Raw genomic sequence first — 57,671 nt, 5'->3', positions numbered from 1 at the left:
GGTTTCCCGTCAGGGTCGAGTCCATTCCCGGCGACGGCAAGAGGCTTCAGGCACATCTGACGTTATCCGACGGTTCGCCCCTGACGATCGACGTGACACCGCGCGGCGTGATGCCCCTGGCGGAATGGCTGCCTTATGTCTTCGCTGCGCAAATGGTGGTTCTCCTGCTGTTGACCTGGCTTGCGGTGCGGCAAACGACCCGGCCCCTCAGCGCGCTTGCTGCGGCAGCGGAAGCGCTCGACCCGGGCGAGAAGGGTTTGCCGATGAGCGAGAACGGCCCAAGCGAAGTTGCCCATGCCGCCCGCGCCTTCAACGCCATGCGTGATCGCGTCGCGCAATATCTCGAAGAACGCGTCCAGATTCTGGCGGCGATCTCGCACGACCTGCAGACGCCCATCACCCGGATGCGGTTGCGGGCCGATATGGCAGACGATACGCCGGAAAAGGAAAAACTGGTCAGTGACCTGCGTGAAATCGAACGTCTGGTGCAGGACGGGATCGCTTATGCGCGCAGCGCTCACGGCAACGGCGAGAAAACATCGCGTATCGACCTGGCTTCCTTCATCGACAGCATCGCCTACGACTATCAGGATACCGGAAAGGCCGTCACGGTCTCCGGCATTGTCCGCGGCACGGCGTCGACCAAACCGCATGCATTGCGCAGAATATTGACGAACTTCATAGATAACGCCCTCAAATTTGCCGGTGGCGCCGAAATCACGGTGGACCGACGCGCCGAAGGCGCCGTGGTCATAACCGTGCTGGATCGCGGACCGGGTATCCCTGACCAGATGCTGCAAAATGCCATGCAGCCCTTCTTCCGAATTGAAACGTCGAGGAACCGCGACACAGGCGGAACAGGTCTCGGACTTGCAATCGCGCAGCAGCTCGCCGGAACGATCGGTGGCTCGGTTCGCCTCTATAACAGGCAGGGCGGAGGGCTCGCGGCCGAGGTGGCTTTTCCCTGAAGAAAGGTCGGCCGATGATATTGTCGGCCGCTACGTTTCGATACAGTTTCGCATTTTCCGGAAACATGCCGGATACGCTGATCCATCACAAAGCTCCTATCACGAAACGCCGCAGCAGCGGCAAATGAAAGGAGCCTCCCATGACCAAGATCGAGACTGTTCTTTATACCGGCAAGACCCACACGAGGGGCGGCCGTGACGGATCGGCGCAAAGCGACGACGGTGCGCTCGGCATCAAGCTCTCCCCTCCGGGCAGCGGCAAGCCGGGCACGAATCCCGAACAGCTTTTTGCGGCAGGCTGGTCGGCGTGTTTTATCGGCGCCATGACAAAGGCGGCGGCGAAACGCCAGCTCCGGCTTCCCGCCGACACCGCCGTCGATGCGGAAGTCGACCTCGGCACGACGGGCGGCGAGTTCTTCCTGCAGGCTCGCCTGTCGGTAAGCCTGCCCGGGATCGATCGTCCCGTAGCACAGGCCATCATCGAGGATGCCCATCAGATATGCCCCTATTCGAAGGCAACCAGGGGGAACATCGATGTTACGCTCAAGCTCGCTTAAGCCTGTTGTTTCCGCCCGTGCGCTTGTCATCGCCATCGTGTTTGCGGCGATATTTGCAGCACCGTGCGTATATGATGCAACAGCCGACGAGCCCTCGCAGCTCGCGGGACTTCTGGGCGCGGTCTCATCGATGTGACCCCAAGGGAACGGCTCGGCGCCCGCCGCAGCCGTTTTCGCTTTTCCACTTCTTCCTGCCATCCCTCTGATCAACTCGGTGAAGTCTTCTTGGACCCATCCGGCGCGCCTCCAGCGCGTTCCGCGGCGTCCAGACGAGCCGGATTTCCAACCATCTTAAACGAGGCGAGATCAATGCGATCAATTGAACACATCTATATCGACGGTAAATTTGTGGTGCCAGACGGCAATGAACGGATGGACCTTTTCAATCCGGCAACGGAAGAAAAAATCGGCGATGTCCGGCTTGGCAATGCTGATGATGCAAGGGCCGCAGTGGCAGCCGCGAAACGGGCTTTTCCCGCCATGGCAATATCCACCAAGGCGCAGCGTATCGATATGCTGCGCAGCCTGCGCGACACGATCGAAGAGCAACCGGATGAGCTCACGCAGGTCATGACCGAAGAATACGGCGCGCCCGCTTATTTCACGGCTTTCTCCGTTCAAAATGCAGCTTCGACTTTTGATGTTATGGCTGAGACCGTCGCGAACTACGACTTTGACCGGGTCGTGGGCAAAAGCACGGTCAGGATGCTGCCGCGCGGCGTTCTCGCCGCCATCACGCCCTGGAACAGCAATTTCGGCTTTATCGCCACCAAGCTTGCGCATGCAATCGGTTCAGGCTCGTCCCTCGTCATCAAACCGGCCGAACAGAGTGCATTTCAGACGGATATTCTGGTGAGAAGGCTGCATCGGGCCGGCCTGCCTGCAGGGGTTTTCAACATTGTCAACGGCACGGGTCCGGTGGTCGGTGCGGCGCTGACGCAGGATCCCGACGTGGCGACCGTCAGTTTCACCGGTTCCACCCAGGCTGCAAAGATCATTCAGCGCGCGGCGATCGACGGCATGAAAAGGGTGGTTCTGGAGCTGGGAGGCAAAGCACCCACCATCATCCTGCCGGATGCCGACCTCGACAAGGCTATACCTGTCGCCCTGATGTCGGGCTTTGCAAACAGCGGCCAGGCCTGCGTCGCGGGTACCCGTATCCTTGCTCCAAGGTCCCGTCTCCCCGAGATTGCCGAGCGGTTGAGGATGGCGGCTGAAAAATTCAAAGTCGGCGATCCCCGTGATCCGGAGGTTCGGGTAGGCCCTCTCGCCAGCCTTGCCCAATGGGAGAGGATCCAGACTTACATCCGGCTTGGTGTCGAAGAAGGAGCAACCCTGCTGACAGGCGGAACCGGACGACCAGCCGGGATTGAAAAAGGATGGTTCGCCCGCCCGACAATTTTTGCAGATGTCACGAACGAAATGCGCATCGCCCGCGAAGAAATCTTTGGTCCCGTCCTGTGTCTTCTCGCCTATGAGGACGAAGATGAGGCCGTCAAAATCGCCAATGATAGCGACTACGGATTGCAAGCCTATGTGCTTGGATCCGACCTCAGACGTGCCGAACGCATCGCCGAGAGGCTGATGGCCGGCCGCGTCGTCATCAACGGCGCACCGCATGATCCCCGCGCGCCCTTCGGCGGTTTCAAGCAGTCCGGTATCGGCAGGGAGATCGGTGCCTTCGGTCTCGACGGCATGCTCGAACCGCGAGCCGTTCTCACCCCGTAACGCGAGAAATCTGCAGCGCCGGTCCCGGCGCACTCTCCGTTCTGCTTCAGGCCGACTTTGTATCCAGAAGTGTCAGCCGTGCGAAAACCGACGTTTCGTGACGCAACAGCAGGTCGAAAGAAACAGCCGGGATACAGTCAACATCCACCTGTTTCGGACGCGAAATGGTCGCGGAACACATCGATATGGAGAGAAACATGACCGACGTTCTTCACCCTGCAAAAGGCGGGCACGGCACCGCGATTGTCCTTGGGTCTGCAATGGCGGTGTTGATGGCCTTCACCCCTGCCTTGGCGGTTGAGACTGTCAAACCACCCCAATCCGAAACCGCCTTTGCCGACGACAGCATCCGGCCGTTCGAGGTTCATGTCGATCAGGCACAGATTGACGACCTCAAGGCAAGGATCAGGAATGCGCGCTGGCCGGATAAGGAAACCGTTGGTGATATTTCCCAGGGCATCCAGCTGGCGCGGGTTCAGGATCTCGTCCGATACTGGGGCAGCGACTATGACTGGCGGAATGCCGAGAAGGAACTCAACGCCTTGCCGCAGTTCATCACCAGGATCGACGGCGTCGACATCCACTTCATTCATGTCCGCTCACGCCATCCCAACGCCTTGCCTGTCATCCTCACCCACGGCTGGCCGGGTTCAGTCTTCGAGTTCACAAAAGTCATCGGCCCGTTGACGGACCCGACCGCTTATGGCGGCAAAGCCGAAGACGCGTTCGACGTGATCATCCCCTCCATCCCCGGCTATGGTTTTTCAGGCCATCCGACCGATCTGGGCTGGGGACCGGACCGTGTTGCGCGGGCCTGGGACGCCCTTGTGAAGCGCCTCGGCTACACACGATACGTTTCCCAGGGCGGCGATCATGGTTCGGTCATTTCCGATGCGCTTGCCCGGCAGGCGCCAAAGGGTCTGCTCGGCATCCATCTCAATATGCCGGCCACCGTTCCCGGCGCGCTCATGAAAGGCATCAACAGCGGTGATCCGGCCCCTGCGGACCTGTCTGCGCCGGAACGAAATGCCTATGACTCGCTCAAAGAGTTTTTCGGCAGGAACGCTGCCTATGGCGCAATGATGGTGACAAGACCGCAGACGATCGGCTATTCCTTGTCGGATTCCCCTGTCGGTCTTGCATCTTTCATCTACGAGAAATTCGCGCAATGGAGCGACAGCAATGGCGAGCCCGAAAGCGTGCTTTCCAGGGATGAAATGCTCAACGACATCACTCTCTACTGGTTTACCAACAGCGGCGCGTCCGGCGCGCGCTTCTATTGGGAAAACAACAACAACAACTTCAGCGCGGACGCACAGAAGACGAAGGACATCAAGATCCCAGTCGGCATCACCGTCTTCCCGAAGGAAATCTACCAAGCGCCGGAGAGCTGGAGCAGGCAGGCCTATCCATCGCTGACCTATTATCATCAGGTCGATCATGGCGGACATTTCGCCGCCTGGGAGCAGCCCGGGATTTTCTCGAGCGAGCTTCGTGACGCCTTCAGAAAACTGCGCTGAGAGACGTCAGTCTGGAAGCGCGGTTCCCGACCGCGCTTCCTCACATCCTCGTCTTGCTGTCCGATTTAACGCTTGGGCATTTCTGCACCAAAAAAGCCGTCGCTCGACACCAGTCGAGGAACGGCTTTTTCCATATCTGATGCCAGGAGATTTCAGGCCGCAACCGGGACGCGTTCCGCCATCCACTGATCCAGCGCAGATCGCAGCATTGATCCCGGCACAGCCTCCGAGGAGGCGATCCTCATCAGGTATTTTGCGGCGTCGACGGCTGTCGAGCAGCTGATCGGCAGGCGGTTCTCTTCGCAGAACTCATTCAAAACCCTGCGGATCGACAGAAGCGACACTGCGTTGGTCATCTCGGATCTCCATCATGCATACGATATTGCGCCACTTGATGGAGAAGCGTTGTGTCGAGAGTTTTCCACCGAAACCGAAAACGGTACCTCGATGTAGCCTCTCTAATTGCTACAATAAGCTACGGTCGAGGACGGCAATCGCATCGATCAATCCTGAAATTCGTTTCGTTATTCGAAGGATCCGGCTTCGCATCGACGCGATTTTCCGCCTCGGCCTGCTGCGACAGAGGAAGCTCAAGCTGAATATTCTCCATCTCGGGCAGGCTTGCGATGCCGTCGCGAAGGGCAGCGTTTTCATAAGATGGCTTGAAAGGCATCGAAATCTCCTGCTTGCAAGATAGTGGCCGCCAACCTCTTCTCCAGCTAGCGGCCGCTTAGTCGATCAGCCCTTCACGAAGGCCAGCAGATCGGGATTGATGATGTCGGCATGGGTTGTCAGCATGCCATGCGGATAACCCTTGTAAACCTTCAGCGTGCCGTTTTTCAGAAGCTTGACTGACAATTCGGCCGAATCTGCGATCGGCACGACCTGGTCGTCATCGCCGTGGAGAACGAGCGTCGGCACCGTGATCGCCTTCAGGTCTTCGGTCTGATCGGTTTCGGAAAAAGCCTTCACGCCGTCATAATGGGCCTTGGCGCTGCCCATCATGCCCTGACGCCACCAGTTCTGGATAACACCGGGATAGATTTTGGCGTTAGGACGGTTGAAACCGTAGAACGGCCCGGTCGGCACGTCGAGGAAGAACTGGGCGCGGTTTTCGGCCACACCCTTGCGGAAGCTGTCGAAAACTTCGATTGGCAGGCCACCGGGGTTGGAGGGCGTCTTCAGCATCAGCGGCGGAACCGCGGAGACGAGGACGGCCTTGGCGACACGGCCCTGCGGTTCGCCAAATTTTGCGACGTAACGCGCGACCTCACCACCGCCAGTCGAGTGTCCGATATGAACAGCGTTCCTGAGATCAAGATGTTCGGCAACAGCGGATGCATCGGCGGCATAATGATCCATGTCGTGGCCGTCGCTCACCTGCTGAGAACGTCCGTGACCGCGACGATCATGCGCCACGACGCGGTAGCCGTTCTGAACGAAGAACAGCATCTGCGCATCCCAGTCGTCGGAGGATAGCGGCCAGCCGTGATGGAAGACGATCGGCTGGGCATCCTTCGAACCCCAGTCCTTGAAATAGATATCGACGCCGTCCTTGGTCTTTACGAATGATTCGGTCATTGGAAATGCTCCTTCATTGCGGGTTGGGATGGATTTTGAAAATGCGAGCGTCGGCATGGCCATTGCAGTGGAAAACGCGGCGCCGGCCAGCAGGACATGCCGTCTGGAAATTGCGAGCTCGATGGGATTGTCGGTCATTTCGTTTTCCTGCCGGATTCAGCGCGCGCGTCGGGTGGTTTCGAATAGGAACCAGGTGCGGCGCTCCGTCTCGTCGATCCAGTTTTCAATCAGGCTGGTCGTGGCGTGGTCATTGAGATCGGAGGTCAGGCTGTGCGTTTGCCGCAGGATGGCGGTCAGTTGCTTGTTGTCCTCGCGCAGTTCGGCCAGCATATCCTCCGGCGTGACGAAGTCGGCGTCATTATCAAGAAGGCGCTGGAGGCGGCCGATCTGACCGATTGAGCGGATGGTTGTACCGCCGATCTTGCGCGCCCTTTCGGCAATGTCGTCAGTCATCGCAAAGATTTGAGCACCCTGCTCGTCCAATAGCGTGTGATAGTCCCGGAAATGCGGGCCGGAAACATGCCAGTGGAAGTTCTTGGTCTTGATGTAGAGCGTGAAGACATCCGCTAGAAGCGCGGCCAGCGCAGCGGCGATGTCGCGGCTCGCTTCGGCTCCGAGATCGGTCGGGGTTGCGAGTGGAAGCTTGCGGTTTTTGGTAGCTGTGGTCGTGTCCATCATCGGTCTCCTTTTGCAATCGACCGCCCGTTGTTGAGCGCCCCTGTTGCGGCTGTATGATCGACACGGAGAATAGGGAGAAGAATGGGTCCGGAGAAATCGGCTGCTGGTACAGTCCACCCGATACCTAAGTGTAGTTTCGGCCAGGTGGTCCCCGAGATAGGGTTTGCCAATCGCCCCGCCCCAAGGCGATTGGCTCGCAGAAGCCAGAAGCCTCCGGTGTCCCCTCCCCGGAGGCGCGGATCTCCCCTCCCGATCCGCCAAGGCCGCCCCTGTCACAGGAGGCGGCCTTTTTCATTTTGCCCTCGGCTGTTGAGGCAACCTATGCCTGAGTATGATGTTTACGCTTGCGCAGGTGCGTTAGCGTCATCGGGCACGGCAACAGTCAATCAGCGAAATCGAAGGAAATCTGACATGGCGGAAGAACGGCCTGAAGGTATTGAGAGATACGATCATCCTGCTGGCGGCTGGGATGCGTTAAAAGCGGTCGCGAAAACGCTCGCCCACCAGCAGATCATCGCGCAGGGCACCAAGACGCTGCTCAAGGCCAATCAGCCCGAGGGTTTTGACTGTCCCGGCTGCGCCTGGCCAGACCCCAAACACACCTCATCCTTCGAATTCTGTGAGAACGGCGCCAAGGCCATCACCTGGGAATCGACCGCAAAACGATCCGGCCCGGAGTTCTTCGCGCAACATACGGTTTCCGAACTGTGGCAATGGACGGATCACAAGCTTGAGGATGCCGGTCGACTGACCCTTCCCCTCTATTACAATGCCGCGAGCGATCGCTATGAGCCCATAGCCTGGGACGACGCCTTCCTTCTGATCGCGCAGGAACTTAACAGACTTGATGATCCCAACAAGGCGGAATTCTACACTTCCGGCCGGGCGTCCAACGAGGCGGCGTTTCTCTATCAGCTTTTCGTGCGTGCCTATGGGACAAATAATTTCCCTGACTGTTCCAACATGTGCCACGAGGCCACCAGCGTTGGCCTTCCGAAGTCCATCGGCGTTGGCAAAGGCACGGTGACGCTCGAGGATTTCGATCATGCCGATGCGATCTTCAGTTTTGGCCATAATCCGGGCACCAATCATCCACGCATGATGACGACGCTACATAATGCCGCAAAACGCGGCGTACCGATCGTCGTCTTTAACCCTTTGAAGGAACGGGCGCTGGAACGTTTCGCGGCGCCGCAGGACCCGATCGAAATGGCGACGCTTTCCTCAACGCCGATCGCCTCCGCCTATCACCAGCTGCGCACCGGCGGCGATCTTGCAGCCCTTAAGGGTATCATGAAGGCCGTGTTAGACCTCGATGCAGAGAGCCTTCAGGCCGGCCAGACTGGCGTACTGGACCGCGATTTCATTGAACAGCATACCACGGGCCTGGACGCACTGCGCGCCGACATTGACGCAACCTCATGGGATACGATCTGCTCCGTCAGCGGGCTGACGAAGGAGGCGATAGAGAGCGTCGCAAGGATTTATGTCAACGCCTCGAATGTCATCATCTGTTACGGCATGGGCATCACGCAGCATGCCAAGGGGACAAGCAATGTGCAGCAAATTGCCAATCTCCTGCTGCTGCGTGGCAATATGGGCCGCCCGGGCGCGGGGATAGCGCCCATTCGTGGCCACTCCAATGTCCAGGGAGATCGCACCGTCGGCATCACCGAAATCCCGAACAAGGCGCTGTTGGAAGGGATGGAACGCGCTTTCGGATTTCGGCCCCCTGAAGAAAAGGGTCACAATGCGATTGAGGCCGTGGAGGCAATCATCGCCGGAAAATCCCGGGCCCTCATCTGCCTTGGTGGAAACCTCGCTGTCGCCATGTCGGATACTGGCGCGACCTTCGAGGGCATGCGCAAACTCGATCTTGCTGTCCACATCGCGACAAAGCTGAACCGCTCCCACCTTTTGACCGCACGGACATCGTTGATCCTGCCCTGTTTTGGTCGCACCGATCTGGATACGCAGGCCTCTGGCCCGCAGGCGGTGACAGTGGAAGACTCCATGTCGATGGTGCATGCGTCGCGCGGTTTCCTTAAGCCCCCGAGCGAATTGGTGCGGTCTGAACCAGCCATCATCGCCGGTATCGCCAAGGCGACCCTCGGAAACCGCCATGGCATCGACTGGGACTGGCTGATTGCCGATTACGACCGCATCCGCGACAAGATTGAAGAGGTTTTTCCGGACTTCAGGGATTTCAACAGCCGTGTCCGCGTCAAAGGTGGCTTCCGCCTCGATGTCGCCGCCTCCTTCCGTCGATGGAATACGGAGAGCGGCAAGGCCAATTTCCTTGTGGCCACCGGGCTGGAAGAGGATCCACTCATCTCCAATCCGGAAGCCCTGGTTCTGACCACCATCCGCAGCCATGATCAGTACAATACGACGATCTATGGGATGGACGATCGTTACCGCGGCGTGTTTGGCCGAAGAGACATCATCTTCATGAACAGGCAAGACCTCGCCGCACGCGGCCTGAAAGATGGCGACCGCATCGATATCAGCGGCATCGGCAAAGAAAGTGAGGAACGCCACCTCGTGAAGGGTTTCACGGTTGTGGAATATAACATACCGAAGGGTTCCGCCGCTGGTTACTACCCCGAGATGAATGCGGTGGTAGCGCTCGGCCATTACGACCGCCTTTCGGGAACGCCCTCGTACAAGGGCGTGCCTATTACGGTAAGTGCAGCAGCAATCTGAGGCGCGAAACACCGGCGCGCAACGCAGCGGTCGTTGCGCGTTTTTGCTGTCGCCTGTATCAGATGTCTTATCGGGCCATAGTCATGGCCTGTGGACGAGGGTCCTACATGCTGATTTTTGCATATAGCGCCGCATCCATTTCCCGCTATCCTGATGTTTCGACGACGGTGGCAACCAAGACCTATGTATAGGTCAGGTTGTGCTGAAAAAACCGTATTGTCGGCAAAAATCGCATCGGGGGAACAATGTCGATTGCGTCAAGGATGTTTCGCGCGCGCGAACCTGAAGGTAGAGCGCACCATCTGGCTTTTGGCCTTGGGGCGCTGGCGCTGGCGGCCGCGGTATTTTACGTTGATACCTATACCGACATAGAAGGCGCGATCGCGGTGCTTTATGTCATCACGGTCCTTTTGGCCGCGCAGACTGTAAGCTGGTCGGGACTGATCGTGATTTCCTGCGCCTGCGCCATTCTTTCCCTCCTGTCCTATGCCGCGACACACGCAGATGACGCGGATTTTCAATCGGCGCTTCGGTTGGTCGTCGCCCTTGCAGCACTTGCCGTCACGACCGTGCTGCTTTTGAAAACCGAGACCGCCCGGCTGGCAATGTTGTCAGCCAATGCGGCGCTGAAGGAAAGCGAGGAGCGTTATCGCTCCATTTTCGACCGTACGCGCGTTGCACTTTGGGAACGCGACTATTCGAAGCTTCACGCCTTGCTGATGAGCCTCAAGCAGCGGGGCATCACCGACATGCGGGCCCATGCCCGCGCCAATTCGGGTTTTACGCAGCAATGCATCGATCTCATCACGGTCGTTGCATCGAATGAAGCCGGAAAGGAAATGCTGGGTTACGATTCCTCTATTCGCGGCACCCTTCAGCAATCGATCGTTTCATCCACCGGCAAGTTCGTTGATGTGTTGCAGGCGATTATCGACAACCGGCGTGTCTTTGAAGACAAGGTTATGGTGCGGACCGACAGCGGCGTAGATAAGCTGGTACTTCTTTCCATCAGTTTTCCTGCGGAAGCGGCGTCCTTCAACCGCGTGGTGGTCAGCATGGTGGATATCACCCAACGCGAAATGGAGCTGAAGGCGCTGGCAGAAGCACAGGCGGAACTGACAAAGGCGTCCAAGGCGGCGGCCGTCGGAGCCATGTCCGCATCGCTCTCCCACGAATTGAACCAGCCGCTCGGCGCCATCATCGTCAATGCGCAGACATTGCTGCGCTGGCTCGATCGCGATCCGCCCGATCTCGCGGCCGCCCGCCGCTCGGCCGAACGCATGATCCGCGACGGCCAGAGGGCGAGTGACATCATCCAGAACACGCGTAGCCTGCTCGCCCATACCAGCGGCAAAGTGGAAACCTTCGACCTCGATGAATTCATCGATGAAACACTCAGCCTTCTCGAACATGAGCTGGAACGCAGCGGGACCACGGTCCATATGGAAAAACAGGCCACACCGCCGATAACGGCCGTCAGGATCGAATTGCAGCAGGTTCTCATCAACCTATTCACCAATGCCATTCAGGCCATGGACGAGGCAGGCATCGGCAATCGCACCATCACGGTACGGAAGGAACGTGAAGACAGCGACAATATTCGGATTGCGGTTCGCGACAACGGGCCTGGTTTCCCCCTTCAGATGAAAGACAAGCTGTTTTCACCCTTTTTCACGACGAAGGAGACGGGAATGGGCATGGGGCTTTCCATCTGCCGCACGACACTGGAAGCACGGGGCGGCAGGCTTACCGGAGACAATCATCCTCTCGGAGGGGCGGTCTTTACCATTTCCATGCCGATCAGCCAGGAGATCGAACATGCCTGAGCCACGCAAGACAACGAAGGAGCCGCCCTCACCCGTCGTCTTCATCGTCGATGACGACGTGTCGATGCGGGAAGCCCTTACCGATCTTTTCCGCTCCATGAAATTCGACGTCGAAGCTTTCGACAGCGCCGCCGCTTTCCTGGAAAAAGCCAATCTGGACCGGCACGGCTGCCTGCTGCTGGACGTGCGGCTTCCGGGCACGAGCGGTCTTGATTTCCAGATGCAGCTGGAACGCGTGGGTAACAGGATGCCGATCATTTTCATGACCGGCTTCGGTGATATTCCGATGAGCGTGCGAGCAATGAAAGCGGGAGCGGTCGATTTTCTGACCAAGCCGTTCAAGGAACAGGACATTCTGGATGCCGTCGCGCAGGCGATGGAGCGGGACGCGTCGCGACGCCGCGAAAGCGCCCAGAACGAGGCCGTCAGCTCCCTTGCCGAGCAGCTGACGCCAAGGGAGCGCGAGGTCATGGGGGCCGTTGTCCGCGGCCTGATGAACAAACAGATCGCTTACGAACTCGGTATCAGCGAAGTCACCGTGAAATTGCACAGGGGCAATGTCATGCGCAAAATGGAGGCCAGATCGGTCGCCGACCTCGTTCGGAAAGCGGAACTGATCGGCGAGAAGTTCCGACCACCTGTATCTTAGTATGGTATCTTTCAAATGGGCCTGAGCGCATAGAGGAAGAAAGATAACAGAAAAGGTCGCTTTCATTGCCCCCCGTTCCCGTCATTGCCGTCGTCGACGACGATCCAGCCATCCGTGAAGCCATGGATGATCTCATCATGTCCTTCGGTTACGAATGCCGCCTGTTCGCATCCGCCGAGCATTTTCTGGAGTCGCAGCAGCAGGCGGGCATCGACTGCATCGTCGTAGATGTGAAAATGCCCGGTCTGTCCGGCATCGAGCTGCAGAGCGAGCTCAATCGGCGCGGCAGCCATCCGCCGATGATCTTCGTAACCTCCTACGAGGATGAACGCACCCGGAATGCTGCCCTGAGCGGCGGCGCTTTGGCCTTTCTTCGCAAGCCGGTCAATATCGGCAATCTGATCGGATGCCTGGAATCCGTTCTCGGCGAGCGGCCCTGACCGCAGCATGCCGCTCGGCCGCAATCGGCGACTGGACAACCTTCCATCGCGCTGACCGCTCCCATCCGATGAACATCCGTGACGACTTCATGCTCCGACGCGCTGCCGTCCGAGCATATTTTGCCGTTGAGCAAATGCCTTTCGGCATTTGTCCTGCCGCCAACACCTTCCGCTATACGAACTAGACCTCTGTATAGATGCCGGCGCATCCACTCCGCCGTAGCCTTTGTTCCAGTCAAGCGCCTCCCTTGTGGACGGTCCTTGCGACACCATCACCCTATTTGTGGAGCAGGGCATGACCTCCATCAGTCAGAATGCAGACGAGCGCAGACCTCGTCATCTCAAAGTCGCAACGGTGTTGGCATTGGGAGCGGGTGCGGTGCTCGGTGGCAATGCTCTCCTGATCAGGAATACCGAACCGGCGCTTGCGGCCTCCGAAGAGGTCGCATCGGCGAGCGGCTTCCGCATCGTCACGCCGCAGACGATTGACGGGCTCGCCGGACTTTCCGCGGCCGACAGCGATGCGCCCGAAGGCGTGGCTGTTCCGGTAATGGACAGGACGTCCTGCGTCGCCACTCGCGCCGCCCAGAAGACGGACCGGAACGACACGTTCGATCCCAGAGCCTTTTGTCAGTTGCAACACCGCCTCTTCAATGCCGAGCTGATCGACCGCATCGCGGTGCTCCAGCTCGCATCGCAACCCCACCCTATCGATACCTCCTCCCAATTCGCCATGAACAAGGAGTTCTGAAATGGAAACGTTGACCAGACGCGCAGTCCTCGCAATCGGCGCCGTCGGCGGCACCGCCCTTGCCGCCAGCACGGCCGGAGCAGCATCGTTCGGCAATCCCGATCTGCCTGCAGAGGGAGCAATCAATGCCAATGCCGCCAGCGTCAGCGATCCCGGCCCGAAGAACCCTGCGATGAACGACCAGTTTCCGTCTTTCCAGAGCCCACCGGCGACCGATGTCGGCGACATGCAGCTTTTCTGGGGCTCGTTCAACAACGCCGCCAAACGTATCCAGAACGGCGGCTGGGCCCGCCAGGTGACCAAGTCGGACTTCGCGATTTCGGATGCCGTCTCCGGCGTCAACATGCGGCTGGGACCAGGCGGCATTCGCGAGATGCACTGGCACCGCGCGGCAGAATGGGCGATCATGACCAACGGGCGTTGCCGCATCACCGTGCTCGATACGCAGGGTCGCGCTTATGTGCAGGACGTCGAGGCTGGTGATCTCTGGTATTTTCCGGCCGGCTATCCCCATTCGCTGCAAGGGATCGGTCCTGACGGATGCGAGTTCGTCATCGTGTTCGATGAAGGCGACCAGTCCGAATACGGCACCTTGCTGCTGACCGACTGGCTGGCGCATACCTCACCCGAACTGCTGGCCAAGAATTTCGGGGTCGCGCCGGACGTCTTCCGCAACATTCCGCTGCAGAACCTCTGGATTTTTCAGGGGAAGGAGCCGGGACCGCTCTCCAGGGATCAGGAAGCCGTTGCCGGAGCTGGTCTCCCTCCTTTCCCTTTCACCTACAAACTCGGGACATCAAAACCACTGAAGGAAAACGCAGCCGGCGTCATTCGCCTTGCGGATAGCAGCGCCTTTACCGTTTCCAAAACCATTGCCGCCGCCATCGAAACGATCAAGCCGGGCGGCGTGCGTGAAATGCACTGGCACCCCAATGCGGACGAATGGCAATACTGGATCAAGGGTGAAGGCCGGATGACCGTGTTCGACGCGGGGCCACGCAGCCAGACCGCAGATTTCCGTGCAGGCGATATTGGTTACGTGAAAAGAAGCCAGGGCCACATCATCGAAAACACCGGGAAGACCGATCTGCAATTCGTCGCGGTCTTCAAGGCCGCCGAATACCAGGAGGTCAGCCTGTCGTCCTGGCTGACGCACACCCCGCCGGCGCTGGTGGCGCAGCATCTGAACGTCAGCATTGAGGATGTGGCGAATTTTCCCGCCGACCAGCCTGCGATCATGCCCGGCTGAAGAAATCGACCGGCGTTTCGGCAGACCCGATCCGCCGGTCGTTCCTCACCAATACAAAACTCGAAAGATAGGAACGGGCCATGAAACCATTGACAATCCGGATCGCCGGCGGCTCGCTTGCCGGCCTCTTTACGGCGATATTGCTTCAGGAGGACGGGCACGATGTGAGACTATACGAACGCTCATCGTCCGGCCTCGCCGGGCGTGGCGCGGGACTGGTGCCTCAGCAGGAGCTGTTTGAGGTTCTCGGCCAGATCGGCTGCGAAGACGTTGCCCATGTCGGTGTGGTCGCGAAGGAACGCATCTACCTCGATGCCGGTGGCCGCGTGGCCCAGCGCCAAAACACGCCGCAGATGCAAGTGTCGTGGGACTACCTCTTTGAACGCGTGTCCTCGCGCCTCCTTGCCGACACCTATCGTCTCGGCCATCATGTCAATGCGGTCCGGGAAGGTCCCGAAGGGGTGATATTGTCATTCGCCGACGGCACGGACGAACGTGCCGATCTGGTAATCGGCGCGGATGGTTTGGGTTCGGCAGTCCGAGGTGCCGTCAACCGTCGTTCAGAAAATGCCTATGCAGGCTATGTCGCCTGGCGCGGGCTCATCCCCGAAACGAAATTGCCTGCCGATGCAGCCCTGCTGCTGGACCGTTTCGCCTTCTACATCGCGCCCGGAGTTCATGTTCTCGGTTATCTTGTACCGGGGCCACGTGGCGAAACGCGGCAGGGACAGCGCCGCTACAACTGGGTCTGGTATCGTCCGACAGCGGCGGATGAGCTTGCTCGAACCTTCACCGGCCGTGACGGCAGGCTTTTCCAACATTCCTTGCCGCGCGGCGAACTGTCGGAGTACCGCCGAAAGCAATTGCGCGAAGACGCCTTTTCGCTTCTGCCGCCGCAATTGGCGCTCGCGGTGGTAGCTGAGGAAACCCCGTCCATCCAGGGTATTTTTGACTATGAGGCCGAACAAGTGGTGTCGCAGCGTATCGCGCTGGTCGGAGATGCCGCCTTTGTCGTGCGCCCTCACACGGCCATGGGCGTTTCCAAGGCCGCAGGCGACGCAATGGCGTTACGCGATGCCCTGCGGCAAACCGAGGATTTGCCCGGCGCCCTCTCACACTATCAGAGAGCCCGCCTGCCGGTGGGCAGGTCCATTGCCGCTTATGGACGGCGGCTCGCCGAAACCGCGATGTAAACACGGGCCAAAAATCAGCAACCTTCCCGCCTTGCTTCATGTCCCGTTTGCGCTACCCTCTCCACCGGGGAATAGTTCTCAACGAGGGACCGAGGCATGTGCAATCATTGCGTGATCGAAAATGTGAAACAGAACATGCTTTCGCGACGCCTGCTCTTCAAGGGCGCGGCGGCCGGTGTCGCGGCGGTTGCGGCGGGCAGCGTTGCTGCCCCGGCGCTCGCCCAGGCGCCGACGCGGGTCGTCGATCTCACCCACACATATGATTCGGAATTTCCAACATTTGACGGAAAACCGGGCATCGCGTTCGAGTGGGCCGCCGATATTGCCAAGGACGGATACCAGCTCCACAAACTCACCATCTATGAGCACACCGGCACGCACATCGATGCCCCGTTTCACTTCAGCGCGGACGGCGCGAGTGTCGACCAATTGGAGCCACAAAAGCTCGTAGCGCCGCTGGTGATCATCGACATTACAGACCGCGCAAAAGAAGATGCCAATTCCACGATCGAGGCCGAGGATATAGAGCGCTGGATATCCGCCAACGGTGACATTCCCGTAGGCGCGGTCGTCGCTCTGCGCTCCGGGTGGGCGACCAAGGTGAAAAGCCCCGCCTTCAGAACCGACGATGCCGGAAAATTTGCGTTTCCCGGCTTCGGAAAATCGGCAACCGATCTTCTGTTGAAGCACGAGGCGGTTGCAATCGGTGTCGACACCCTCTCGCTTGATCCAGGCAACTCAGCGGATTTCGCCGTTCACAATTCCTGGCTGCCTGCCGGGCGCTACGGTATAGAGGGCCTGAATAATCTCGAGGCTCTGCCGGTCAAGGGCGCGACCATCGTTGTCGGCGCACCAAAGCATCGTGGCGGAACGGGTGGACCGGCGCGCATTCTGGCCCTGGTCTGAAACCTGCGCATTCGGCAACCCCACCCTGAGGGCACCAGCGCATGAACTGCGACTGAATAGTCTCTTCAGCTTCCATTCCGATGGGACCGTCTACAACAAAGACGTTCAACCGCGGTCCCATCCGCCTGAGGAGACAGTCATGATCCGTACGTCTTTTGTTGCAATCGCACTTTCCGCTCTCGTTGGCATTACCGCCACGTCTCCCGTCATGGCCAACGATGTGCGCATCGAACAATACGGCTGGTCCAACTCGGCGGGCGGCGCGCAGGAAGGGTATGGCAACCGCATCCGCACCTATCAGAATGGCGGCTACAACAGAATTACCGGCCATCAATACGGTCGTCACAATCTTTCCGCCGTCGGGCAGGAAGGCCATGACAACTACGGCTCCACCTATCAGACGGGTAACCGCAACGTGGCTGGTATCGGCCAGTTCGGTTCCAATCACACCACCATCCTGACGCAGGACGGCAATGGAAATATCGCGGCGGGTGTGCAGGTAGGCCGTGGCTGCAGCGCCAATGTGGCCCAGGGCGGCAATGACAATGTGGCTGCTTTTGTGCAGGCGTGCCCGTAACGGCAGCCGCAGCGACGTCAAAATGGTCGAGATCAAAACACCCGCTCATCAGGGAGACTACCATGCCCCATCGCGTCAGACGTACACGCCCGCTGGCAGCATTCATTGCGCTCGCAATGCTCCCCGTCGGCGCCCTTGCGGCAATCTCGACAGCAAAGGAGCCCGCAGCCGATAAAGTCTGCGCCATCAAGGCGACGCCGCAGACGGGCATGGTGAAGCTGCAGGCTTTCGCCAACGCAGACCCCAAGGAAACAGGCACCTACACGTTCCGCATTGAAAAATCAGGCGGCGGCGGCAGTTCCCTCATCAGTCAAGGCGGTGATTTCAGCGCCGCAGCAGGAGGCTCGCAGTTGTTGAGTTCAGTGATGCTTGATGCCGCGGGATCGCGTTACAAAGCGGTGCTGGATCTTACAATCGATGGCAAGACCTTCACCTGCACCAGCACGGGCGGCGGCTATTAGTCAGTCATCGCCAAGATATGACCAGAAAAGGACGCCGGCTTCGGCGTCCTTTTCGTGTTGTCGCCACCGAGCGCTGAACGACATCTGAACGGCCGGTTCCAGTCGGGTTCAGTTAGACAATGCAATAGTCGGACCATCGACAGGCCGCTCACAGATGGAGATAACAATGGCTCGCAACATGTTGAAAATAATGGCCGTTACCCTGCTTGCCGGCGGCCTCGCGCCGGCTGTGCTTTCCACGCCCGCCCATGCCGGCGGCAGCATCTCCTTCAACCTTGCGCCAACCGATGGGCCGAACGGCGACCTCCTCTCGACAGGAATCCGGGCCTACTCCCTCTATCGAAACTTCAAGAACGCCGACATCAAACAGCTCGGTCGCGGCAATGCAGCGGGCATCGCCCAGAACGGTGGTGGCAACCTTGGTTTTATCCGTCAACGCGGAAATGGCCATTCGGCAACGCTGCAGCAGAACGGCAACAACAATGCCTATGGCATCTTTCAATATGGCCGGAATACCGACACCAATGTGGTGCAGGATGGCGACAACGGCAGCGGCCTCACCTTCAGCTATGGCTGGTAAAGAATGGAATTGCCGGGCCTGAGCTGATATCGCCGGCCGCTTTCGGCGCGGTGTCAGCTCAGCCTGGCAAGGAACCTTGCTGCTTTCGCCCTGAGATCGTGGCGCACATCCTCGCTCATGCGGGCCCACGTGGCATAGGGCTGCGCGAGACGATGGTTCGATTTCAGCTTGTCTCGGTTGCGAGCGAGAAAATCCCAATAAAGCGCATTGAACGGACAGGCATTCTCCCCCAGACGCTCTTTTGGATCGTAGCGGCAGGTGCTGCAATAGTCAGACATGCGATTGATGTAGTTTCCGCTGGCAGCGTAGGGTTTCGTGCCCAGAAACCCGCCATCGGCGAACTGGCTCATGCCGACCACATTAGGCAGTTCGACCCATTCATAGGCATCTGCGTAAACCTCCAGATACCATTGATGAACGGCCTTCGGATCAATGCCGGCCAGCAGCGCAAAATTGCCCGTGATCATCAGGCGCTGAATATGATGCGCATAAGCATTTTCCATGGTTTCCCTGATCACGATCGCCATGCAGTTCATGTGCGTCTTGCCCGTCCAGTAAAATCCCGGCAGCGGCCTGTCGTTGCCAAAGAAATTCATTTCGACATAGTCCGGTCCTGCAAACCAGTAAATGCCGCGCATATATTCCCGCCAGCCGATGATCTGGCGGATGAAACCTTCGACGGCGTTTAGCGGCGCTGCGCCCTCATGATAGGCGCGCTCTGCAGCCTTGCAGACGTCCAAGGCGTCGAGCAGGCCAGAATTGATGTAGAACGACAGGAGAGAGTGATTGAGATAGGGATCATCCTGCAGCATGGCGTCCTGCGTCGCGCCGAAGTTCGGAAGAAAATCCTCGATAAAGGACGTCATGACGCGCTCCGCATCCTTGCGCGTCACGGCGAAACGGAAATTTTTCAGCGTGCCGAAGTTTTCCGAAAACAGTGCATCGACTGTTCCAAGGACCTCTTTGGTGATCTCATCCGGCTCTACGACCAGACGTTTGGGCCTCAGTAGGTCTGGCTTTGCCGGATTGCGGTTCTCCGCGTCGAAATTCCAGCGCCCGCCGACAGGCTCGTCACCCTGCATCAACAGTCCTGTCTTTCGCCGCATCTCGCGGTAGAAATACTCCATCGTCAGGCTTTTTCGACCGTCGGCCCAGTCTCGAAACTCGTCCTGCGTTGCGAGAAACCGCGTATCCGGCCTGATTTCGACCGGCACGCCGACGGCACCCTCTAAACTCTCGAGTTCGGACTTGACGCGCCATTCGCCGGCCTCGGTCACGCAAATTGCCAATGGATCGATGACGGTTACCGCTCGTCTGACTTCGCCGGTAAAGGAGCCCGCATTGTCTTCATCATCGATTGTCGTGTAGCGCACCCGATAGCCTGCTTCGCGCAATTCTTCGGCAAAGTGCCGCATCGCCGAGAAGATGAATGCAATCTTCTTCTTGTGGTGACCAACATAGGTCGCCTCTGCCATCACCTCACAAAGCAGTAGCGTATCTTGTTCTTTATCAACGCCATCAAGCGAGGAAATCGAAGGCGACAATTGATCCCCGAGGATCAAGATGAGACGGGACACGCGCGACTTCCTTAAAACGGGCGACCTTCAGGCCACCCTGCAACTGATCACGAAGTGGATGCCCACTCTCTGTTCAACACCGCATAGATGAACTCGTCACCCCATAAACCGTCGAACCGATCGTTCTCGATGAGATGCGCTTCCTTGCGCATGCCCAAACGCTCAACGACACCGATCGATCCATGATTCAAGGCATCAAGTCGTGCAAAAATGCGGTGGTAACCAAGCGCCTTGAAGCCGAGCGTGATCATCGCTCTCACTGCTTCCGTGGCATAGCCTTGTCCGGAAAATGCCGGGTTGAAGATATAGCCGATTTCGGCCTGCAGCGCGCTCACGCTGGCAATCTTTAGAAGAACCTCACCAACGAGTGCGGAATCCGCATCTCGCATAACAGCAAGTCGCAGCGTGTCTCCGTCCTTCTCGAAAGCAGTCGAAAGGGCTTTTGAAAACTGCGCTTCCAAAGCTTCGGCCGATGGCGGCGAAGAATAGAGGAATCGATAGACGTCGCTGCGCTTATGATACTCGGCATAGGCATCGAAATCCGCAAACTGGAAAGGGCGGAGGGTCAGCCGCCCGGTCTGGATGGGGAGAGAGGTTTCAGGAAACATTCATCGGGCCTTTTTAGCAATCCCGGACATCTGGTAGCGAGACTTGTGAACCGCAAGTCGTCAAACCTCGATCGGAAAGGAAAATCCGGCCTTTACACGATCCATGACGACCATGGTCTTGAAGCCCTTGATATCGTGGTTCTCATAAAAGAACCGGCGGGTGAAAGCCTCGTAGTCCTCCATGTCCCTGGCGGTGATGACCAGAATGAAATCAGCGTCGCCCGTGACGTAATAACCGATCATGACTTCGCGGGTCGCGCGGATAGCCGCCTTGAAGCGATCGACGATATCGGCGCGCTCACGCTCAAGCGAAACGAGTACGATCATCGTAATGCCGCGGCCCACCGCCTTCGGCGAGACGATGGCGACATCTGCTTCGATCACCCCCTCTTCACGCAGGCGTTTGAGGCGCCGTTGGCACGCGGTTGGCGAGAGGTTGACGATCTTTGCCAACTCCTCCGAGGTCAGACGGTTGTTCTTCTGAACGGCTTCGAGCAACGCCCGGTCGGCTCTATCGATATCGGTCATGCACAATTCCTGCGTGTTCACCCCATAAAGAGCATTATTCCTGCACCAAGGCATACAGAAACGCTGCCGATCAATGATGCCTTGCCGGTAAGCTTCCCGCAACGGAAAAGGAGCCTGCCCATGAAAGCCATCGCCGGCGTTGCGCTTAAAAGCCTGAGAAGGCCAGACCTCGTGGAGCATCGCGCGTTGCTGGATGGGCAATGGATAGAACGGCGGGAAACGCTTGTCGTCACCGATCCGGCAAATGGCGAGGCTCTGCTCGATGTTTGCGCCTGCACCGAAGATGACGTCGAGGTTGCCGTGGAAGCAGCTGGCAGGGCGTTTGCGACGTGGCGGGACATGCTGCCGGTCGAACGCGGTGACATTCTGCGGGCATGGGGCCGGCTGATGCGCGACAACGCCGGCGATCTAGCGGTAATCATCACTGCCGAGCAGGGAAAGCCGCACTCTGAATCGCTCGGCGAAATTTCCTACGCCGCCGCCTTTCTCGACTGGTTTGCGAGCGAAGGTGAGAGATCCTACGGCGAAACTATTCCGAGCCACCTCAAAGGCGGTAATCTTTCCGTGCGGATGCAGCCGATAGGCGTGACGGTGGCCATCACCCCCTGGAACTTTCCCTCGGCCATGATCGCTCGCAAGGCGGGCGCCGCCCTTGCTGCCGGCTGCACGATGATTGTCAAACCGGCGCCTGAAACACCGCTTTCGGCACTGGCTCTGGCGAAGCTCGCGCAGGAAGCGGGCATGCCGGCCGGCGTATTGCAGGTTTTGCCGGGAGAAGCCGCACCACTTGCGCGCCGCCTGCTGGAGCATACGGAGGTAAGGGCATTTTCCTTCACCGGCTCGACCGAGGTGGGAAGGCTCCTCCTCACGCAATCGGCGGCGACTATCAAGAAAGCATCGCTGGAACTTGGCGGCCACGCTCCCTTCATCGTCTTCGCCGATGCGGACCTGTCCCAGACCGTGAAGGGCTGCCTCGCAGCCAAATTCGCCACATCGGGACAGGACTGCCTTGCGGCAAATCGCATCTATGTTCAACGCGGGCTTTATGACCGCTTCATTGAGCGGTTTGCCGACGCGACTTCCAGACTGACCGTTGGCCATGGTCTTGAGCCTGGCATCGACATCGGGCCAATGACACGACCATCCGTCGCCGAAAAGTGCCGTCAGCAGATCGCGCAGGCGCTTTCTGCCGGCGCACGCCTCGTCTGCGGCGGCCAGGACAGTCCGCTCGGGGGCAATTTCGTCACTCCCACCGTGCTCGCCGATGTGACGGACGAGATGCTGATCGCGCGCGAGGAGACCTTCGGGCCGGTCGCCGCCATCCTGCCCTTTGATGATGAGCGGGAGGTCGTGAGACGCGCCAATGCGACGGAGATGGGCCTTGCTGCCTATCTTTACACCAACGATCTCGGCCGGGCGATGCGACTGACCGACCAGCTGGAATACGGCATGGTTGCCGTCAATACGCCGAAATTTACCGGCGCGCCGATCCCCTTCGGCGGCTGGAAACAATCCGGCCTTGGCCGCGAGGGCTCGCGTCACGGCCTCTTGGAATATCTCGAACCCAAATATGTCTGCTTCGGCAATCTGGCTGCCTGAAAGGAACCCGCCTATGACCATCGACATCAAAAATATCGCGGAAATGGATCGAAATGCGGTTCTGCATCCCTTCACGCAGCTGAAGGACTTCGCCAGCGGCAAGCTCGGGGAACCGACCATCGTTGAAACCGGTAAGGGCATACGCATTCAGGACGCGCACGGTAAGCAGTTGATCGATGGCTTTGCCGGGCTTTATTGCGTCAATGTCGGCTACGGTCGCACCGAGGTGGCGGAAGCCATTTCCCGTCAGGCCTATCGGCTCGCCTACTATCACTCTTACGCCGCCCACACGACGGACGAACTGGCGATCCTTTCAGACCGGCTGGTGAAGATGGCTCCCGGCAAGATGAGCAAGGTGTTTTACGGCATGTCGGGCTCGGATGCCAACGAGACCCAGGCCAAACTCGTCTGGTATTACAACAACCTGCGCGGCAAACCAGAGAAGAAGAAGATCATTTCCCGCGAGCGGGGATATCACGGCTGCAGCGTGGTTTCCGGCTCCATGACCGGCATGAGCTTTTATCATGAACACATGGACCTGCCGCGCGCTGGCGTGCTGCATACCGGCGTCCCCCACCATTATTGGGGCGCTGAAGCCGGTGAAACAGAACTGGAATTCTCAAAACGGCGCGCCGACGAACTGGAAGAGCTCATTCTGCGCGAAGGTCCCGACACGGTCGGCGCTTTCATTGCCGAACCGGTGCTCGGCACGGGCGGCATCACGCCACCGCCGGAAGGCTACTGGCCGGCGATACAGGATGTTCTCAAAAAATATGATGTCCTGTTGATCGCCGACGAGGTCATCACCGGCTTCGGCCGTACGGGCTCCATGTTCGGTTGCGAGCATTACGGCATCGAACCGGACCTCATCACCGTCGCCAAGGGTCTGACTTCGGCCTATTTCCCGCTCTCAGGCGCCATCGTTGGGGAAAAAGTCTACAGGGTGATGGAGGACGGCGCTGATCGCGTCGGCGCCTTCTCGCACGGCTATACCTATTCCGGCCACCCGATCGGCGCGGCGGCCGCAAATGCCGTGCTCGACATTGTCGAAAAGGAAGATCTGCCCGGCAACGCGCGGGCCGTCGGCAGCTATTTTCAAGAGCAGTTGAAGGCGAAGTTCGCACAGCTTCCAATCGTCGGCGAAGTGCGTGGCGTGGGCCTGATGGGCGCTATCGAATTCGTGGCGGACCGGGAAAAGAAGACACGTTTTGCACCGGGTCTTGCGGTCGGCGCACGCGTTTCGAAGGCAGCACGCAATGGCGGCCTCATTGCGCGGGCCATGCCACATGGCGATATTCTGGGCTTCGCACCCCCCCTGGTGACAACAAAGGCGGAGGTGGACGAGATCATCGCCATCGCCGAATCCGCCGTCCGCAGCGTTATGGACGATTTGGTGAGGGCAGGAGAAAAAATCTGACGCAGCATCGGCGTCGAACAACTGCAACGGCTGCTCATTTCGACGGCAACTGCACCTCTTTGCAGCGCAGTTGCCGTCTGCGCTGCATAAGGCTTCATCTTTTCGCGAAAGCATGCATAATGTCATGAAATAGCCCCGTCTAAAACGAGACAATTTCATGCGCCGTCAAGCCAATCCGATGAACTCCGATCCGGTTTCCGCAACCAAACCGGTGGCGTGGCGCCCGTCGCTCACCAAGCAGAAGGGCGAAACGAAACATTCGGCACTGACAGAGCGCATCATCGCCGATATCGACGCCGGCGTTCTGAAGCCGATGGACCGCATGCCGACCCACCGCGATCTGGCGCGTGAACTCGGACTGTCTGTCCAGACCGTCAGCCTTTCCTACAAGGAGGCCGAACGGCTGGGTTATCTCAGCGGCGAGATCGGCCGAGGCACCTTCGTGAAGACACGGGTGACGGACCGCGCGGGCCGCATGATGCTCGACCACAGCCCGACCGAGGTACTTGACCTCTCCATTATCAGGGGCGTCTATCTCGACGAGCATGAAAACGCGTCACGCGCCATTCTGCGGGAGATGGCAGAGGGGGACAATTCCGGCTTCATGCGCCCATGCCGCCCCGTCGCGGGCCTTGAGAGCCACCGGGAAACCGCGCGCACATGGCTTGGCATGATGGGTGTTAGCGCAGGGGCGGAACGTATCCTCGTCACCAATGGCGCAGCTCACGGTATTTTCCTCGCTCTGAGCTGTATCATCCGCTCGAACGACGTGGTTCTCTGCGAAAGCCTGACGGACCATGGCATTATCGGCCTGTCGAACATCCTCGGCTTCAGCCTCAAGGGCCTGCCCACGGATGAGGAGGGCATATTGCCGGATGCGCTGGAGGCCGCGTGCGCAGCCGGAGGTGTGCGCGCGCTGGTGCTCATTCCCACCCTCAACAATCCCACCGGACATGTATCGGGCCCGGCGCGACGGCAGGCGATCGCCGCTATCGCTGAACGCTATGGCATCTTTGTCATTGAAGACGAAGTCTATCGGCCGATCATCGAGGATGATCTGCCATCCATCACTGAAATGCTGCCTGATCTCGGCTTTTTCGTCACCAGCTTCACGAAAGCGGTCCTGACGGGGCTGCGCGTCGGCTATCTTGTCGTGCCGCCGGCCTACTCCATCCGCGCCGCGTCCATCCTGCGGGTAACGAGCTGGAGCGGAACCTATCTCACGGCCGAGATAGCGACCCGCTGGGTCGAAAACGGCACTGCCTTGCGGCTGCTGGACGTGCAGCGCGCCGAGGCACGGGCGCGGCAGAAAATTGCCTTGGATATCCTAGGCCAGCATATCGCCTCGACCCATCCCCTTTCCTTCTGCGCCTGGCTGAAGGTTCCGACGCGCTGGACGGAGGACGGCCTGGTGCGCGCGCTGACGACCCAGAATGTTGCGGTAACCCCATCGGAACCCTTTATTGCCGGGCCCGGCCATGGCGGCGGCATCCGCATATGCCTCGGCGGCCGCCTCAATCATGCAACTCTTACCAGAGCTTTGACCACAGTGCGACAGACCTTCGAACAACTGCCGCCCGTCTACGATATCGGCTCGATCGGCTGAGGTCGTCGCCCGAAAATCATTGAATCATTACAATATAATAATTGACATGATTTTACTTCGCTCTCAACATGACAATCATGAAGAGCGAAAACCTGTCCATGTCGGTTTACAAGAGCCAGCTGCCGGTCTCACGGGAAGCGATAGAGCAGGCTGCGGTGCGGCTCGAGGGAAGAGTTGAGCGAACACCGTTGGTTCGCTCAGACAATCTTTCCGAACGCGTCGGTTATCCCGTTCACCTGAAGCTTGAAACCCTTCAGCCTATCGGCGCTTTCAAGCTGCGCGGCGCGATGAACGCCATACTCTCGCTTGACGATGAGGCACGCAGGCGTGGTCTCGTCACCGCCTCCACTGGCAATCATGGCCGGGCGGTCGCCTATGCGGCAGAGAAACTCGGTATTCCCGCCACGATCTGCATGTCGTCGCTGGTGCCGGCGAACAAGGTTGAGGCGATCCGCGCACTCGGTGCGGAGGTCCGGATCGTCGGCAGGTCGCAGGATGACGCGCAGGAGGAAGTGGACCGCCTGACCAGAAGCAGCGGCCTCACCGCTATCCCCCCGTTCGATCATGCCGACATCGTGGCTGGCCAGGGCACGATAGGCCTCGAGGTCGTTAAAGACATGCCCGACCTGGAAACAATTCTCATTCCTCTCTCGGGCGGCGGTCTCGCGGGCGGTATCGCCGTCGCGGTGAAGGCGCTGAAACCGGAGGCGCGGGTCATCGGCATTTCCATGGAGCGGGGTGCGGCCATGCATGCGTCGGTCAAAGCCGGCCGGCCCGTCTCGGTCCGAGAGGAAGAGACGCTGGCAGATTCGCTCGGCGGCGGGATCGGACTGGCAAACCGCGTGACATTTTCCCTTTGCCAGCAACTCCTCGACGAGATCCTGCTGCTCTCAGAAAATGAGATCGCGGAGGGCATCCGCCATGCGGCACGCGAAGAGGGGCTGACAGTCGAAGGCGCTGGCGCCGTTGGTTTTGCCGCAATCCTCTCCGGCAAGGTCAACATCAGCGGCCCAACCGCCATCATCGTATCGGGCGGAAACATCGATCCCGCGGTCCACCGGAAGATCGTCGACGGAGGCGTCGCATGAGCCGTATTACCATTCTCACAAAAAAAGACCTGCGCGCCGTCGTGAAGCTCGACCTTTCCGCGGTTGACTGTGTCGAGCAGGGCTTCGCCGCCCTTGCAACGCAAGCTGTCGCCATGCCGCCCATCATGCGGCTCGATATTCCCGAGTTTCGCGGCGAAGTGGATGTGAAGACTGCCTACGTGCCGGGCTTCGACGGTTTTGCCATCAAGGTCAGCCCCGGCTTCTTCGACAATCCGAAGCTTGGTCTGCCAAGCCTCAACGGTCTCATGATCCTTTTCAGTGCAAGGACGGGGCTGGTAGAGGCCCTGCTTCTCGACAATGGTTACCTAACCGATGTGCGCACCGCTGCGGCTGGCGCAGTCGCCGCGCGGCATCTGGCGCGAAAGGACGCGTCCGTCGCGACGATTTTCGGGGCGGGCATGCAGGCGCGTCTGCAGCTCGAGGCTTTGACGCTGGTGCGGTCGATCAAATCGGCCCGGATCTGGGCACGAAACCATGACAAGGCTGAGACGCTGGCAACCGATTTTACCAGAGAGCACGGCATCGACGTTTCCGCGGTGGCTGATCCACAGGCAGCCGTGCGAAACGCTGACATTATCGTCACCACGACACCGGCCGAAAAGCCGATCCTGCTCTCAGACTGGCTGGAAGACGGCCAACATCTGACCGCGATGGGATCGGATGCCGAACACAAGAACGAGATCGATCCGGCCGTATTCGCCAAAGCGCTCTATATCGCGGACAGGCTTACGCAGACCCGCATTCTCGGCGAATTGCATCACGCGATTGCCGCCGGTCGCGTCGAACGGGATCAACCTTTCGCCGAGCTTGGGCACGTGATTGCCGGCAAGGCACGGGGCCGTCTGTCGGCCAACGACATCACCTTTGCCGATCTGACCGGCACCGGCGTACAGGACACCGCCATCGCCAATCTCGCCTTTGCCCGCGCCAAAGACGCGGACAGCGGCCAAATCATCGAGAACAGCGTAACAATGGGAGACGCAGCGTGAGCGTATCGCTGAACTTTACGCGCGAGGAATATGCCGCGCGCCTGTCTGAAACCCGCAAGGCCATGGAAAAGGCCGGTATTGACCTGCTTGTGGTCACTGATCCATCCAATATGCACTGGCTGACAGGCTACGATGGCTGGTCCTTCTATGTCCACCAATGTGTGCTGGTGCCGCCGGATGGTGAGCCCATCTGGTATGGCCGCAAGCAGGATGCGAATGGAGCCAAGCGCACGGCATACCTCGCCCACGACAATATCATCGGCTACCCCGATCACTATGTTCAATCGAGCGAACGGCATCCGATGGACCTGTTGTCGCAGATCATCGAGGAACGGGGCTGGTCCGGCCTGACGGTCGGTGTCGAAATGGACAATTATTATTTCTCGGCAGCAGCCTTCGCATCGCTGAGCAAACATCTGCCAAACGCACGTTTCAAGGATGCCGCCAGCCTCGTGAACTGGCAGCGTGCTGTCAAAAGCCCGACCGAACTCGACTATATGCGCAAGGCCGGCAAGATCGTGGAACTGATGCACAAGCGTATCGTCGACGTCATTGAACCAGGCATGCGCAAGTGCGATCTCGTGGCTGAAATATACGATGCCGGCATTCGTGGCACCGCCGAATTCGGCGGCGATTACCCCGCCATCGTGCCGCTCCTTCCTTCCGGTGCCGACGCCTCCGCGCCGCACCTGACGTGGGACGACAAGCCGATGCGCTCAGGCGAAGGCACCTTCTTCGAAATCGCCGGTGCTTACAGGCGGTATCATTGCCCGCTGTCGCGCACTGTCTTTCTCGGCAAGCCGACACAGGCATTCCTCGATGCGGAAAAAGCAACGCTCGAGGGCATGGAGGCCGGTCTTTCCGCAGCCAAGCCCGGCAATACCTGCGAAGACATCGCCAATGCCTTTTTTGCCGTGTTGAAAAAATACGGGATCATCAAGGACAACCGCACCGGCTATCCGATCGGACTTTCTTATCCGCCAGATTGGGGCGAGCGCACCATGAGCCTTCGCCCCGGCGACCGCACGGAGCTGAAACCCGGCATGACGTTCCATTTCATGACCGGCCTTTGGCTGGAAGACATGGGGCTCGAGATCACCGAAAGCATCGCCATCACCGAAACCGGTGTCGAGTGCCTTTCCAATGTGCCGCGGCAACTCTTCGTGAAAGGCTGAGGATGATGTTGAAGACCGCGCTTCGCCCCTCCCCGATCACGCCCTCCGTCGATTTCGATGGCAAGGGCGTGCAACACGGTCATCTGCGGCTGCCCTACAGCCGCGATGACAGTGCCTGGGGCTCGGTGATGATCCCGATCTGCGTTATCGCCAATGGTGAGGGGCCGACCGCCCTTTTGACCGGCGCCAATCATGGTGACGAATATGAAGGGCCGGCCGCGCTTTTCGAACTCGCCCAGACACTCGACCCAGCCGAGGTGAAAGGCCGCATCATCATCGTCCCAGCGCTCAACTACCCGGCCTTCCGTGTTGGAACGCGCACCTCGCCCATCGACCGGGGAAACCTCAACCGCAGCTTTCCCGGCCGCCCTGATGGTACCGTGACGGAGAAGATCGCCGACTACGTCACCCGTCATTTGATACCGCTTGCGGATATCGTTCTCGATTTCCATTCCGGCGGCAGGACGCTTGATTTCCTGCCCTATGCAGCGGCGCACGAGTTGCCCGACAAAACTCAGGAAAGCCGTTGTTTTGATGCGGTAGCCGCTTTTGCCGCCCCTTACTCGATGAAGATGCTGGAAATCGACGCCGTCGGCATGCTGGACACGACCGTCGAGGAGATGGGAAAGGTCTTTGTCACCACGGAACTCGGCGGGGCCGGCACGGCAAGCGCGAAATCGATCGATATCGCCCGGAAAGGCATCGTCAATCTGCTGCGCCACGCTGGCATATTGGCCGGTTCGCCCGTTCCCGCGCCAAGCCGTTGGCTGGATATGCCCTCCAGTAACTGCTTCACCTTTGCTGAAGACGACGGTCTCGTTGTCTTCGTCCGCGATCTGGGAGACGCGGTCACGGCAGGTGAAACAATTGCCCGGGTTTACCCTATCGGCAAAACCGGCCTTGCGCCTGTCGATTACCGCGCCTCCATCAGTGGCCTGCTCGCTGCACGCCACGTTCCAGGCCTTATCAAGGCCGGAGACTGCCTTTCCGTCATCGCCACGGTCACGGAGAATACCTAGCCAGAAGAAACACCGTGAGATCCGAAAACGGACCACGCAACCCAACCAGAGGAGTAAGAACATGCGTATGACAAGACTTGCCGGCCTTTCCGCCCTCGCCCTTACCATCGGCGCGACGTCAGCAAGCGCGCTGACCGTCGAAGAAGTCAAAAGCCAGGGCTATATCCGGGCCGCCACGGCCAATGAGGTACCCTATTCCTACATGGAGCCGGATGGCACCTCCGCCGGTATCGGCCCGGATGTGGCCAATGCGGTTCTGAAATCGATGGGCATCGAAGAGGTCAACTGGACAGTGACGCCCTTTGGCACGCTGATCCCCGGCCTCAAGGCCCGTCGCTTCGATTTTGCGGCCGCGGAACAGAACATCTCACCCGAGCGCTGCAAGCAGGTTGCCTTTACCGAACCGAATTCGTCCTATGGCGAAGGCCTGCTGGTGAAGAAGGGCAACCCGAAAAAGCTGACCACCTATGCCGACATCGCCAAGGACCCTTCGTTGAAGGTGGCCGTCGTGTCGGGCGCGAACAATGTCGACTTCCTGCGCGCCGTCGGCGTCAAGGAAGAGCAGATCGTCTTCATCCCCGCCAATGCCGATGCCATTCCCACCGTCCAGAGCCGCGCCGACGCCTATGCGGCCACGGAGCTGACGGTTTCGGAACTCGCCAAGGGTCAGGCCAATGTCGAACAGGTCGAGCCTTTCACCGATCCGGTCGTGAAGGATGCGCCGGTGCGCAATTACGGCGGATTCGCTTTCCGCCCGGAAGACAAGGAGCTGCGTGACGCCTTCAACGCCGCCCTCGTCGAATTCCGCAAGACGGACGACTACAAGAAAATCCTCGCCAAATACGGCCTCTCCGAACAGAGTATCGCGGCAGCGGCCGAAAAGAAGGTCGCCGATCTCTGCGCCGGCAAATAATGCCAGCCGGCGCCCGGGCATAACCGGGCGCCGTTCCTCGGGAATTCGGGAAAACTCCAGATGGACATGACTGCCTATCTGCCGATGTTGTGGCAAGGCGCCGTCGTCACCATGACGATTACGCTCGCAGCCCTTGTCGTCGGCACGGTGCTCGCTTTTTTCTTCGGCATTCTGCGCGTCGAGGGTGGACCGATCCTGTCGGCCATAGCGCTCTGTTACACGGAAGTGTTCCGCGGCACCTCGCTGCTGGTGCAGCTATTCTGGTTCTATTATGCCCTGCCGCTGGTCGGGTTGAGCTTCGATCCGATCACGACGGGGGTGCTGGTGCTTGCCGCCCACGCTGGCGGTTACGGAGCGGAAATCGTTCGCGGCGCGCTGTCTTCCGTCTCGGTGCAGCAGCTGGAAGCCGCACGCGCACTGAACTTCACACGGATGCAGACGCTGTTTCGCATTTCGCTGCCGCAGGCGGTGGTGGAAATGATGCCGGCTTTCGGAAATCTCGCCATTGAAACGCTGAAGCTTTCTTCGCTCGTCTCCCTAATCTCGATTGCCGACCTCACCTTCGCGGCGCAGTCGATCCGCAACCTGACGCTCGATAGCGCCAGCATCTATTCGGTCACGCTGCTTTGTTATTTCGCGATGTCGTTGATCCTGATGGTGGTCATTCGGGTGATCGAACGCTTCGTGCGCCGTGGCAACGTCTTCCCGCGCACGCGCCATTCGTAAGGATATCTTCTCATGATGTATGGTTACGAATGGGACACGACCACCTGGCTCACCTACACCACCTCGATCCTGCCCATCATTCTGATCGGGCTTACGGTGACGCTGAAAGCCGCCGCCGCCGGTTTTGCCATTGCGCTGGTTCTGGGCCTCGTTTTCGCCCTGCTGCGCCGCAGCCGGGTGAAGATGATCGCCTGGCCGACTGCGCTTGTGGTTGAGTTCCTGCGCGATACGCCGCTTCTGGTGCAGCTGTTCTTCCTTTATTACGTACTTCCGGATTTCGGCATTGTCCTGCCGGCGTTTCTCACAGGAGCGCTGGCGCTCGGCCTGCAATATGCCGCCTACACGTCCGAGGTCTATCGCGGCGGCATTGAGGCAGTGCATCACGGGCAATGGGAGGCAGCGACGGCGCTTAATCTCACACGCATGCAAACCTACAGGGACATCATCATCCCACAGGCCATTCCGCGCATCGTTCCGGCCATGGGCAATTATCTGGTTGCCATGATCAAGGAAACGCCGGTGCTTTCAGTCGTCACGGTTCTTGAAATGATGGGGCTTGCCAACATGATCGGCGAGCGAACCTTCGAATATCTGGTACCGCTGACGCTTGTCGGCCTGATCTTCCTCCTTCTGACCATAATCTGCTCGGCAGGCCTCAGCCGCCTGCAAAGGGCGCTTCCAAAAGCAGGAATACCCTTGCGATGACCAATCACATCAATCAGCCACTGATCGAATTTTCCGACGTCACGAAACGCTTCGGCATTCTGACGGTGCTCGATCAGTTCAATTTCAACGTCGCCAAGGGCGAGAAAGTTACCCTCATAGGTCCCTCCGGCTCCGGCAAGTCAACGGTTCTGCGCATTCTCATGACGCTGGAACCATTCCAGGAGGGAAAGCTGACCCTTGCCGACATGTCCTACCATGAGCCGGGAGGCAAAGGACCTTTCAAAGCCTCTGAAAAGCATCTTCGCCAGATCAGAAACCATGTCGGCATGGTTTTCCAGAGCTTCAATCTCTTCCCTCATATGACCGTGCTGCGCAACATCGTGGAAGCGCCGGTGCGGGTTCTCGGCATCAGCCGGGGAGAGGCCGAGGCGCGTGCGCTCGAACTGTTGAAGATGGTCGGACTTGCGGACAAGAAAGATCATTATCCCGTTCAGCTTTCCGGTGGCCAACAGCAGCGTGTCGCCATTGCCCGCTCGCTTGCGATGCGCCCGCGTGTTCTGCTTTTCGATGAGCCGACTTCGGCGCTTGACCCGCAGCTGGTCGGCGAGGTGCTGTCCGTCATCCGCGACCTTGCCCATGAGCATGATCTGACCATGCTTCTCGTCACCCACGAAATGCGGTTCGCCCGCGAAGTCTCGGACCGCGTCTGTTTCTTCGACAAGGGCCGTATCTGCGAACAGGGAAAACCGGACGAAATCTTCGGTCAGCCTCGGGAAGAACGGACACGCGAGTTTCTTTCGTCCGTACTGCGGTGAATGCAACAGGCGCAGTCGCCAGAAATTTCAATCCGGTCGGATGGAAAGAACCTTACCGTCGCGGCTCAACACCATTGACCTGCCTGCCTCTGGTGCTGTGAGACCAGCAGACGGCCTCAACCACCAGGCACCAGGATATTCCCCTCGGATCTGCCGGGAATTGAGGTTGATCTCGGTGCCGGGCGGGAAGCGATCCATGCCGACGCTCTTCTCTTCAGACAGCTTGGCACTGCGAATTTCGTAAAGCTTGCGTCCTTCATCAAATGCTAACGTGACATCTTGAAGGGCAAAATCGTCGATGTGGACAACCTGCCCTTCTGGCGTATCAACAACCCACCTGTCTCGATCGACAAAACCGTCGATATAGACGTTGCCGGTGGATGAACGGACGGACGTGCCCTTTGGCAGGCGGATTCCATCGACGACATTGCCATCGGCAAGAACACATCTGGTGAAAGCGGAAATGTCGCCATCTGGTTTGAGGTCGAACTCCACTAGCTGCGTCGCATCACAGCGCCATGCGCTCTGGATGGCCACGCCATTACCGGTTACCCGCATGCTCTCTGGCGCAAAACCAACCGTCTCGTAATTCTCGTTGGTTTTGATCGAAATATAACGCTCAATCTCCACGGCGTCGATATTCGTCACGGACACAGGATGCGGAAACAGCGCGCGATTGAAGGATTCCGGTGTATTGGCGACCGCAAGTTCCAGTTTTGTGCCTTTGGGCATATCGATCTGGCCAAGGCGTGCGGGCGCCGAAAGCTCCGGCCGATAGCTTGCCGCCCTCTCGTTTTCATAGGCATTCATCTGGAGGTAAAAATCGCCGATCTGCCACAGGGTGAAGAGGGCGACAGCGGTTACCAGCCCATAGGGCAGGATCATCGGGCGCTTCCAGCGTCCTGCCGCATATCGAACAAGAAGACTTAAGGTCCAGACGACCCAGCCGCATGTCGTAACGAGAAGGAAGGCGAGGAGAAGCAACGCTTCCACAGATGGGAGTGCGACAGGGATCATAAAAACCAGCGGCCTTTGGCGGATCGTCCTGATCCTGAAGAGACGCTGGAGCTTTAGCCCCAAGCGATCGTCTGTTCAACTCGCCTATGACGGCTGGGGCGGCGATCCGCCCATAGCGATGACTGTTTGGGCCGGGCGACCGCAGATGCGACCGCCCGGCCAGCATATTATCGCAAATCAGCCGCCAAGGACGAAGCGGGAGAATGCCAGCGAATTACGGGCATCCTCGTCCATTTTCGCGATGTCGGCGCCTTCACTGAGGTCACGCCAAACCTTGATATCCGACCCGATGGTGCCTCCGGTCTTGACGAAAGGCTCCATGACGACCGCTCCGCTGTAATTGATCTCGCGGAGAGCCTGACCGATTTCATGCCACGGCATCCTGCCCTTGCCGGGAACGCGGCGATTGCTTTCGCCCGTGTGGAAATGGCCTAGCAACGGCCCAGCCGTCCGGATGGCCTCGCCAAAACTGTCTTCCTCGATATTCATGTGGAACGTATCCAGCATGACTTTCACATTGTTCTTGCCGACATCCTTCACGAAAGCGACACCTTCGGCCGCAGTGTTAAGAACATGGTTTTCGAACCTGTTCAAAACCTCAATGCACAGGTTGATACCGAGATCGTTGGCGAAATCGGCAATTCCGTTGATGCCTTCGACGCCGCGCGCATAATCGCCTGCCTTGTCGACCGGCTGCGAATAATCGATTGGCCAATAGGAGTGCAATGCCCCGCCGATGGTGCGGATATCGAGCTTGGCGACATTGGAAAGGGTTCGCTCAAAGAATGCCTTGCCGGCAGCACGCACCGAAGCATCCTCTGACGACAGGTTCTTCGTTTTGGACGGACCGATCCCGGCAGTGAGCATGATGCCGTTATCCCTGGCGCTCTGTCTGATGGTCGCGAGTTCGGCGTCGCTATACTCGTTGATGTGGTGGGCGGCGACTTCGATGATATCAAAACCGAGCTTGGCGACCTTTTCGATATAGGGGCCGAACTTGGCGCTCCACTCATGTTCCCAGTAAGAATAATAGATGCCGTGTTTCATGGTGTCTCTTTCGCTTTCTGTTTCGCTTGACTTTGAATGGGGAGGCGCCGTCATTCAGGCGGGCTCAGGACGCCGCACTTTTCCCCGGATTTCTGATGCGAATATCCGGCTCCGCGCTTGCGGACGTGATGAAGCGGCCATTGGGAAGATCGTTCTCCTCCACCTTGCGGTTGATCTCCTCCTCGCCGAGACCGAAACCAAGCCATCGGTCGCGCAACCGCGCACGCAGATCGTCCTCCTCGACATCGACGAAGACAGTGAGATCGAAGATCGGTCTCAGACGATCCCAAGGCGTTTCTCTGGCGAGGAGATAATTGCCCTCGCAGACGATGATATCGACGGATTGAGGGATCAGCCGGCCGCCGGCGCGGGCAATCTCGATGGCGCGATCGAAGACCGGCACGGCAACGACATCGTCCTGATTGGCTTTCAGGCGCTCAAGCATATGGCGCAGGCCGTGGGCGTCAAAGGTGTCGATAGCGCCCTTGAAAGCGCGGCGGTTCATCGCCTCAAGCACGGCATCGTCATAATGAAAGCCATCCATCGGAAACAGCGCAGCGGACACAGTGTTGCCCGCGTTCAGGGCATCGACCACACGTTCGGCGATGGTTGATTTTCCCGATCCGGGGGCGCCCGTAATGGCAATCATCACGCGCCGGCCATTCGAGCCGGCGAACCTTTTCAGCGCGAGGCCTGCAATTTCACCGGCATTATCGTCAATTTTACTCAAGATGCCCTCGCCTCGAAAAATGGTTATCGCCATCGGCTATTCGAAAATCCGGTACTGATTTGCCTTGTCGCGTAGAAAGGCCAGCCCCTTCTCCAGGGACTCCTCAGCGCTGGCGGCGACGGGCCGCCACGTCGAAATCGCACCCGCCATCTCTTTCGGCATCGCGGCGAAGCCCTCAAGTGCAAGGACGCCACTGAACCTTATAGCCGCGAGCGCCGAAAACACCTCGTCCCAGGCAACGTTGCCGAAGCCCGGAGTGCCGCGATCACTTTCCGACATATGCATGTATTTCAGGTGATTGCGGGCGGCGATGATGCCATTGGCGATGCCCTTTTCCTCCATATTCATATGGAAGGTATCGAGATGGATGAAGACGTTGTCGGCACCGATCCGTTCCACCAGCGCCACCGCCTGTTCGGCGGAGTTGAGCAGATGGTTCTCGTAGCGGTTGACGGTCTCGATGCCGAATTGCAGGCCGAGCGCTTTTGCGTGGGTGGCGGCCGCGGAGAGCGCCCTCGTCAGATTGTCATATTCGCCCTGCGTCGGCGGGAATCCGGTTCGCTCATTGGTGCCGCCATAGGTGACACCCGTCAGCGCCTTCGCCCCCATGGCGGCAGCCTTGTCGAGTGCGGCCTTGAGATGTTCGACGGCGGCTTGCGGACGGACGGACGCCCAGGCCGGCTCCGGCAACACTAGCGAACAGACCGCGCTGAGATCATGCCGTTCCAGCAGGCTGCGCGTGTATTCCGCATCGACGGAGGCGATATCGACAAGCGGGATTTCGATGAAATCCTGACCATAAGCAGCGGCACCGGCTATGGCGCGGGCGGCATTTTCGTGGTCCCATTTCAAAGACCACATCATTGCGTGAACACCGAGGCCTTTCACGTCATACCTTCTTTCTGAGAGATGCGAAGTAACTCGAAAACAGGCCGCGCGCCGCCATGACGACGATCATCAGCACGCCCCACAGCGCGGTGGCCAGATGCTGGTTGGCGCCGAGAAGATTGAGGCCGGACGACAGGAGCTGCAGCACGATGAGCGCGACGAAAACGGGCAGCACCCGGCCGAAACCGCCGAACGGATTGATGCCGCCGAGAAAGGCCGCCAGCACCGTGATCAGCAGATAGGATTCTCCATGGCCGACACGGACGGAGTTGAAACGGGCAAGCATGATGATGCCCGCGACAGCACACATCAGACCCGAGAGTGTATAAACGAGCACCTGGATCTTGCGGGTGTTGAGACCGGAATAACGCGCAGCTTCAATGTTCGAGCCGATCATCAACAGGCCGAAGCCGAGTTTGGTACGCGTTAACAACACATGCCAGAGGCCGACGCAGACGATAAAAATCAGAAGCGGGATCGGCAGGCCGAGAAGCGTACCGTGACCGAGTGGCGCCATATAAGCGGGGAACCCTGACACGTCGCCACCGCGGGTCAGAAATTCGCCAAGGCCGCGCAGAAAAATCATCATTGACAGCGTCACCAGAATGGGGTGCGCGCGGGTGTAAGCGATCGCCGCACCCGTCATGGCACCGGCAGCCCCGCCGGTGGCAAATGCAGCAAGGCAGGCAAAGAAGAAGGCGCTCGGCGGCGCATCCACACCGCCATGAGCCTGGAGTACCCAGGCCGCGGCAAGTCCTGAGAGATTGGCGGCGAAGGTGACGGACAGGTTGATCCCGCCCGTCAGCAGCGGCAGCAGCATCGCCAGCGTGAGAAGGCCCAGTTCCGGCAGCTGAAAGGCCACCGAGCCGAACGTCGCAAGCGAGAGAAAGTTATTCGCGAACGTTCCGAAGATGAGCATGACTGCGATGAAGGCAATCACCGGCCCCGCCATGTCCGGACCGAAGATCGCATTGAATTTCCTGACGAGGCTGCTCATCGCTGGGCGCTCCCCTTCTTTGCGGATGTCCGTAAGACGCTCGGCAGGAGCTTTTCGAACCGGGTGGACGAGAGAGTGATCGCGATGAGAATGATGGCACCGACGATCATTTTGAACGCAAAGGGAGATACCCCCATCAGGTTGAGGCCGTTCTGGGTGATCGACACCATCAGCACCCCGAGCACGCAGCCGATGACAGAACCTTTGCCGCCGCCAAGCCGCGCACCGCCGAGGACCGTTGCGGCAAGAACATCTAGCTCGCGGCCATAAAGCGCGTTCGGTACCACCTCCTGCGCGTAATGGGCCTGCATCAGCCCGGCAATGCCTGCCATCAGGCCGAGCCAGCCGAAGGAAATGTAATGCATCGCGCCGATATTGATGCCGAAGCGGCGTGCGCCTTCCGGATTGTCGCCGAAAGCGTAAAGTTTGCGCCCGACGGTGGTGCGCGAAATCATGAACCAGGTGGCAACACAGCAGAGGATCATCACCACCACAGGCAGCGTCAGCTCGACCCAGGAACCATCGGGCATTTCACGCTCGTAAAACACGACCCTCGTCGAAAGCCACTCCGGCAAGTCGTAGATCGATACGCCCTTGGTGAAGAACATCAACAGCCCGAAGAAGATGTTGAAGGTGGAGATGGTCGCGACGATGGAGATGATCTTGAGCCGCCAGACCAGGAAGGCATTGACGAAACCGAGACCAAGGCCAACAGCACCGGCAATAATGAAACCTTCCGCCCAATTGCCACCGCCGAGCGCGGTGAGCGCCAGCACCGTGACATATTGGACGACGGAAGCGGCGACCGCGAAGGAAATGTCGATACCGCCGGAGATCAGCACAACGAGCAGGCCGACCGCAAAGATGATGTTGACCGCCGAGACATTCAGCACATCGAAAGCATTTGAAATGGTGAGGAACCGGTCGGTGGCGAAAGAAAGCCCCGTGCAGAGCAGGACCATGACCACAAGCAGCGTGAATTCGGTCGTATGTCCGAGAATGAGCCTACGCATAGATGGCGGACTCCAGTTCGCTCAGCGACAGGCGTCGCGGATCATAGGTGGCGTGGAACCGGCCTTCGACCATGTGGATGACCCTGTCTGTATTGAAATAGACCTCCGGCGCTTCGTCGGAGATAACGATGATCGACAGGCCTTCTGCCGCGAGCTTGCGGACGATTTCGAAGATGCCGGCGCGCGCCCCGACGTCGACCCCAACTGTCGGTGCGTCGAGGATGAGGATTTTTGGTCCGATCGCCAGCCATTTGGCAATTGCCACACGCTGCTGGTTGCCGCCTGAGAGCGTGCGGATCGGATCTTCCGGCAGGCCGATCTTCACCCCGAGCGCTGAAATCCAGCGGGAAACGACATCCGCCTTTTTCGATGGCGAGATGAGGCCGCCGCTCAGCAACTTATCGAGCGAGGCCATGACGAGATTGTCGGCAATGGACTGTGGCTGATTCAGACCCAGCGAGAGCCGGTCTTCGGAGAGATAGGCGACGCCTGCCTGAATCGCATCCCGGTTGGAATGAAACTCGACCTTCTTTCCATCGACGAGAATTTCGCCCGATTGCGGTCGGTGCATGCCAAACAGCGTCAGGGCCAGCTCCGTGCGCCCGGCACCGAGAAGGCCGGTGATCCCGAGCGTTTCTCCGCGCCGCAGATCGAAGGAAACATCCTCGAACTCACCCGCCCGGCTCAGGCCGCGCACGGAAAGAACGACCGGCTTGTCATCGTGATCGGCGGCAACGACGGCGCTGTCAAAGTTGCGGCCGGTCATCAGCTCGGTCACGCGCGACTGCGTCATGCCTTCGACAGGGAAAACACCAACAAGTGATCCGTCCCGCAAAACGGTGATCCGATCCGATATCTCGAGCACTTCCGCCAGACGGTGCGAAACGAAGACGACCGCGACACCGGATGCCGAGAGGTTGCGGACGATGTCGATCAGATAATCCGTCTCCGACTGCGTCAGGGACGCGGTCGGTTCGTCCATGAAAACGAGACGGGCTTCGCCAACCAGCGCACGGGCAATCGCCACGATCTGGCGCTGGGCAATCGGCAGCTCCTTGAGGGGCTTGTCAAGATCGAACGACACGCCAAGCCGCGCCAGCGCCCTTGCCGCAGCTTTTTCAATGGCGCGCTTGTCGACGAGGCCAAATCTTCCATTTACCGCAAACTGGAAGCCAATGTTTTCGGCCACTGTCATTTCGTCGAACAGCGCCAGATCCTGCCAGATCACCTGTATGCCAAGCGATTGCGCAAGCGTCGGGGTCATCGCCGCAATGGGCCTGCCGTCGAAGTAGAGCTCAGCACCGCTTTCCGGCGTATAAACGCCGGTTATCACTTTGATGAGCGTGCTCTTGCCGCAACCGTTTTCGCCGGCGAGGCAATGGACTTCGCCCGGATTGACTTCGAAGTCAACACGCTTGAGGGCACGCACGCCACCAAACGTGACCTTGACATTCTTGAGGGACAGGAGCGGTTCTGCGCTCATGATAGCGTCAATCTCCTTTCGCCCCGAGTGGTTTTCAAACGTGGCGCTCGGCATGAAATTGAGATCGGTGTCGCGCGGGGCATTTTTCCCGCGCGACACCTTCGGCCTTGGGGAGGATCAGAGGCCCATGGAAACGAGCTTGTCGATGCTTTCCTTGTCGATCTTCAGGAGCTGATCGACAACGATGGTATTACCTTCGGGGTTGATGGTACCGAGGCCTTCAATGTTGTCGCCTGCCTTCGGGGTCTCACCCTTGGCGATCCGGTCTGCGAGCGTTACGAAAACCTCACCCGCCTGTTTCGGGTTCCACATAAAGCCGCCGGTCAGTGCGCCTGACTTGATGAGCTTGGCGCCCTGTCCCGGCGAGAATGGGCCAATAACGAAGACCTTGCCGTCTTTGCGGCGCTCCTCAACCGCGCGGCCGGCACCGATGGGTCCCTGTGAACCGAAGGCCAGGAAGCCCTTGAGATCGGCATTGGCCGACATCAGATCGAGCGCCGTCGAACGGCTCTTGTCCAGGTCTTCAGCGACCCCGTAGCGATCACCGACGAGCTTCATGTCTGGATAGTTTGCCTTGATGTAGGCGATCGCAGCATCTGCCCAGGCGTTGTGGAGCGGAACGGTGAGCGAACCGACGAAAACGGCATAGGAACCCTTGCCGCCCATCTTTTCCGCCAGCAGCTTTCCATGCGCTTCACCAAAGCCTTTGGCGGATGCGAGTTCAAAATCCCAGTCGGCACCGAGCTGTTTGGGCGATTCATGGGTAATGACCTTGATACCGGCGGCCTGGGCTTTTTTGAGCACAGGCTCCAGCACCTTGGCGTCATTCGGCACCACACCGATGAAGTCCACCTTCTGGGCGATCAGATCTTCGATAGCGCGGACCTGCAGAGCCGGGTCGGCGCTTGTCGGACCGACCATGAAACCATCCACGCCGAGCTTTTTGCTTTGCTCCTTGATCCCGGCTTCCATGGCGTTGAACCACGGAATACCACCGATCTTAACGACGACGCCAACCTTCGGCCCTTCGGCGAAAGCTGCGGATGAGAGCAGCGCGAGCGACAGACCAACCGCCGCACAAATAATCTTCTTCATTGAAGTCCTCCTCAAAAATCGGCAAACGAAACCCGCCCGCAGCATGTTCTTAACCGCCGCGTTCAACATTTCTCATCTCGTTTATTCGAGACTCTCCCTTTGCCACTCCCACAGCAACCATCCTTGCACAATCGATATTGCCAGCCTGCACAATCGATGGTGCAATAACCATATCATGAAGCGCCCTTCCGTCAAGAGGACGCGTGCTCTAATAATCAGAATCAGTTGGGGAGATCACAGTGAAGGACATAAGTTCCAAGAAGGCCACGATATACGATCTGTCGATATTGTCCGGCGCATCCGCGTCGACGGTCAGCGCCGTCCTGAACGGATCATGGCGAAAAAGACGGATCTCCGAGGAGACGGCCAACAAAATCCTGTCACTTGCCAAGACGCACCGCTACACCACTAACCTGCAGGCGAGAGGGTTGAGGAGCTCGAAATCGGGACTCATTGGTCTCCTGGTCCCGATCTATGACAACCGTTTCTTTTCCTCGATGGCGCAGACATTCGAGGGCCAGGCACGCAAGCGCGGCCTTTCGCCCATGGTTGTATCCGGCCGGCGGGATCCTGAAGAGGAGCGGCGTACCGTCGAGACATTGATTGCCTATTCCATCGATGCGCTCTTCATTGCCGGCGTAACCGATCCAGACGGCGTGCACCAGGTTTGCGCGCGGGCGGCACTGCCGCATGTCAATATCGATCTTCCCGGCAAGTATGCCTCGTCGGTAATTTCCGACAATCGGCACGGCGCGCAGATACTGACCGCGGCGATCCTTTCCCATGCCGCGAAGACAGGGGCACTCGGGCCTGACGACGTCGTTTTGTTCGGCGGTCACGATGACTACGCCAGCCGAGCGCGAATTGACGGCTTCCACGCGGCCAAATCCGCCCATTTCGGCATGGAGGGCGGGGACGATATCGAAATCACGGGTTATTCGCCCCGCATGACAGAACTGGCGTTCGAACGGTTCTACGAACGCAGGGGCCGCCTGCCACGCTGCTTCTTCGTCAACTCATCAATCAATTTCGAAGGGCTGCTGCGTTTCATGGGGCGCCACGATGGCGAGGCCTTTGGCGACATCGTCGTCGGCTGTTTCGACTATGACCCCTTTGCATCGTTCCTTCCCTTCCCGGTCTACATGGTCAAGCCTGATATCGCGCAGATGCTTGAGAAAGGTTTCGACCTGCTGGAGGAGAACCGGAGCGATCCCGAGGTCATCATCATCGAGCCAAAGCTCATCCCGCCGCGGACCGCTCTGGAGGGGCCGCTCGACGATATTTGGGACCCGGTTTCGCTGCGCCGGAGGGTAGAATGACGATCTCAGACTTCGGGCGATCTGGAGACGAGGTACAACATCGCTGCTTTTCGGCGGATTAGGTGCGGGCCGCGTATTGCTCGAATTCTGCAAGACAAGTCGGTCGTGCAAAAAAATAACCCTGAAAAAGCTCGCAGCCGTATGACAGCATCATGCGCAACTCTGCTTCCGTCTCCACCCCTTCGGCAAGGACCTCCAGGGAGAGATCATGTCCCATCCTGACAATGTTTTTTGTTATTGCCGCCAAGCGCCCGCTTTCACTCACGCCCTTGACGAAGCTTCGATCGATTTTGAGCTGCTTTAAAGGCAATTGGCGTAGATAACTCAGCGACGAGTAACCCGTTCCGAAGTCATCAAGCGCGATAGCAAACCCGGCGTGATGCAGCAGCTTCATCTTGGTAATGGCGGCTTCTATATCCGAAAGGAAAACGCTTTCTGTCAATTCCAGCTTGAGCAACCGTGCGTCAATGCCATTTGATGAAACGGCTTCGAGAAGCTGAGCGGAAAATCCCGCATCCACGAAGTGGTCGGCGGTGATGTTGATCGACAATGTGAGGTGGCGCATTGAAGCTTTAGATTGCCAACGGGCAAGCGTCGTGCATGCCTCGGCAATCACCCACGCACCGAGCGTCGGCATGAACCCCGTGCGTTGCGCAAGCGGGATGAATTCCGCAGGCGGTATGTGGCCACGCTTGGGATGGTTCCAGCGCAAAAGCGCCTCCGCACCGCTCAGCGAACCGTCCGTCCGCACCTGCGCCTGATAGAAAAGCTCGAATTGCCCGTTGGAGAGTGCGGATCGCAGCTCGAGTGCATTTTTTGTCTGGCTTCGGAACTGAGCCTGCATCGCTGCGACGCCACCGCACAACATACCCGTTGCGAATATGCCGTTGAACCATGCGCTGACGCTTCGGACATCCTGTGAGATCGGGGTGCTGAAAGGGAGGTTGGCGGCGGAAGCACACAGGAAAATAAAAGCCAGAAGACCCGCCGTAATAACGACAAACTGCGGGAGCGAGCGCTGACGTTGAAAATTCATATAGCCGACGAAAACGATGACGAGGAGGTAGAGATGCGTCGTTCTTGGAACCGCCGCGTCCTGAACATCGATAAATAGCGAATACCAGCACACAAACAGGGTGCAAGCGATCTGAGCGAGAATGAGACCGCATGAAAAATGGCCCCTCAGGCAAATCACCCAGCACGGGATGACTGCGACGCCAAGCAGAAGAAGGCTGACCGCGATATTCCAGCGTCCTGTCAAAACGAAGAAGAGGAACCAGCCAGTCCCGAGCGCAAGACCAAGCCATGCGGCTATGCGGCACAGGAGATGAAGGTGCTGCGAATATTCCTCACGGTCTCTGGTCTTTTGAAAGGGCATGCTGGCCTTGCTTGATATGAAAAGCGGCGAGCCCGCTCCTTGCTGGAAAAGCCGGCAGGACGCTAGAGCAACACCACCGCACTTGCGAGATTTCCGGCAACGGGGTTAAACAAAGCGGAATCCGGTGCGACTAATTTTCATCACCAATATCTGTGCAGGCTCTCGTATCGGCGTCTTCACACAGCCGCCGAATGCCAGCGTATAAAACCTGGACTGTTCTCATCCGCAGCGAAAATTGCATTGGCCCGCCCCCGGTGAGGCGGGCCTGCCTTCACAAGACTAGGTCATGTCGGATTGCCAGAAATGATAAAGCTCCGCGACATTGCCGCCGGTCATGAGCGGCATCGCAGCCTTCAGTTGCTGCGCCTGCCAATTCCACCATTTCATCTCGAGTAGCATCGCGATGCTGTCATCATCGAACCGCTTTCGGATGGTTTTCGCGGGATTGCCGCCAACGATGGCATAGGGTTCGACATTCTTCGTCACCAGAGCGCGCGTCCCGATCACGGCGCCGTCGCCCACCGTGATGCCGGGCATGATGATCGCTTCTGAGCCGATCCAGACATCATTGCCGATAACGGTGTCGCCAGCAGGCAGATAACCGTTCGCGGCATTCTCGAATTCCGGCACCTCCGGCATGAAGAAAAACGGGAAGGTGCTGATCCACTCGTTACGATGGCCCTGATTACCGGCCATGATGAAGGCGGCGCCTGAACCGATCGAGCAGAAGCTCCCGATAATCAGCCTGTCTGCGCCTTCATCGGGCAAAAGATAACGGGCGCAATCCTCAAAGCTATGGCCGTGATAGTAGCCGGAGTAATAGCTGTATTTCCCGACCACAAGGTTCGGGTTCCCTACCTGCTTATCAAGCGTGACGCCCCTGAAGGGGCTTTCAAAATAGTTTTCCATGGAGATGATCTCACTGCATCTGGTCGCATTCGCTTGCCTTCAGACAAGCCTGTGCCGACCGCAAGCCAGCCGGCTTTGCGTCGGATGCTCCTCGGGCGCAGGCGGGAGCTAGATGCAGGTGATACTCGAGGTTTTTATCATGCGCCCTGGTTACCGCAAAATGACCGGAAGGCCAAGCAGGATCAGACCGACGAAGGCTGAAAAGCAGAAAACCGAAGATCTAAGCAAAGCTCAGATCTTCGGCTTTGATGTCGTATCAGCGCCCTCGGCACCCAGCCAGTTGCCTTGGCCAGTCATCGGACGACGGTCAGAACTCCTCCCAGTTGCCCACATCGGCTTTCAAAGCCGTATTACCGGAAAACGCCGCCCTGATGCGCCCACCGAGCGCGCGAGCGGGCGAGGCAGCTGGTCGATCGGCAGCAGAAGCGCCGCGCACGGGAGCGGATGCGTCAGCATAACGGGCTTCAGCGAGCTTGAACTGGGCGATCAGCTGGTTCAGTGACGATGCCTCACGTGCAAGGCCGTGACTTGCCGCTGTGCTTTCTTCTACCATCGCAGCATTTTTCTGCGTGTCCTGATCCATCTGGTTCACAGCCGTATTGATCTGATGCAGCCCGGAAGATTGCTCCTGTGCCGATTCAGAAATGGCCGCAACGTGGCGGTTGATTTCCTGCACTTCCGAAACGATGAGCTGCAGAGCTTTCCCGGTTTCACCAACCAGCTGCACCCCCTGTTGTACCTGCCCGTTCGATGTCATGATCAGGTTTTTGATTTCCTTGGCGGCATTGGCGGAACGCTGGGCAAGTTCACGCACCTCCTGTGCGACGACGGCAAAACCCTTGCCGGCATCACCCGCTCGCGCCGCTTCCACACCGGCGTTCAGCGCAAGAAGGTTCGTCTGAAACGCGATCTCGTCGATTACGCCAATGATGTTGGAAATTTCATTGGCGGAGCTGGCGATCTGCTCCATGGCGGAGACGGCCTTTTGGACGACTTCGCCGGATTTTTCCGCGCCGATCTTTGCGCGACCGACGAGTTGGCCCGCTTCCTGCGCCCGCCTGGTCGAATCCCGTACCGTCGTCGTAATTTCTTCAAGTGCCGCTGCCGTCTCTTCCACTGCAGCAGCCTGCTGCTCCGTCCGTCTTGCCAGGTCGTCCGCCGCGGATCTGATCTCGTTGGCGCCAGCGTCGATTCCGCGTGCATTCTGCGCGACCTGTGTCAGCGTCGATTGCAGCTGTTCGGCCGCCCGGTTGAAATCGCCGCGAATACCATCAAGGCTCGGCACAAAAGGCTGGGCAATCCGATAGGTCACATCACCTTCCGCGATCCTTGAGAGGGCCGTTGCAAGATTGTTGACGGCAAACTGGATGTCGGCCGCCTCCTGCGCCTTCTGTTTTTCGCGCTCGATTCGATCCTTCTCGGACATGGATCGGTTGGCCTCAGTCTCATTTTCAAGCCTGATGCGCTCAATCGCGTTTTCGCGGAAAGCCTGAACGGTCGCCGCCATCTGACCCACTTCGTCGCCGCGATCCTTACCGTCGATCTCGGTTGACGTGTCGCCGGCGGCGAGAGATTCCATTCGCGCGCGAAGGCGCGCTATCGGTGTGGTAATGCCGCGAGAGCAGATGAGAAGGCCAAGCGCAATAACGGCAAGCGACACCAGGGCCAGCGCGACAAGGCCTGTCCAGATCGTCGTTGTCGTGCTGGCCGTCAGCCGCTCCCTGCCATCATTCATGACCTGAATGAGTTGCTCGTTGCCGGCACTGATCTTCGGCGAGACCTCAGCGATTTTCTTCAGCACATTGAGCGCCATAAGCTGCGCTTCGGCCTGCTTGCCAGCCTGCGCAAGGGTGATGACCTGATTGCCGATCTCCTCGACTTCAACAACACCCTTCAGGATGTCACGGGCTGCCTCCGTGCGCGCCGGGACAAGTTCCATGATCTTGTTCTGGCGCTCTTCGAGCTGCTTGCGATCTGCCCTGAAGGTTTTGACGGCTGCATCGAAATCGCTGCTGGTCGGGTCATTAAGGCTGGCGCGCAACATCTGCATGCCGAGCGCGTTCAGATTGCCGCTCGTTCTGGCGTTCAGCACGGCAGCAAGCGCCTCATGTCCGATAAAGTCGCTATAAACGGCGTCGGTGCTTTTATATTGCATACTGACATAGCCTATGCCGAACAGTGACATCAGGCTCATCAACGAGATAACAAAAACCACCTTCGTTTTTATCTTGGTATTCTTCAGGAAAGACATAAATGGCCTCAAGGCAAGCGCTCTCTCGCTGCCGATAAGGCAGACTGGAGAACGATATGATAAAACATCGCGGGTAGCTGTTGCCCCTCCTCATAGGGCGACAAGCAGAAGCGTTTCGAAATCGCGCCTAAGGCGACTCTGAGCTGTTCTACTTGTTCTACCGGCTCCGGATGAACCCTTGGAACCTGCGTATTTTAGATTTCACGAAATCACTAAATGAAGTGTTACCCAGCCGTGCAAGTGCTGACAATTCAGCAGCAAAAAGTTCGTTTCGCGGCTTGGCAGGGAGCACGAAGAAGTCCGTCTATGAAAATGAAAACGCAGCGAAAATTTCTTTCCGCTGCGTTCGGTCTTGAGACGCTCGTCCGGGTGAACGCATTCACGGTCCAACCCGAGAGCGGAGGCGCTTAGTAATGCACCGACTGGGAATCGATCGGCGTCGTCTTCGGCGGCGCGAACTTCGTCAGATCGATCCCCTCGACGGCAGAGCGGTACTCGTCAATGCTCGGTGTGCGGCCTAGAATTGCCGAGAGCACGACGACCGGGGTGGAAGCGAGCAGCGATTCACCCTTTTTGTCGGCGCTGTCTTCCACGACGCGTCCCTGGAAAAGACGGGTCGAGGTTGCGAGAACCGTGTCCCCCTTTGCGGCCTTTTCCTGGTTGCCCATGCACAGATTGCAGCCCGGACGCTCGAGATACAAAATGTTCTCATAGGAGGTGCGGTTCGTGGTCTTCGGGTTGAGGTCATCGAACTCGAAACCGGAATACTTCTGCAGGATTTCCCAATCCCCTTCCGCTTTCAGCTCGTCGATGATGTTGTAGGTCGGCGCGGCGACGACGAGCGGCGCCTTGAACTCGACCTTGCCTTCAGTCTTTTCGATGTTGCGCAGCATCTGCGCAACGATCTTAACGTCGCCCTTGTGCACCATGCACGAGCCGACAAAACCGAGATCGACCTTCTTGGAAGCGCCGTAGTAGGAAACGGGGCGGATCGTGTCGTGCGTGTAGCGTCTGGAGACGTCGTTGTTGTTGACGTCAGGATCGGCAATCATCGGCTCGTTGATAACGTCGAGGTCGACAACGACCTCGGCGAAATATTTCGCGTTGGCGTCCGGCTTCAAAGCTGGCGTTTCACCTGAACGGATTTCAGCAATCCGTTGATCTGCCTTGGCAATCAGACCCTTGAGCGTCTGAGCCTCATTATCCATTCCCTTGTCGATCATGATCTGGATGCGCGACTTGGCGATTTCCAGTGACTCGATCAGCGTCTCGTCTTCGGAAATGCAGATCGACGCCTTGGCCTTCATCTCGGCCGTCCAGTCGGTGAAAGTAAAGGCCTGGTCGGCGAGCAGCGTACCGATATGCACTTCGATCACGCGGCCCTGGAAGACGTTGTCGCCGTGCTGCTGGAGCATCTGTGCCTGGGTGGCATGCACCACATCGCGGAAGTCCATATAGGGCTGCATCGTACCCTTGAAGGTAACCTTGACCGATTGCGGGATCGGCATAGTCGCTTCACCGGTTGCCAGCGCCAGCGCGACGGTGCCGGAATCCGCACCGAAGGCGACACCCTTGGACATGCGGGTGTGGCTGTCGCCGCCGATGATGATTGCCCGGTCATCAACGGTAATGTCGTTCAGCACCTTGTGGATCACGTCCGTCATGGAGTGATAGACGCCCTTCGGGTCACGCCCGGTGATGACGCCGAAATTGTGCATGAAGGACATGAGCTTCGGCGTGTTGGCCTGCGCTTTCTTGTCCCAGACGGAGGCCGTGTGGCAGCCCGACTGATAGGCGCCATCCACCAGCGGCGAAATGACGGTCGCCGCCATCGCTTCCAGTTCCTGTGCCGTCATCAGACCGGTCGTGTCCTGCGAACCGACGATGTTGACCTTAACGCGAACGTCGGAGCCGGCATGCAGGACCTTGCCGGGCGTGACACCAACCGCATTGCGGTTAAAGATCTTCTCGACGGCGGTAAGGCCCTGCCCTTCGATGGAGATTTCCTTGTTGGGCGCAAAGACCGGGGTTGGCTCAACGCCGAGCGTTTCAGCAGCGAAGGTCTGAAGCTTCTTGCCGAACACGATGGCGTAAGAGCTGCCCGCCTTCATGAACTCCATCTTCTGAGGCGTGAAGGACGCGGCGAGGTCCACCAGCTCGGTGCCGTTTTCGTCACGAAGCTTGTGGTTTTTGGTGTCGATTTTCAATACCGTACCGGTCTCGACCGAGTATTTCTGCTCAAGGATCGGATTGCCGTCATTGTTCAGGATTGGCTTGCCATCTTCGCCGAGCTTCTTCACCCAGTTCTTAAGGTTGACACCAATGCCGCCGGTCACGTCAACGGTGGTTGCGAAGATCGGCGAAATGCCATTGGTACCGGCAACGATCGGCGCGTAGTTGACGAAGGGCACATAGGGGCTTGCCTGCTTGCCCGTCCACAGCGCGACGTTGTTGACGCCGGACATGCGCGAGGAGCCAACGCCCATCGTGCCTTTTTCGGCGATCATCATCACCTGCTTGTCAGGATGCTGCTTTTGAAGCGCGACGATCTGTGCCTGCGCTTCGGGAGAGATCATACACTGGCCGTGCAACTGGCGGTCGGAGCGCGAATGGGCCTGATTGCCGGGCGAAAGCAGGTCGGTCGAAATATCGCCTTCCGCAGCGATGAAAGTGACAACCTTGATCTCGTCTTCGACGTCGGGAAGCTTGGTGAAAAACTCTGCCTTCGCGTAGCTTTCCAGCACGCCCTGGGCGATGGCGTTGCCGGCCTTGTAGGCATCGCGCAGGCGGAACATGTCAGCGTCGTAGAGGAATACCTGGGTTTTCAGGACTTCGCCCGCCTTGACGGCGATCTCGGCATCGTTACCAAGCGCGATATCGAGCAGAACCTTGATGGAAGGTCCACCCTTCATGTGCGACAGCAACTCGAGCGCAAACGTCGGCGTAATCTCGGGAACGATGACGTCGCCGAGGATGATCTGCTTGAGGAAGGCAGCCTTGACGCCAGCGGCGCTCGTTGTACCGGGCAGCGTATTGTATATGAAGAACTTCAGCGCATCGGCGCGATGCTCGCTCCCAGCATCCTTGATCAGCTCGATGATTTCGGCTGTCAGTGCGCCATCGTCAATCGGCTTCGGCGCGAGACCCTGTGGTTCTCTGCTTTTGATTTCAGCCAGGTAATCCAAGTAAAGTGTCATCGCTGTCCCAACGTTGAGGTGTCTGTGGAGCCAAGCTCAACGCCACCGGAAGGTCGCGCTGAAAGCCCCGGGTTTTCTGTCGTTTCGACTACGCCAACCGGAGGCGGCTGACAAGATGCCGCGGTGCGGTAAGGGCGACGTGGAGGGATAAAAAAGCAAGCATTCGAGCCCGTCAGGACAGGCGTTGGCTTACCTTCGTAAGTTGCAGGCACTACGGCATTTCATCCGATAGTTTTGCAGGCCCGATTGTTAATCATTTATTAACCAAATCGGCGCGAGTATTAGCATGTTCTAATTACTCGCTATCAGGGCAATTAGAAGGCGCGCATGGCCAAATCGGCAGCGCGACCAGCTTGGGGAGGCAGCATGAGGTTTCGGGCATCAGGCTATCTGTTATCACTGGCGGCGCTGGTTTTCACACCAGCGGCAAGTCTGGCGCAGGTCGCCACCACAAATTTCAACGTCCAGATCACCATTCAGGCCGCATGCCAGATCAATTCGGCCGGCAATCTCGATTTCGGCACGAGCGGCGTCATTGCAGCACCGATTGACGCCACCAGCAACATCGTCGTGCAGTGCACGGCCAGCACCCCGTTCAGTCTCGGCCTCAGCGCCGGCGCCGGTACAGGAGCGACCGTTGCCAATCGTTTGATGACGTCACCAGCGGGCGGGACGATCACCTACTCGCTCTACACAACTGCGGCCCACACAACGGTGTGGGGCAATACCGTGGGAACCGACCGGCAAACCGGGACGGGCACCGGGGCACCGCAGACCTTTACCGTCTATGGGCGCGTACCTGCCCAGACGACACCCGCGGTCGGCGTCTATACGGATACGGTGACGGCCACGCTCAATTACTGATCGCCACAGGGAGGATCGCGCATGCGTGTTTTTACCTTAGCGGCTGCGTTTTTTGCCGGGTTGAGTGTTTCTCCTACACAGGCTGCATCCCTGCGGGTTGCGCCGGTGCTTCTTGATCTCAAGGCCCCAACGGCAGCGTCGAGCCTTCGCATCTGGAACGATGCAAAAAAGCCTATCAACGTCCAGGTCAGGATTTTCCGCTGGACGCAGCAGAACGGTCAGGATGTCTACACTGCAACCCAGGATGTGGTTGCGAGCCCTCCGATGACCCAATTGAAAGGTGGCGCGGAAAATCTCATCCGCATCGTTCGGCTTTCAAAGGGCCCCGTGCGCGGCGAAGAAAGCTACCGCGTCATCGTTGACGAACTGCCCCCGGCGGGAAAACCGCAATCCGGCACAGTCAATCTTGTCGTGCGTCATTCAATACCCGTGTTCTTCGCCCCCGCCGCCACAAACGGAGCCGAACCGGCCTGGAAGATCACGCCCCAGGGCATTGGCTACCGGGTCTCGGTATCCAATACCGGTGACAGGCGCATAAGGCTCGCCAACCTGATGCTCGCCACCGGCAACGGTCAGGCAGTTGCCCGTCAGCAGGGCCTGGTCGGATATGTGCTTGGTGGCTCCGCTGCAAGCTTTGTGGTTCCGGCGATGGGCGGCAAGAAAGGCGGCGGCACATTAAAGATTTCGGCAGACAGCGAAGGCGGCCCCGTCAATGCGACGGCGCGCGTTTCGGGCGGCTGACCTTGCCGTTTTGACGATTGCCGCCCTGACGGTCATTTCATCGAGCAGTCTCTCCGTGGCGCAGGACGTACCTCCTGCGGCACAGCCGACCTCTGTTGCCGCAAACGAGGCCGGACAGCTGCAACTCGAAGTCTACATCAACGATGTATCGACAGACATGATCGCCACATTTCGTCAAAACGCCGCCGGATCGTTTCTCATCGAGCCGGAACAGCTGACCAATATTGGGATCTCCCCGGTCGAAAGCGCCATCGGCGACGATGGATGGATTGATATCTCCATGCTGCCCGAGGTCGTGGCGCGTTATGATAGCAGTACACAGTCCATGCATTTTAGCCTGCCGATGACAGCGCGGGCAAGCAAGGTCATCGACGCATCCGGAAAAGCGGTGGCGGAGGAGGATGACGAAACGCAGGAGAAAGCCAGAAGCGATTTTGGAGGTCTGGTGAACTACACGATTTACGGCGCCTCCGGCGGCAATAAATGGTCCGATCTCGCGGACTTTAACGGCATTTCAGCGCTTTTGGAAAGCCGCGCCTTCGGCCCACTCGGCGTGCTGTCCTCGTCGCACGTCCTCAGCACATCGCACCAGTCTGAATTCGACACGCAGCGCCTAGATACCACCTGGAGCTATTCGGACGAGGAAACACTCACCAGCTACCGCGCCGGCGACCTGATTACCGGCGGGCTGAGCTGGACACGCCCAACGCGTTTGGGCGGGTTTCAGATTCGCCGGAACTTCGAGCTGAGGCCCGACATGGTCACGATGCCCATGCCGGAATTTGCGGGCTCGGCGGCCGTGCCATCCACTGTCGATGTCTACGTCAACAATATCCGACGCCTGTCGCAGGATGTGCCGGAAGGCCCCTTTTCCATCACCAACCTCCCGGTCATCAGCGGCGCGGGCAATGCAAGGCTGGTGGTGAGAGATGCGCTGGGACGGGAAACCGTTTCGGAAACCCCGTTCTACACGTCGCCGGATTTGCTGACCAAGGGTCTCATCGATTTCTCTGCCGAAGTCGGTTTTGCCCGGCGCAACTACGGAACTTCCTCCTTCGATTATGACGACCGCCTGCTGGGGTCGGCGACGGTGCGCTACGGCGTATCGGATGGGCTGACGGTGGAAGGCCATGCAGAAGGTGCCGAGGATTTTTATAATGTCGGCCTGGGCGGGATCTTCACACTCGGATCCCACGGAATGGCGGCCTTTTCCGGCGCATCCAGCCATTTCGGCGACGAAAGCGGCTATCAGCTTTCGGCAAGTGTCGAAGCCGAACTGCTTGGCGTGCGGATCAACGCGCGATCGCAACGGGCTTTCGGCGATTACAATGACATGGCATCCGTCTCTTCCAACAACTCAAAAAATCAATTTGCTTCCGGGCTTCTGAGCGTCCGGCCGCCGCGGTCGCTCGACCAGATTTCCGTGTCAACACAGCTCGGCTTCGACGAGACCAGCCTGAACTTTTCCTACACCCAGCTCGAAACATTCGACGAGCGCCGATCCCGCCTCCTCGGTCTCTCCGCAACGCGGCCCTTTGGCGAAAGCGGCAATATTTTCGTCACGGCCTACAAGGATCTGGAGGACAGTAATTCCTACGGCATTTTCGCCGGCCTCTCCTGGTCATTCGGCGGTGGCGTGTCGGCCTCAACCGGCATGTCCTCCAATGCCGATGGGTATTCGCTGACGGCCGAGGCCGTGAAATCGGAGGAACAGGCGGAGGGGAGTTATGGCTGGCGGCTGCGCGGCGGGTTTGGTGCCAACGACATCGCCTCGGCCTCGGGCAGCTATCGCGGCAGCGCTGCCCGCGTCTCTGCCGGCGTTGACAAGTTCAACAACACGACAGAGGCCTATGCGCAGGTCGAAGGGTCGATCGCACTCGCCGGGGGCGACGTCTTCTTCGGCAACCGCATCGATGATGCCTTCGCGGTTGTCGATGCGGGTGCACCCGGTGTCGATATCATGCTTGAAAACCGCCCGATCGGCCAGACGAACCGGCGCGGCAAGATATTGCTGCCCAATCTGCGGTCCTATGACCTCAACAATATCACGCTCGATCCCAGCAACTTGCCCGTTGATGCTCGCATCGACCACACCAAGCAGATGGTCAGGCCTACTGAACGTGCTGGCGCCGTTGTCAATTTCAAGGTGGAAACCGAAGGACACGTGGCGCTGGTGACACTGAAAAACGAGAACGGCGACTTCATCGAAACCGGGTCGACCGGGACAATAGACGGCAAGCGCGATTTCGTCGTTGGTTATGACGGACAGGCTTATCTCGACGACATCGGCGCGACGCACAGGCTTCACATCACCCAGCCGACAAAGGGTGAATGCGAAGCGCAGATCACGGTCTCCGACGACAGCCGGACGCGCGCAACGTTCGAAACCACGTGCAGGAGCATTCAATGAGGCGTCTTATCCGCGTTACCATTGCAATTACAGCCCTTCTTTCGGCGGCGCCCGTTCTGGCGCAAACCTGTGCTTTCAGCATGTCGGACATGAATTTCGGCTTCGTCAATCTCGCAGGGGGCGCTGCCGTTGACACGACGGCTACCCTCTCGGTGACCTGCAATAATCCGCTTTCTCTGGCGCTTTCCGTTCGCATCTGTCCGAACATCAATGCGGGAAGCGGCGGGCAATCGGGCGGTGTCCGCCGGATGCTGCAGGGAAGCAATATCCTCAATTACCAGCTATACCAGAATTCTGCACGCACGACGACCTGGGGATCGGTTACACAACCGGCACTCGGATCTCCTCCACCAATCGACCTGGCCTTGCCGCTTCTTGTCAACACCACGACCCGCACCCTTTATGGCCGGATCAATGCCGGTCAGTCCGCAGCGGTGCGAGGCGCATATCTCTCCAGTTTTGCCGGCGCGGAAACGAGTTTCACCTACGAAAGCTACACGCTTCTCGCACCAAGCTGCTCGTCTGTCACCCAGAATGCCACCCAGGTTCCGTTCAACGTAACTGCCGCCGTCGCGCCGACATGCATCGTCTCAGCAAACAACATCAATTTCGGAAGTCACGGCGTGCTCAACACAGCAGTGGATGCGACCGGGGCGATCAATCTGACCTGCACCAGCAATCTAAGCTACAGCGTGGCTTTGAATGGAGGCCTCAGTAACAGTCCGCCTGCCGCACGCAAGATGGTTCAGGGCGCGGAATCCGTTACCTACGGTCTTTACCGTGATGCGGGCCGCACCAATGTCTGGGGCAGCGCCGCGGGCCAGATAGCCACCGGAACGGGAACGGGTAGCCTGCAGAGCCTGACGGTCTACGGGCGCGTGCCGGCGCAGAACACGCCGGCCCCTGGCAACTATGCCGACACGGTCGTGGTCACCGTAAACTACTGAGCGCCGGCTTCGATATAATCAGCCCAAGCCCATTACGAGCCGACGCTCGATACCGATCTCCGCAAGAAATGCCTCGTCGTGGCTGACGACCAGCAACGCGCCGTCATAGGCGCGCAAACCGGCCTCCACGGCGGCAATGGAATCGATATCAAGGTGGTTCGTCGGCTCGTCCAGGATCAACAGCTGCGGAGGCTCAATGCCGCCCAGAACACAGGCGAGCCCGGCCCGCAGCATCTGCCCGCCCGAGAGTGTTCCAGCGATCTGCAAAGCAGCATCCGCGCGGAACATGAAGCGCGCAAGTGCCGCCCGGCAGGCGTTGTCACCTGCCTGCGGATTGAGCCGCATGAAATTGTCGCGGATGGACAGGGTTGCATCCAGCAGACTGACCTGCTGATCGAGAAATACGGCTTTGACGCCGACATCCACGGCTCCAGCGAACGGCGGCAACTTACCCGTGATGACTGAAAGCAGCGTTGTTTTCCCCGATCCATTGGGGCCAGTCACGGCAACGCGCTGCGGCCCGATGATCTCAAAGGAGAGATCGCGAAGCAGGGGTTGTTGGGCCTCATAGCCTGCGGTCAGGTTCTGCAATCGGAGCACCATTTTTGTCGCATGTAGCCCACTCGACGGCAAAGTGACGCTGACAGACTGCAGGAGTTCGATCCGCTCCCGCGCCGCTATCAGATCGTCCGTTGCCGAGGCTGCCAGACGGCGGGCGAGGTTGGCGTTATCGCCGCTTGTTTTTTCGGCCCGCCTTTTCATCGCGCCGGCAACAATACCGGGCATATCTCCGCGCGCCGCCTTTGCAGCACCCCTGCTGTCACGCCGCGCCTTGCGCTCCAGCGCTTCCTGCGACCGGCGCGTTACCTCGGACAGACGCTTTTCCGCATTCGCGAAGTCCTGTTCGGCGGCGGCCAGCTCCAGCGCTTTTTGTGCGCGGTAGCGGCTCCAGTTTCCACCGTAGCGGGTAGCACCGAGCGTGGTCATTTCCACAATCGCGTCGAGGGTTTCGAGAAGCTCCCGATCATGGCTGACGACGATCGCTCCGCCGCGCCAGCCCGCCAGAAAATCGGCAAGGAAAATGCGCCCGTCCCGGTCGAGATTGTTGGTCGGTTCATCGAGGATCAGGAAATCCGGCGCGGCATGGATTTGAGCAGCAAGTGCGACGCGCGTGCGCTGGCCGCCCGATAAAGCCGAAAGCGGCGTGGTGGGCAAGGCGTCCAACCCGACCTGCGCGAGCGCCCCGGCAATTTTCTCCTCCAGCATCCAGTCGATGTCTTCAAGCTCTTCCAGAGTGGCCGTTCCCGCCTGCGCACGGGCAAGCACGTCCAGCGTGTCGCGCGCTCCAAACAGGTCGGCGACGGTCTCGTCGGAGACGACCTGCACGCTCTGGCGCAGAAGATTGACGCTGCCCGATACGGAAACTGTGCCTGCGAACGGCGTCAGCTCTCCGGCGATCAATTTGAGAAGCGTCGTCTTGCCGACGCCGTTGCGCCCGACGAGGCCGGTGCGTTCGGGTCCGAAGCGAAGATTGATGTTAGAAAAGAGCGGATGACCGTCAGGTGTCGACCACGACAGGTCCGAAAGCGTGATGGAATGCGGCATGGATATGGGTTCTCCGGATGACAAGGCGTTGCGGCTTTGTGATCGGGTGGAAATCCATGGTGCACCATCCTGTTTGTGTTGCGGACAATGTGTCCTAAGCAAAAAAAGCGGCACCTTCGTGGCGCTGATAGCTGGGCGGGGTAAGGATACGCCGGGCGCTCTGGCGTATCCTTTTGTTTTCAGGCCACAAGACCCTTGGTGAGTTCCAGTGCCTGCCGTTCGAACAGCCGCCGATAGATACCGTCGCTGAGACGGATGAGAGCCTGATGATCGCCCTCCTCAACGATGCTGCCCTTGTCGAACACCAAAAGCCGATCCAGCGCCCTGACCGTGGAAAGCCGATGGGCGATGACGAGCGTGGTGCGACCGACCATCAGGCGTTCCATCGCCTGCTGGATCTGCACTTCGCTTTCGCTGTCGAGGCTGGACGTGGCCTCGTCGAGTATCAGCACCGGCGTATCCGCCAGGAATGCACGGGCGATGGCCACGCGCTGACGCTCACCGCCGGACAGCTTGACACCGCGTTCACCCACCATGGTCTCATAGCCCTTGGGCAAGGACATGATGAAGCCGTGGGCGCTCGCCTGTTTCGCCGCCTGCTCGATCTCACGCCGCGTCGCGCCCGGCCGGCCATAGGCGATGTTTTCTGCAAGCGTCCTGTGG

The 57,671-nt window shown here is 58.9% G+C and carries 52 protein-coding genes (2 of these 52 cut by a window edge); 31 read left to right on the top strand and 21 right to left on the bottom strand.

Annotated features, from left to right (window positions below; translation table 11 throughout):
• The 4 genes from FS804_RS20520 to FS804_RS20505 all read left to right on the top strand — a co-directional run.
• A protein-coding gene (locus tag FS804_RS20520; RefSeq protein ID WP_144578719.1) for a HAMP domain-containing sensor histidine kinase crosses the window boundary here: on the top strand, nt 1-968 show its 3' portion. 349 nt of this gene lie to the left of the window's left edge; only the last 968 of its 1,317 coding nucleotides appear in the window; the start codon falls outside the window, past its left edge; it ends in the stop codon at nt 966-968.
• A 140-nt stretch (nt 969-1,108) separates the two neighbouring features.
• Entirely contained in the window at nt 1,109-1,525 is a 417-nt protein-coding gene (locus tag FS804_RS20515; RefSeq protein WP_063951752.1) for an organic hydroperoxide resistance protein, read from the top strand.
• Nucleotides 1,526-1,834: 309 nt separating this feature from the next.
• The gene (locus FS804_RS20510) at nt 1,835-3,253 is read left to right on the top strand and encodes an aldehyde dehydrogenase family protein (protein WP_144578718.1); all 1,419 of its coding nucleotides are present in this window, start codon (nt 1,835-1,837) and stop codon (nt 3,251-3,253) included.
• Between the two features lie 197 nt (nt 3,254-3,450).
• Nucleotides 3,451-4,773, top strand: coding sequence for an epoxide hydrolase family protein (locus FS804_RS20505; protein ID WP_144578717.1), 1,323 nt, complete (start codon nt 3,451-3,453; stop codon nt 4,771-4,773).
• 152 nt (nt 4,774-4,925) lie between these two features.
• Here FS804_RS20505 and FS804_RS20500 read toward each other — a convergent pair whose 3' ends face one another.
• The 4 genes from FS804_RS20500 to FS804_RS20485 form a co-directional block, all read right to left on the bottom strand.
• Nucleotides 4,926-5,129: a hypothetical protein gene (locus FS804_RS20500; RefSeq protein WP_063951749.1), complete on the bottom strand. Its 204-nt coding sequence runs from the start codon at nt 5,127-5,129 to the stop codon at nt 4,926-4,928.
• Between the two features lie 119 nt (nt 5,130-5,248).
• On the bottom strand, nt 5,249-5,446 hold the full coding sequence (locus tag FS804_RS20495) for a hypothetical protein (RefSeq protein WP_144578716.1): 198 nt from the start codon (nt 5,444-5,446) through the stop codon (nt 5,249-5,251).
• A 65-nt stretch (nt 5,447-5,511) separates the two neighbouring features.
• Nucleotides 5,512-6,492 (bottom strand): alpha/beta fold hydrolase, encoded by a 981-nt coding sequence (locus FS804_RS20490; protein WP_144578715.1) that lies wholly within the window; start codon nt 6,490-6,492, stop codon nt 5,512-5,514.
• Between the two features lie 18 nt (nt 6,493-6,510).
• Nucleotides 6,511-7,029, bottom strand: a complete 519-nt coding sequence (locus tag FS804_RS20485) for a Dps family protein (protein WP_144578714.1) — start codon at nt 7,027-7,029, stop codon at nt 6,511-6,513.
• A 414-nt stretch (nt 7,030-7,443) separates the two neighbouring features.
• Between FS804_RS20485 and FS804_RS20480 the strand changes: the two genes are divergently transcribed.
• From FS804_RS20480 to FS804_RS20430, 11 genes are all read left to right on the top strand, one after another.
• Nucleotides 7,444-9,738: an FdhF/YdeP family oxidoreductase gene (locus FS804_RS20480; RefSeq protein WP_144578713.1), complete on the top strand. Its 2,295-nt coding sequence runs from the start codon at nt 7,444-7,446 to the stop codon at nt 9,736-9,738.
• Between the two features lie 245 nt (nt 9,739-9,983).
• Nucleotides 9,984-11,564, top strand: a complete 1,581-nt coding sequence (locus tag FS804_RS20475) for a sensor histidine kinase (RefSeq protein WP_144578712.1) — start codon at nt 9,984-9,986, stop codon at nt 11,562-11,564.
• On the top strand, nt 11,557-12,213 hold the full coding sequence (locus tag FS804_RS20470; RefSeq protein WP_144578711.1) for a response regulator transcription factor: 657 nt from the start codon (nt 11,557-11,559) through the stop codon (nt 12,211-12,213). The genes FS804_RS20475 and FS804_RS20470 overlap by 8 nt, the downstream gene beginning before the upstream one ends.
• A 65-nt stretch (nt 12,214-12,278) precedes the next feature.
• Nucleotides 12,279-12,653 carry a response regulator transcription factor gene (locus FS804_RS20465; protein WP_144578710.1) on the top strand — a complete coding sequence of 125 codons (375 nt, stop codon included), beginning with the start codon at nt 12,279-12,281 and terminating at the stop codon, nt 12,651-12,653.
• 295 nt (nt 12,654-12,948) lie between these two features.
• Nucleotides 12,949-13,404, top strand: a complete 456-nt coding sequence (locus tag FS804_RS20460; protein ID WP_144578709.1) for a hypothetical protein — start codon at nt 12,949-12,951, stop codon at nt 13,402-13,404.
• A 1-nt stretch (nt 13,405) separates the two neighbouring features.
• A complete protein-coding gene (locus tag FS804_RS20455) occupies nt 13,406-14,653 on the top strand; it encodes an oxalate decarboxylase family bicupin (protein ID WP_144578708.1) in 1,248 nt (415 codons plus the stop codon).
• 80 nt (nt 14,654-14,733) lie between these two features.
• Entirely contained in the window at nt 14,734-15,846 is a 1,113-nt protein-coding gene (locus FS804_RS20450; protein ID WP_144578707.1) for an FAD binding domain-containing protein, read from the top strand.
• 96 nt (nt 15,847-15,942) lie between these two features.
• Entirely contained in the window at nt 15,943-16,752 is an 810-nt protein-coding gene (locus tag FS804_RS20445; RefSeq protein ID WP_144578706.1) for a cyclase family protein, read from the top strand.
• 139 nt (nt 16,753-16,891) lie between these two features.
• Nucleotides 16,892-17,329, top strand: coding sequence for a curlin (locus tag FS804_RS20440; protein ID WP_063951815.1), 438 nt, complete (start codon nt 16,892-16,894; stop codon nt 17,327-17,329).
• Nucleotides 17,330-17,391: 62 nt separating this feature from the next.
• A complete protein-coding gene (csgH, locus tag FS804_RS20435; protein WP_144578705.1) occupies nt 17,392-17,790 on the top strand; it encodes a curli-like amyloid fiber formation chaperone CsgH in 399 nt (132 codons plus the stop codon).
• Between the two features lie 166 nt (nt 17,791-17,956).
• On the top strand, nt 17,957-18,370 hold the full coding sequence (locus FS804_RS20430) for a curlin (RefSeq protein ID WP_186376932.1): 414 nt from the start codon (nt 17,957-17,959) through the stop codon (nt 18,368-18,370).
• Nucleotides 18,371-18,423: 53 nt separating this feature from the next.
• Here the strand turns inward: FS804_RS20430 and phrB are convergent, their stop codons facing one another.
• Genes phrB through FS804_RS20415 form a run of 3 tightly spaced genes read right to left on the bottom strand, consistent with a single transcriptional unit; the run spans nt 18,424 to nt 21,083 of the window.
• Nucleotides 18,424-19,947 (bottom strand): (6-4)DNA photolyase, encoded by a 1,524-nt coding sequence (gene phrB, locus FS804_RS20425; protein ID WP_144578703.1) that lies wholly within the window; start codon nt 19,945-19,947, stop codon nt 18,424-18,426.
• A gap of 47 nt (nt 19,948-19,994) precedes the next feature.
• Nucleotides 19,995-20,555, bottom strand: coding sequence for a GNAT family N-acetyltransferase (locus FS804_RS20420; protein WP_144578702.1), 561 nt, complete (start codon nt 20,553-20,555; stop codon nt 19,995-19,997).
• A 60-nt stretch (nt 20,556-20,615) separates the two neighbouring features.
• On the bottom strand, nt 20,616-21,083 hold the full coding sequence (locus FS804_RS20415; RefSeq protein WP_144578701.1) for an Lrp/AsnC family transcriptional regulator: 468 nt from the start codon (nt 21,081-21,083) through the stop codon (nt 20,616-20,618).
• Between the two features lie 120 nt (nt 21,084-21,203).
• Between FS804_RS20415 and FS804_RS20410 the strand changes: the two genes are divergently transcribed.
• From FS804_RS20410 to ehuA, 11 genes are all read left to right on the top strand, one after another.
• The gene (locus FS804_RS20410) at nt 21,204-22,682 is read left to right on the top strand and encodes an NAD-dependent succinate-semialdehyde dehydrogenase (protein ID WP_144578700.1); all 1,479 of its coding nucleotides are present in this window, start codon (nt 21,204-21,206) and stop codon (nt 22,680-22,682) included.
• A 13-nt stretch (nt 22,683-22,695) separates the two neighbouring features.
• The gene (locus tag FS804_RS20405) at nt 22,696-24,099 is read left to right on the top strand and encodes an aspartate aminotransferase family protein (RefSeq protein WP_144578699.1); all 1,404 of its coding nucleotides are present in this window, start codon (nt 22,696-22,698) and stop codon (nt 24,097-24,099) included.
• A gap of 157 nt (nt 24,100-24,256) precedes the next feature.
• Entirely contained in the window at nt 24,257-25,705 is a 1,449-nt protein-coding gene (locus FS804_RS20400) for a PLP-dependent aminotransferase family protein (protein WP_144578698.1), read from the top strand.
• Between the two features lie 68 nt (nt 25,706-25,773).
• A complete protein-coding gene (gene eutB, locus FS804_RS20395; protein WP_186376931.1) occupies nt 25,774-26,793 on the top strand; it encodes a hydroxyectoine utilization dehydratase EutB in 1,020 nt (339 codons plus the stop codon).
• Nucleotides 26,790-27,803: an ectoine utilization protein EutC gene (gene eutC, locus FS804_RS20390; protein WP_144578697.1), complete on the top strand. Its 1,014-nt coding sequence runs from the start codon at nt 26,790-26,792 to the stop codon at nt 27,801-27,803. Before eutB ends, eutC begins: the two co-directional genes overlap by 4 nt.
• Nucleotides 27,800-28,978, top strand: coding sequence for an ectoine hydrolase DoeA (gene doeA, locus FS804_RS20385; protein ID WP_144578696.1), 1,179 nt, complete (start codon nt 27,800-27,802; stop codon nt 28,976-28,978). The genes eutC and doeA overlap by 4 nt, the downstream gene beginning before the upstream one ends.
• A 5-nt stretch (nt 28,979-28,983) precedes the next feature.
• A complete protein-coding gene (gene doeB / locus FS804_RS20380; RefSeq protein WP_144578787.1) occupies nt 28,984-29,997 on the top strand; it encodes a N(2)-acetyl-L-2,4-diaminobutanoate deacetylase DoeB in 1,014 nt (337 codons plus the stop codon).
• Nucleotides 29,998-30,058: 61 nt separating this feature from the next.
• The gene (gene ehuB, locus FS804_RS20375) at nt 30,059-30,910 is read left to right on the top strand and encodes an ectoine/hydroxyectoine ABC transporter substrate-binding protein EhuB (protein WP_144578695.1); all 852 of its coding nucleotides are present in this window, start codon (nt 30,059-30,061) and stop codon (nt 30,908-30,910) included.
• Between the two features lie 60 nt (nt 30,911-30,970).
• On the top strand, nt 30,971-31,636 hold the full coding sequence (gene ehuC / locus FS804_RS20370; protein ID WP_110758813.1) for an ectoine/hydroxyectoine ABC transporter permease subunit EhuC: 666 nt from the start codon (nt 30,971-30,973) through the stop codon (nt 31,634-31,636).
• 12 nt (nt 31,637-31,648) lie between these two features.
• Nucleotides 31,649-32,341, top strand: coding sequence for an ectoine/hydroxyectoine ABC transporter permease subunit EhuD (gene ehuD, locus FS804_RS20365; RefSeq protein WP_063951727.1), 693 nt, complete (start codon nt 31,649-31,651; stop codon nt 32,339-32,341).
• Nucleotides 32,338-33,117: an ectoine/hydroxyectoine ABC transporter ATP-binding protein EhuA gene (ehuA, locus tag FS804_RS20360; protein ID WP_063951726.1), complete on the top strand. Its 780-nt coding sequence runs from the start codon at nt 32,338-32,340 to the stop codon at nt 33,115-33,117. Before ehuD ends, ehuA begins: the two co-directional genes overlap by 4 nt.
• A gap of 27 nt (nt 33,118-33,144) precedes the next feature.
• Here the strand turns inward: ehuA and FS804_RS20355 are convergent, their stop codons facing one another.
• The 8 genes from FS804_RS20355 to FS804_RS20320 all read right to left on the bottom strand — a co-directional run bounded on the left by FS804_RS20355 (nt 33,145) and on the right by FS804_RS20320 (nt 41,387).
• Nucleotides 33,145-34,134 (bottom strand): hypothetical protein, encoded by a 990-nt coding sequence (locus FS804_RS20355; RefSeq protein ID WP_144578694.1) that lies wholly within the window; start codon nt 34,132-34,134, stop codon nt 33,145-33,147.
• Nucleotides 34,135-34,311: 177 nt separating this feature from the next.
• Entirely contained in the window at nt 34,312-35,181 is an 870-nt protein-coding gene (locus FS804_RS20350) for a sugar phosphate isomerase/epimerase family protein (RefSeq protein WP_144578693.1), read from the bottom strand.
• Between the two features lie 64 nt (nt 35,182-35,245).
• Nucleotides 35,246-35,911: a nucleoside triphosphate hydrolase gene (locus FS804_RS20345; RefSeq protein ID WP_144578692.1), complete on the bottom strand. Its 666-nt coding sequence runs from the start codon at nt 35,909-35,911 to the stop codon at nt 35,246-35,248.
• Nucleotides 35,912-35,947: 36 nt separating this feature from the next.
• Nucleotides 35,948-36,799, bottom strand: coding sequence for a sugar phosphate isomerase/epimerase (locus tag FS804_RS20340; RefSeq protein WP_144578691.1), 852 nt, complete (start codon nt 36,797-36,799; stop codon nt 35,948-35,950).
• 1 nt (nt 36,800) lies between these two features.
• A complete protein-coding gene (locus FS804_RS20335) occupies nt 36,801-37,796 on the bottom strand; it encodes an ABC transporter permease (protein WP_144578690.1) in 996 nt (331 codons plus the stop codon).
• Nucleotides 37,793-38,809, bottom strand: coding sequence for an ABC transporter permease (locus FS804_RS20330; RefSeq protein ID WP_144578689.1), 1,017 nt, complete (start codon nt 38,807-38,809; stop codon nt 37,793-37,795). Before FS804_RS20330 ends, FS804_RS20335 begins: the two co-directional genes overlap by 4 nt.
• On the bottom strand, nt 38,802-40,292 hold the full coding sequence (locus tag FS804_RS20325; protein WP_144578688.1) for a sugar ABC transporter ATP-binding protein: 1,491 nt from the start codon (nt 40,290-40,292) through the stop codon (nt 38,802-38,804). The genes FS804_RS20330 and FS804_RS20325 overlap by 8 nt, the downstream gene beginning before the upstream one ends.
• 117 nt (nt 40,293-40,409) lie before the next feature.
• Entirely contained in the window at nt 40,410-41,387 is a 978-nt protein-coding gene (locus FS804_RS20320) for a substrate-binding domain-containing protein (protein ID WP_144578687.1), read from the bottom strand.
• Between the two features lie 239 nt (nt 41,388-41,626).
• Here FS804_RS20320 and FS804_RS20315 point away from each other — a divergent pair, with 239 nt between their 5' ends.
• Nucleotides 41,627-42,706 carry a LacI family DNA-binding transcriptional regulator gene (locus FS804_RS20315; protein WP_144578686.1) on the top strand — a complete coding sequence of 360 codons (1,080 nt, stop codon included), beginning with the start codon at nt 41,627-41,629 and terminating at the stop codon, nt 42,704-42,706.
• A gap of 58 nt (nt 42,707-42,764) precedes the next feature.
• Here FS804_RS20315 and FS804_RS20310 read toward each other — a convergent pair whose 3' ends face one another.
• From FS804_RS20310 to FS804_RS20295, 4 genes are all read right to left on the bottom strand, one after another.
• A complete protein-coding gene (locus FS804_RS20310; protein WP_144578685.1) occupies nt 42,765-44,084 on the bottom strand; it encodes a bifunctional diguanylate cyclase/phosphodiesterase in 1,320 nt (439 codons plus the stop codon).
• Nucleotides 44,085-44,363: 279 nt separating this feature from the next.
• A complete protein-coding gene (catB, locus tag FS804_RS20305; RefSeq protein WP_144578684.1) occupies nt 44,364-44,993 on the bottom strand; it encodes a type B chloramphenicol O-acetyltransferase in 630 nt (209 codons plus the stop codon).
• Between the two features lie 307 nt (nt 44,994-45,300).
• Entirely contained in the window at nt 45,301-47,244 is a 1,944-nt protein-coding gene (locus FS804_RS20300) for a methyl-accepting chemotaxis protein (RefSeq protein WP_144578683.1), read from the bottom strand.
• Nucleotides 47,245-47,651: 407 nt separating this feature from the next.
• A complete protein-coding gene (locus tag FS804_RS20295; RefSeq protein WP_144578682.1) occupies nt 47,652-50,441 on the bottom strand; it encodes a bifunctional aconitate hydratase 2/2-methylisocitrate dehydratase in 2,790 nt (929 codons plus the stop codon).
• Between the two features lie 366 nt (nt 50,442-50,807).
• On the opposite strand from FS804_RS20295, the gene FS804_RS20290 reads away from it, so the two are divergent.
• Genes FS804_RS20290 through FS804_RS20275 form a run of 4 tightly spaced genes read left to right on the top strand, consistent with a single transcriptional unit; the run spans nt 50,808 to nt 55,403 of the window.
• On the top strand, nt 50,808-51,305 hold the full coding sequence (locus FS804_RS20290) for a spore coat U domain-containing protein (protein ID WP_063951712.1): 498 nt from the start codon (nt 50,808-50,810) through the stop codon (nt 51,303-51,305).
• A gap of 21 nt (nt 51,306-51,326) precedes the next feature.
• Entirely contained in the window at nt 51,327-52,046 is a 720-nt protein-coding gene (locus tag FS804_RS20285; RefSeq protein ID WP_144578681.1) for a molecular chaperone, read from the top strand.
• Nucleotides 52,018-54,456 carry a fimbria/pilus outer membrane usher protein gene (locus FS804_RS20280; RefSeq protein WP_144578680.1) on the top strand — a complete coding sequence of 813 codons (2,439 nt, stop codon included), beginning with the start codon at nt 52,018-52,020 and terminating at the stop codon, nt 54,454-54,456. The genes FS804_RS20285 and FS804_RS20280 overlap by 29 nt, the downstream gene beginning before the upstream one ends.
• Nucleotides 54,453-55,403, top strand: a complete 951-nt coding sequence (locus tag FS804_RS20275; protein WP_144578679.1) for a spore coat U domain-containing protein — start codon at nt 54,453-54,455, stop codon at nt 55,401-55,403. The genes FS804_RS20280 and FS804_RS20275 overlap by 4 nt, the downstream gene beginning before the upstream one ends.
• An 18-nt stretch (nt 55,404-55,421) precedes the next feature.
• Here the strand turns inward: FS804_RS20275 and FS804_RS20270 are convergent, their stop codons facing one another.
• A complete protein-coding gene (locus FS804_RS20270; RefSeq protein ID WP_144578678.1) occupies nt 55,422-57,008 on the bottom strand; it encodes an ABC-F family ATP-binding cassette domain-containing protein in 1,587 nt (528 codons plus the stop codon).
• Between the two features lie 179 nt (nt 57,009-57,187).
• A protein-coding gene (locus FS804_RS20265; RefSeq protein ID WP_144578677.1) for an ABC transporter ATP-binding protein crosses the window boundary here: on the bottom strand, nt 57,188-57,671 show its end. It continues 1,307 nt past the right edge of the window; the window shows 484 of its 1,791 coding nt (coding positions 1,308-1,791); its start codon lies off the right edge, out of view; the stop codon is at nt 57,188-57,190.

Origin of the sequence: Agrobacterium sp. DE0009 (assembly GCF_007680755.1) — a bacterium.
Classification (GTDB): Bacteria; Pseudomonadota; Alphaproteobacteria; order Rhizobiales; family Rhizobiaceae; genus Agrobacterium; species Agrobacterium tumefaciens_B.
Note: the sequence above shows the minus strand (reverse complement) of the source record. Positions and strands in the feature narration are given on the sequence as shown.

Excerpts from the sequence above, each read along its gene's own strand:
- FS804_RS20495 (WP_144578716.1), bottom strand. The coding sequence starts at position 5,446 with ATGCCTTTCAAGCCATCTTATGAAAACGCTGCCCTTCGCGACGGCATC.
- FS804_RS20470 (WP_144578711.1), top strand. The coding sequence starts at position 11,557 with ATGCCTGAGCCACGCAAGACAACGAAGGAGCCGCCCTCACCCGTCGTC.
- FS804_RS20420 (WP_144578702.1), bottom strand. The coding sequence starts at position 20,555 with ATGTTTCCTGAAACCTCTCTCCCCATCCAGACCGGGCGGCTGACCCTC.
- eutB (WP_186376931.1), top strand. The coding sequence starts at position 25,774 with ATGACAATCATGAAGAGCGAAAACCTGTCCATGTCGGTTTACAAGAGC.
- FS804_RS20320 (WP_144578687.1), bottom strand. The coding sequence starts at position 41,387 with ATGAAGAAGATTATTTGTGCGGCGGTTGGTCTGTCGCTCGCGCTGCTC.
- FS804_RS20415 (WP_144578701.1), bottom strand. The coding sequence starts at position 21,083 with ATGACCGATATCGATAGAGCCGACCGGGCGTTGCTCGAAGCCGTTCAG.
- csgH (WP_144578705.1), top strand. The coding sequence starts at position 17,392 with ATGCCCCATCGCGTCAGACGTACACGCCCGCTGGCAGCATTCATTGCG.
- FS804_RS20475 (WP_144578712.1), top strand. The coding sequence starts at position 9,984 with ATGTCGATTGCGTCAAGGATGTTTCGCGCGCGCGAACCTGAAGGTAGA.
- FS804_RS20275 (WP_144578679.1), top strand. The coding sequence starts at position 54,453 with ATGAGGCGTCTTATCCGCGTTACCATTGCAATTACAGCCCTTCTTTCG.
- FS804_RS20400 (WP_144578698.1), top strand. The coding sequence starts at position 24,257 with ATGCGCCGTCAAGCCAATCCGATGAACTCCGATCCGGTTTCCGCAACC.
- ehuA (WP_063951726.1), top strand. The coding sequence starts at position 32,338 with ATGACCAATCACATCAATCAGCCACTGATCGAATTTTCCGACGTCACG.
- FS804_RS20490 (WP_144578715.1), bottom strand. The coding sequence starts at position 6,492 with ATGACCGACAATCCCATCGAGCTCGCAATTTCCAGACGGCATGTCCTG.
- FS804_RS20515 (WP_063951752.1), top strand. The coding sequence starts at position 1,109 with ATGACCAAGATCGAGACTGTTCTTTATACCGGCAAGACCCACACGAGG.
- FS804_RS20410 (WP_144578700.1), top strand. The coding sequence starts at position 21,204 with ATGAAAGCCATCGCCGGCGTTGCGCTTAAAAGCCTGAGAAGGCCAGAC.
- FS804_RS20300 (WP_144578683.1), bottom strand. The coding sequence starts at position 47,244 with ATGTCTTTCCTGAAGAATACCAAGATAAAAACGAAGGTGGTTTTTGTT.
- FS804_RS20510 (WP_144578718.1), top strand. The coding sequence starts at position 1,835 with ATGCGATCAATTGAACACATCTATATCGACGGTAAATTTGTGGTGCCA.
- FS804_RS20310 (WP_144578685.1), bottom strand. The coding sequence starts at position 44,084 with ATGCCCTTTCAAAAGACCAGAGACCGTGAGGAATATTCGCAGCACCTT.
- FS804_RS20430 (WP_186376932.1), top strand. The coding sequence starts at position 17,957 with ATGGCTCGCAACATGTTGAAAATAATGGCCGTTACCCTGCTTGCCGGC.
- FS804_RS20480 (WP_144578713.1), top strand. The coding sequence starts at position 7,444 with ATGGCGGAAGAACGGCCTGAAGGTATTGAGAGATACGATCATCCTGCT.
- FS804_RS20270 (WP_144578678.1), bottom strand. The coding sequence starts at position 57,008 with ATGCCGCATTCCATCACGCTTTCGGACCTGTCGTGGTCGACACCTGAC.
- ehuD (WP_063951727.1), top strand. The coding sequence starts at position 31,649 with ATGATGTATGGTTACGAATGGGACACGACCACCTGGCTCACCTACACC.
- FS804_RS20330 (WP_144578689.1), bottom strand. The coding sequence starts at position 38,809 with ATGCGTAGGCTCATTCTCGGACATACGACCGAATTCACGCTGCTTGTG.
- FS804_RS20455 (WP_144578708.1), top strand. The coding sequence starts at position 13,406 with ATGGAAACGTTGACCAGACGCGCAGTCCTCGCAATCGGCGCCGTCGGC.
- FS804_RS20450 (WP_144578707.1), top strand. The coding sequence starts at position 14,734 with ATGAAACCATTGACAATCCGGATCGCCGGCGGCTCGCTTGCCGGCCTC.
- eutC (WP_144578697.1), top strand. The coding sequence starts at position 26,790 with ATGAGCCGTATTACCATTCTCACAAAAAAAGACCTGCGCGCCGTCGTG.
- FS804_RS20280 (WP_144578680.1), top strand. The coding sequence starts at position 52,018 with ATGCGACGGCGCGCGTTTCGGGCGGCTGACCTTGCCGTTTTGACGATT.
- FS804_RS20335 (WP_144578690.1), bottom strand. The coding sequence starts at position 37,796 with ATGAGCAGCCTCGTCAGGAAATTCAATGCGATCTTCGGTCCGGACATG.
- catB (WP_144578684.1), bottom strand. The coding sequence starts at position 44,993 with ATGGAAAACTATTTTGAAAGCCCCTTCAGGGGCGTCACGCTTGATAAG.
- FS804_RS20350 (WP_144578693.1), bottom strand. The coding sequence starts at position 35,181 with ATGAAACACGGCATCTATTATTCTTACTGGGAACATGAGTGGAGCGCC.
- FS804_RS20445 (WP_144578706.1), top strand. The coding sequence starts at position 15,943 with ATGTGCAATCATTGCGTGATCGAAAATGTGAAACAGAACATGCTTTCG.
- ehuB (WP_144578695.1), top strand. The coding sequence starts at position 30,059 with ATGCGTATGACAAGACTTGCCGGCCTTTCCGCCCTCGCCCTTACCATC.
- FS804_RS20355 (WP_144578694.1), bottom strand. The coding sequence starts at position 34,134 with ATGATCCCTGTCGCACTCCCATCTGTGGAAGCGTTGCTTCTCCTCGCC.
- FS804_RS20440 (WP_063951815.1), top strand. The coding sequence starts at position 16,892 with ATGATCCGTACGTCTTTTGTTGCAATCGCACTTTCCGCTCTCGTTGGC.
- doeB (WP_144578787.1), top strand. The coding sequence starts at position 28,984 with ATGTTGAAGACCGCGCTTCGCCCCTCCCCGATCACGCCCTCCGTCGAT.
- FS804_RS20405 (WP_144578699.1), top strand. The coding sequence starts at position 22,696 with ATGACCATCGACATCAAAAATATCGCGGAAATGGATCGAAATGCGGTT.
- ehuC (WP_110758813.1), top strand. The coding sequence starts at position 30,971 with ATGGACATGACTGCCTATCTGCCGATGTTGTGGCAAGGCGCCGTCGTC.
- FS804_RS20295 (WP_144578682.1), bottom strand. The coding sequence starts at position 50,441 with ATGACACTTTACTTGGATTACCTGGCTGAAATCAAAAGCAGAGAACCA.
- FS804_RS20460 (WP_144578709.1), top strand. The coding sequence starts at position 12,949 with ATGACCTCCATCAGTCAGAATGCAGACGAGCGCAGACCTCGTCATCTC.
- FS804_RS20285 (WP_144578681.1), top strand. The coding sequence starts at position 51,327 with ATGCGTGTTTTTACCTTAGCGGCTGCGTTTTTTGCCGGGTTGAGTGTT.
- FS804_RS20325 (WP_144578688.1), bottom strand. The coding sequence starts at position 40,292 with ATGAGCGCAGAACCGCTCCTGTCCCTCAAGAATGTCAAGGTCACGTTT.
- FS804_RS20500 (WP_063951749.1), bottom strand. The coding sequence starts at position 5,129 with ATGACCAACGCAGTGTCGCTTCTGTCGATCCGCAGGGTTTTGAATGAG.
- FS804_RS20485 (WP_144578714.1), bottom strand. The coding sequence starts at position 7,029 with ATGGACACGACCACAGCTACCAAAAACCGCAAGCTTCCACTCGCAACC.
- FS804_RS20290 (WP_063951712.1), top strand. The coding sequence starts at position 50,808 with ATGAGGTTTCGGGCATCAGGCTATCTGTTATCACTGGCGGCGCTGGTT.
- FS804_RS20505 (WP_144578717.1), top strand. The coding sequence starts at position 3,451 with ATGACCGACGTTCTTCACCCTGCAAAAGGCGGGCACGGCACCGCGATT.